The following is a 43,509-nucleotide window of genomic DNA, read 5'->3' as shown; positions in this document are numbered from 1 at the left end:
CCCATTCCGAACAGGACCGTGAAACGCCTTAGCGCCGATGATAGTGCAGATTGCCTGTGTGAAAGTAGGACACCGCCAGACTCCCCCACGGAAGCCCGACTCTATGAGTCGGGCTTTGTGCTTTGTGGCGAGCGAAGGTAAATCGACCGCCTGCTCCGGCGAACTGACAGAACGATGCCGTCGCGACGGCACTTGCCCCACAGAGTTCATCCCGCGCTAGACCTGACACCGTACCTTGCGGCCAACCTCTCCGCTGATTATCAGTGCATTGGTGATGGTGCAATCTCTCTCGTTTGTGCTTATGCTGTGACTTTGCAAATCGGATAGTTCTGGGCATGCAGGCGATCTCCTGTTTCACTCTTGAAAAACATCGTGGGCCATATGAATACTGGCCACGCTGTTCCAGACTGTTCAAAGATGGGCGTGATACTGGCATAGCTATCCCCGGCTATATCATTGAGGCTCAATATGCATGTGTAGCCGGTTATCTGCTGATTACCTCTCATGATTGTCCTGCCGAAGAGGCTAATGATTTCCTGCTGCTATCCGAGGATTTCAAGTTACTCGCCAGGCATGATCTTGCTGCGATGTATCGTACTTTTCTGTTGCAATCACATAGTGCAGATGGTGACCATCGTTTAATACTGAATTATCAGAACGGGTTGCGGCTGGTTTTGAAGCTGTCAAAGAGCTGGTTCGGTTTCCGATGGCGTTTACGCTTGCAAAGAATGTCGGCTGGCGATTGATTCAGAACCAAACGTAAATATTTCTCCGGATACCTATTTCGGGGGGTTATATGTTTGCACAGTTTTTGTCATGGATCGCTTTGCATGCAGTGTCGTTAGCGGCACTGGCTTTCTTGTTGCTCATCCTTGCCTATCGTCAATCGCAGATTCGACCTGCATTACGGCTTCCTCTCTTGCTGGTCGCCTTTATCCCCATTCTGTTTTTCCTGCTCGACTGGAAGCACTGGTCCGTTGTACTGCCGTTGCCGATCAGCTGGATTTTCGAGCTGATCATCATCCTTGCAGGCCTTGCGCTGATCCGGCTGGTCACGCTGGTATTGTTTCACCTGCTTTTGCCATTGCTAGGCTGGTCGGCCCCCAGAATTGTCGAAGACATTGTGCTGAGCCTTTCTATCGTAGGCTTGGGGCTGGTGAGGCTACACGAGGCAGGTGTCAGTTTTGGCCAGATTGTGACGACATCGGCGATTCTGACTGCCGTCATCGCCTTTGCCATGCAGGACACATTGGGGAATCTGTTAGCCGGTGTCGCCATCCAGCTGGATGATTCATTGCGTGTCGGAGACTGGCTGGAGGTCGACAAAGTCAGCGGGAGAGTGGTCGAAATCAACTGGCGGGCGACCAGTATCGAAACTCGCAACTGGGAAACCGTCGTAGTGCCGAACAGCATGTTGCTGAAGCAGCGCTTTACCGTGCTGGGCCGACGCCGCGGCCAAGCGGTGCAGTGGCGACGCTGGGTATGGTTCGATATCACGCTTGATACCCTGCCATCTCAGATCATCGCCTTGGTAGAAAAAGCCTTGCAGGAAGCCCATGTGCCGGCAATGGCAAGCGAACCCAAGCCGAACTGCCTGCTGATGAGTGTGGAAAACGGCATTGCCCGCTATGCGGTACGTTATTGGCTGACGGACTTGCAACTGGATGATCCGACGGACTCAACGGTCAGGACGCTGGTTGATGCCGCACTGCGACGTCATGACCGCAGGCTGACACCGCCGGTATTCAATATCTTCATGACCAAAGATAACGAGAAATACCTTGATGCCAGGCATAAGCGCTATACCGCAGAGCGGGTGACGTCTCTGCGGCAGCTATCGCTGTTTGGCATGTTGTCGGAGGACGAGTTGCTGCAGCTGGCAGAGCAGCTGAAATTTACACCCTTCGTCCGCGGAGACACCATGCTGGAGCAGGGGGCCATCTCTGACTGGTTGTATATCCAGATTCGTGGTGAGGCCGAAATGCTGCACCGGACCAGTGATGGCCGCGAAGTATCACTTGGACGTCTGCGGCCGGGTGACTTCTTTGGCGAGTTGGGTTTGCTGGCCGGCGAGGCCACACCATTCAGTGTGCGTGCACTGGCCAATGTCGAGTGTTATCGCGTGAGTCGCGAAGTCTTCCACGAGTTGTTCATCAAGCGTAGCGAGCTGTTGATGGCGGTATCTCAGGTGCTCAGCACGCGCATGCAGGAGCAGCAGCATCTGTTGCAAAGTGATGGCAGGTTTAGTGCTGTACAGAATGACACGCCTGACATGCTGGCGCGCTTGCGCTCATTTTTTGGTATGTGATGGAAAAATCAAGCACTTGCTTGGTATGATGCATTGTCCATTGCCCGGAGTGAAACAATGCGCAAATTGATTGCCTTGAAAGGAAACAGCCAGAAACTGGATGGCGGAGCGATGTTTGGTAATGCGCCACGCAGCATGTGGGCACAGTGGTTGCCACCGGATGAGCAGAACCGGGTCGAGCTTTCCTGTCGTTGCCTACTGATTGAGGAGGCGAATGGCCAGAAGATTCTGCTGGAAACCGGTATCGGTGCCTTTTTCTCGCCTAAGCTCAAGCAGCGCTATGGGGTGCAGGAAGACAGCCATGTGCTGTTGCAGCAGTTGGCCGCAAATGGCTATACGGATGCCGATATCGATGTGGTGGTGCTGTCACACCTGCATTTTGATCACGCTGGCGGCTTGCTGAGTGCCTGGCAGGCTGATCAGCCGCCTAGCTTGCTGTTCCCGAATGCCCGCTTTGTGGTTGGCCGTAAGGCTTGGCATCGTGCGCTGAACCCGCATTCGCGTGATCGTGCCTCGTTTATTCCTGAGCTGTTGCAGTTGCTGGAGAACTCTGGCCGGCTGGTGCTGGTCGATGAGGCAAGCCCGGAATGCCTGCCGCAAGACTGGCGTATCCGCTTGTCTGATGGCCACACTCCCGGCATGTTGCTGACCGAGATTCCGACTGATTTCGGACCTATGGTGTTTGCGGCTGACTTGATTCCCGGCGCGCCATGGGTACATGTACCGATTACCATGGGTTATGACCGTTTTCCCGAGTTGCTGATTGATGAAAAGCAGGCACTGCTGAGTTATCTGGCGACAGAAGGTGGCGGCCTGTTCTTCACTCATGATCCGCAAACCGCCTGTGGCCATGTGCTGCATGACAGCGAGAAACACCGTTTCAGCGTTCAGGCGGATCAGGCCTGGCTGGCACAACAGTCTTGATGGCAGTGGCCATGAAAGTTTTTACATTCAAACACCTGTTTACGGCATAATCGCGCCCTTCGATATACCTTGTGCGTAAGCAAGGTAGTCGCCGACGCGAGAAGCAGCAGACCCCGCGCCATTATCCGGTGCGGGGTTTTGCATTTCTGTCGCAGACAGATGGCTGCTCGCGAGTGGCACAAAACAGAAAGAGGTGTGGAACCGGCGCGGTTCTTTTCAAGACAGGCAAGTAGAAGGGGAGCAGGGCATGCTCGTAGCTTTTGTCATTATTTATCTGATGGTTACGGTCGCGATCGGCTTATATGCTTCGCGTCGGGTTCACAACGCCAAAGACTTTGCCGTTGCCGGTCGCAGCCTGCCGTTTTTCATGGTGGCGGCGATGGTGTTTGCGACCTGGTTTGGCTCGGAGGCGGTGCTGGGCATTCCGGCCACCTTCCTCGAAGAAGGCTTTGCCGGCATTGTGGAAGATCCGTTTGGCTCATTCGGTTGCCTGATGCTGGTGGGGCTGATTTTCGCCCGGCCGTTATACCGGATGAATCTGCTGACTATTGGCGACTACTACAAGCAGCGCTATGGCAGCACGGTCGAGCTGATCATCTCCCTGTGCATTGTGGCGTCGTATCTGGGCTGGGTGGCGGCGCAGATGACGGCATTGGGCGTGGTATTCAATGTACTCTCTGATGGCATGCTGAGCACGACGCAGGGCACGCTGCTGGGGGCGGCTATCGTGCTGCTCTATACCCTGTTTGGCGGGATGTGGTCGGTAGCGCTGACAGACAGTTTCCAGATGGGCATCATCGTCTTTGGTCTGCTTTATCTGGTGTGGCTATTTGCCGACATGGCCGGTGGTGCCGATGTGGTGATCAGCTCGGCTGCGGCTGCCGGCAAATTCACCTTTATCCACAGCGTGGAGCCCAAAGACTTGCTGGCATTTTTTGCGGCAGCCATCACCATGATGTTCGGTTCGATTCCGCAGCAGGATGTGTTCCAGCGGGTGATGTCGGCCAAGAGTGAACAGGTCGCGGTGCGGGCAACCGTTGTCGGGGCGATCTTCTATCTGTGTTTCTGTATGTTGCCGATTTTCCTGATCTACGCCGCGACGCTGATTGACCCGGCGATGGTGCAGCAGTGGATGGGCCAGGATTCGCAACTGGTGTTGCCACGCATCATCATCGAGCAGACACCACTGTTTGCGCAGGTGATGTTTTTTGGTGCTTTGCTGTCCGCCATCATGTCGACTGCCTCCGGTACCTTGCTGGCCCCATCGGTGACGCTGACCGAGAACGTGCTCAAGCGCTTCATGCCGAAAATGACTGACAGGCAGTTCTTGTTGACCATGCGGGCTTGTATCGTGTTCTGCGCGCTGGCGACGACCTCGTTCGCCTTGTTGTCCAATGCCAGTATTTACGAGATGGTCGGCAATGCCTACAAGGTGACGCTGGTTGCTGCGGTTGTGCCGCTGTTTGCCGGGCTGTTCTGGGCAAGAGCGACCACCCAGGGGGCGATGCTGTCTATCGCGCTGGGCCTGAGCAGCTGGCTGCTACTTGAAATTACCCTGACGGATGCCGCCTTCTGGCCACCGCAACTGGCTGGCCTGTTGTTTGGTATTGGCGGCATGTTGCTGGGCTCATTGTTGCCACAGCGCTATTTTCTGCCAGCGCAAACCGTGAGTGCCTGACAGGCGCAAGATGATGCAGAACACTGTGTTGCCTGCATCATCTTGCCACGCTCAATCCGCTATGGCATGGTCATTATCATGAAAAATGACCATATTTCCCCGCGACTGGCCTACGGGCTGCTGGCGCTGACTTCCCTGTTCTGGGCCGGTAATTTCGTTCTGGCCAGAGCGATGCATGCCAGCATTCCTCCCTTGACTCTCTCGTTCGTGCGCTGGGTGCTGGCCTTGCTGATCCTGCTGCCATTCGGCGTGCGGCCAGCCTGGCAGCAACGTGCATTGTGGCTGCCGTATTGGCGGCGTTTGCTGGTGCTCGGTGTGCTGGGAGTGGGTTGCTACAACTCGCTGGCCTACTGGGGCCTGCAATACACGGCGGCTACCAATGCAGTGCTGCTGAACTCCTTCATCCCCATCCTCATTGTATTGTTTGGCGCACTGTTCTTCGGGCTGGCGATCAGCAAGCGACAAGTTATTGCAGTGCTGATTTCTTTTGCCGGGGTGTTACTGGTGATTTCCCACGGCGAATGGGCACGGCTGCTGACATTGTCGATCAATCATGGTGATGCGATTGTGTTCAGCGCGATGATTATCTGGGCCATCTATACCCTGTTGCTCAGAGGCTTGCCGGCAGGCTTGCATCGCATCGGTTTGCTGACCGTGCTGGTTTCGATAGGGCTCTTGTCGATTTTCCCCTTCTTTCTGTGGGAGCTGGCCTCCGGGGCTTCGGTCAGCCTGAATAGTGCAACCGTAATGACATTCGTGTATGTTGGCACTTTGCCTTCAGTGGCGGCCTATTATTTCTATAATCTGGGAGTCAGCAGTATCGGTCCGGCCAAGGCAGGGATGTTCATCCACCTGATGCCCGGTTTTGGTGCTGTGCTGTCGATGATTTTCCTGGGCGAGGCCCTGCAAAGCTATCACCTGGCGGGTATTGCGCTGATTCTCGGGGGCGTGGTGCTGGCCAGCCGTTCAACAGCCTGACGGAGCGCGTGCCATGAGCCGTTTCTGGAGTGACAGTATCAGGGATCTGCAACCCTATCAGCCGGGGGAGCAGCCCAGTCAGCCGGGTCTCATCAAGCTGAATACCAACGAGAACCCTTATCCGCCGTCGCCGGCGGTTACGGCGGCGATTGCTGCGGCCAACGTTGCCACCTTGCGCCTGTATCCGGATCCGAATGCCGGCGGATTGCGTCAGACGGTGGCCAGCTATCACGGTCTGAGTGCCGATCAGGTGTTTGTCGGCAATGGCTCGGACGAAGTGCTGGCCATGGTTTTTGCGGCCCTGCTGCGCCATCAGGCACCGGTCTTGTTTCCTGACATCAGCTACAGTTTCTACCCGGTATATTGCCGCTTGTACGGCATTCCATGGCAGGCCGTCGCACTGGACGAATCCTTCAATCTGGATCTCTCGGCATATCGTCAGCCTTGTGGCGGCATCATCTTCCCAAACCCGAATGCACCGACCGGCAAGCTGTTGCCGCTGGAGCAGATCGAGCAGCTGCTGCAGTGGCAGCCTGACGTGGTGGTAGTGGTGGATGAGGCCTATATCGACTTTGGCGGCAAGTCGGCTTGCAGTCTGATCGAGCATTATCCGAATCTGCTGGTGGTACAGACGCTGTCGAAATCACGCTCGCTGGCCGGTTTGCGTATCGGCCTTGCGATGGGGCAGGCGCCACTGATTGCCGGGCTGGAGCGGGTCAAACACAGTTTCAATTCTTATGTGGTAGACAGGCTGGCCTTGGCCGCGGCGCAAGCTTCGTACAAGGATGAAGCCTATTTCCGCAAGACCTGCCAGGCAGTCATCCACAGCCGTGAGCGCTTCAGTGCCGGCCTGCAGCAGCTTGGTTTTGATGTTTTGCCCAGTGCGGCCAACTTCGTCTTTGTCAGCCACCCGCAGCACGAAGCCAAGGCATTGCTGCAGTCCTTGCGCGAGCGCGGCATTCTGGTGCGTCATTTCGACCAGCCGCGTATCCGACAGTATCTGCGCATCAGTATCGGCACCGAAACCGAATGCCAGTGCGTGCTGGCGGCCTTGCACGAACTGCTGGCGGCTACGGTGGTGCCTGCCTGAGTGTTGTCGGTGCTGTTTCCTGATCTATTGCGGCCAACCCTGATGCGCTCAGGGTTGATTTTTTACCGGCCAGCCTCACACTAAGCGCATTACTCACCCCAACCCGAGGAATTCTCCATGGCAACCGTTACCCTGCGTGGCAATCCGGTCGATGTAGCTGGCAATCTGCCGGCTGTTGGCGCAACTGCACCTGCTTTCAACCTGACCGCTGCCGATCTGTCCGATGTTGGTCTGGCCGCGTTTGCCGGCAAGAAAAAGATCCTGAACATTTTCCCGTCGGTGGATACCCCGACTTGCGCGACCTCGGTACGCAAGTTCAATGAAAAGGCCGCTGCCCGCGAAGGCGTGGCGGTACTGTGCATTTCGGCTGACCTGCCGTTCGCGCAGAAGCGTTTCTGCGGTGCCGAAGGCATCGAGGGCGTGGCCAACCTGTCTACCTTCCGCAATGCCGGCTTTGCCGAGGCTTATGGCGTGAAGCTGGCTTCCGGCCCGCTGGCTGGCCTGACTGCACGTGCGGTAGTGGTGCTGGACGAGCAGGACAAGGTGCTGCACACCGAGCTGGTGGCCGAGATCGCCGACGAGCCGGATTACGAAGCCGCTCTGGCCGTGCTGTAAGACTGGCCTTCGCTGCATGAAAAAAGCGCCCCGCGGGGCGCTTTTTTCATGATGGCTTATTGTTGCCGCAGGCGGAACCAGGCAAGGTCGGTGGTGATGCGGCTGGTTGATGCCTGCCAGCGCTCCATGGCGGGCGCCAGTGACGTCATCTTGTTGAAGATGCCGCTAGCCAGGGTGGATACCTCATGACCCTGGTTGCGAATCTGCTGGCCGGCCTGATTCTGCTGCTGGCCGGCCTGGCCGATTTCACCCAGTACCAGATTGATGCTTTGCAGGGCCTCGTCCATGGCGGCGAGGGCATTGGCCATCTGTTGCTGGGCGCTGACTGTACCTTCGCTGGCACCGAGCGCCTCCTGCATGGTGGCGGCCAAGGCGCGGGTGGCGGTTTCCACGCGCAGCAGGGTGTCGAAAATACCGGCGGTGGCGGCGGTGGTGCGTTCGGACAGCTTGCGTACCTCGTCGGCGACCACGGCAAAGCCGCGGCCCTGCTCGCCGGCGCGGGCTGCCTCGATGGCCGCATTCAGTGCCAGCAGATCAGTCTGCTCGGCAATGTCGCGAATCATATTGCTGATGCGCGCGATGTCGCCAATTGCGGAGGTCAGTTGTTCGGTCTCGCCAACCGCACCCTGGATACGTCCAGCCAGAGCACCCAGCGAGCGCGAGGCCTGCTCCGATACCTGATGCGCAGTACTGGTCTGCTGATGGGCGTTGGCCGCATCCTGCCGTGCCAGCGCGATGTGTTCGACGATTTCGGCCGCCGAGCTGGCCACCACCTTGGCCGCACGCGAGCTGTGTTCGACCTGGTCGGCCTGCAGGCGCGTGGAGTCAATAACCTGATGCGTGAGTTGCAGGATGGCGACGGCATCGCGCTCATTGCCGGCGGCATTATCGCGAACTGCACTCAGCAGGTGTTCCAGCTTTTCCAGAAAACGGTTGATGTGTTGCGAGGCCTGCGACAGTTCGTCACCACCGTAAACCGGCAGCCGGGTCTGCAGCTGGCCATCACCAAGCAAATCCGCCGCGTGGCGAATGCCGGCAATCTGCTGTTTCAGGCGGCGGGCCAGCAGAATCTGCGAAATGGTAATGACGGTCGCGGCCAGAGCCAGTGGCCCCAGTACCAGAATCAGCAGTCGCTTGAGCGCACCGGCCATGGTGGCTTCGGCTTGCGCCAGCAAGTCCTGTTGCTGCAGCAGTTGTGCATCCAGCAGGCTGATCAGGGGCAGGGCGTGGCTGGTGTAGGCCACTTCAGGAATGTTCAGTGCATCTTGCGGTGCGCTTTCGGCAATCTGTAGCGCCGACTCGAGTTGCTGGTAATACTGTTGCCAGTGTTTGCCGGCCTGCTGGCCGAATTGCAGGCCAGCCTCGGCCGGCAGGTTCTGACTGATGGCTGGAATCAGGCGCAGCACCTGGCTCTTGACCTGGCGGATACGCTGCGCGGTATCGCTCAGCAGCGGATCGGCACGCGCCAGCGACAGTACTTCGGCCTTCAGCGTCTGCATATCGGTGTTCAGTTGCTGTTTTTGCCGATAGGCAGAGAACTCGCCCTGCCATGTCCACAGTTGCTGGCTGCTGAGCAACATGACGCCGACCAGACACAGCAAAGTCAGGCAAACCGTTAGCCACAAGCGCTTGATCAGAGTCATCTTCAAGGTCCATTTATAAATCCGGCGCAAGATTACTGCTGACTCATGACAAGCATGTGACGATTCATTGATCCTTATTTGACGGTCTGCGATGCGGTTTGTGGCAAGCGGGGCAAAAAGGCGATGGCGTCCTCGATATCGTGCTGTACCGGGTCCAGATAGCGGCGCGCATATTGCTGCCAGATGCCGCTGGTCAGGAACAGGCTGTACAAGTCTGGGTCGACATGGCCTTCTTCGGCCATTTTCTGCAGGATGCGCAGCGCTTCGGACAGGCTCTTGGCCGGTTTGTACGGGCGGTCGCTGGCGGTGAGTGCCTCGAACACATCGGCAATCGCCATCACCCGTGCCAGTACGCTCATGTCTTCGCCTTTCAGGCCACAAGGATAGCCTTTGCCATCCATGCGCTCGTGGTGACCACCGGCGATCTCCGGCACATCGCGCAGATGAGGCGGGAAAGGCAGTGCCCGCAGCATCTTGATGGTTTCGGTGATGTGCTCGTTGATCTTGAAGCGCTCTTCCTCGGTCAGCGTACCACGGCGGATTTTCAGGTTATAAAGTTCGCCGCGATGGTATTGCAGCTCGGGCACTTTCATATTGAAGCCCCACTGGCGCATGCTTTCTGCGCTATTGGCCTCATGGCGATGGATGCGGTGTTCGGGCTTGTCGCTCAGCAAGGGCTCGCTGACCGGCAGCGTGGCAGCCGGAATACCGGCGAGGCGTTCCAGCTCCATCGGGCCAAGGCCGAGTCGGTCATCCAGCGTGCGCTGCCAGGTCTTGCGCGCGATCTGCTCCAGCCTTTGTACGTCTTCATCCAGCATGAACTCGCCGCCCTGATTGCAGCGGGCAACAAAGGCAAAGTCATCATCGAGCTGGGCAAGGCGCGCGTCGCGGCTGTGTCGCAACAAGACCTCGTCTTCGCCTGCGGCCAACCTTTTCCAGTAGTTGATCTCGACATCACGCTTGAGCACTTCGAAGCGGGTGCGGATTTCGTGGATGCGGTCAAACAGCGTCTCCAGCTTGGTCGCCTTGTCGACCACGTATTCCGGTGTGGTGACCTTGCCGCAGTCGTGCAGCCAGCTGGCGATATACAAGGCTTCGCGGCTGGTGCTGTCGAGGCTGAACTCGGCCAGCGCCCCGTTCTGGCATTGGTGGGCGGCTTCGGCCAAGGCCTGGGCCAGATCAGGAACCCGCTGACAGTGGCCGCCGGTATACGGTGATTTGGCGTCAATCGCACCGGCAATCAGCTTGATCAGGGCATTCATCAGCTGCTGCAGGTTGGCCGCAAGTCGGCGGTTGTCGATGGCAATCGCGGCAAAGCTGGCCAGCGCCTGCAGATAGTGAATGCGGTGCGAGGCCTGCAATGCGGCGGTACTTTCGGTGCTGCTCATGACCAGCACACCGAGCAAGGATTGCGCATCCAGCTGCAGCGGCAATACCACCAGCTGGCGGGTGTCGCTATCACACAGTGCCTGTAGCGCGGGTGGCAGGAAGGGGTCGTTGGCAGGAAGGCTCAGCTTTTGCTGATGCAGGCATTGCTGCAGTAGCGGGTGCTCGCTTTCCAGCGGCCCCAGCGCGAGTGCCTCGCCTTGCTGGTTGACGCCATGGCTGGCTTGCAGGCCGTTTTCACCTTGCAGCCACAGACCGGCACTTTGTGCCGGCAAGGCACGCATGGCCGAGATCAGCACTTTTTCCAGCAAGGGCTCCAGATCACTTTCGGAGACAATCTGGCGGCTCAGACCGATAAAGTCGCGGATGGTGTCCTTCATCGATTCCGATGCCGCCATCAGCTCGTTCAGCTCGCGCACCGGGCCGCGTGGCAAGGGCTCGTCGCTGAAATCCATGTTCTGGATGCGCTCGGAGGCCATCACCAGACGGTGCAGCGGCTTGCTGAGCTTGCGCGAAACCAGCCAGCCTAGAGGCAGCATCAGCAACAGGATAATGGCGGGTATCCACATTGCGTCGCGGGTAATCTGTTGGCCGGTGGCAAACAGGTCTTGCTCGGGCATCAGCATCAGCAGCTTGGGGCCGTCCGGCTGATTACGGTTCAGCAGGGTCATCGAGATGTGCATCTTTTCGCCATTGGCCGTAATGGAGGCCGGCATGGCGGCGCCGACAGGCCATGCCCGGCCAAGGGCCGCGATGGAGGCATCGGGAAAGTTTTCCATCAGCATCGGGACTTTGGCATTGTCCGAGACGGTCGCGGTCACGAGTACCTGATGCTGATCATTGATGATGGCCATATCGCTGTTGGGGCTTGGCAGATTGCGCTGCAATACATCCCGCAAGGTGCTGAGTCGGATATCTACTCCGGCTATGGCTTGATGATCCTGGCTGCGGATGGCGTAGGTAATGCCCAGCTGTCCGGTGCTGGCAAAACGGTAGGGGTTGGTGCCGACAGCTTCGTGCGTGGTAAGGGCTTGCTGATACCACGGGCGCTGACGGGGGTCGTATGGTTTGTTGTCGTGATGCTCGTCAGGTTGGGTGGGCTGCAGTTCATTATCCAGAAATCGGAAAGTCTGCTCGGAGCGGCCGTCAGGGTGTTGGGTAACAAACTGGGCTAGCCAGCGGGCATCATGCCTGGCTTCAGGAAAGGCCTGGCGAGAAATCATATCCAGCCGGCGCACCAGGAAGAAGTCGCCGTTGAGATAGCCAAGATAAATGGCCTGCAATGAGGGATTGACCGACAGCGCCGATACCAGATGGGGGATGGCGGTTGCCCGCTCTTCGTGACCATAGCTTTGTGCCAGTCCGGAGTGAATGGCCTGATTCAGCGCAGTCACTGCGGCGCTGCGGTAATCGTTGATGTTCCCGGTAATCTGCCCTGCGGTGGCCTGGAACAAATCCTGCTGGGCGCTCAACAATTGCTGCTTGAGCGTCTGGTGATAGAAAAAGCCGACGGCCAGTGCGGTCAGCAGCACCAGTCCGGAAATCAGGCCAGTGAGTAGCAGTTGCAAAGACTGGCCACGAGGCAGGGTGCTGGCAGACATTTGTTGTGCTCCAATGGCATTTTTATATGCCACTATTTTATATTTCTATAAATGAGCCTGTCTTCTTTTAAATGAACTGAGGATAGTCTGCCAGACGTATTGCGATGCACAAAAAGCGACAATCAGCCTTGCAAGCTGGCCTTGTGCTTGTCCATTACGCGTACATAGTGCTCGGCCGAGTACTTGAAGTAGGCGAGTTCTTTCTCGGTCAGCGGCCGTACCTGCTTTACCGGATTACCCAGATACAGATAGCCGGATTCCAGCCGTTTGTTCGGAGGCACCAGACTGCCGGCACCAACCAGCACGCGGTCCTCGATCACCACGCGATCCAGCACGATGCTGCCGATGCCGATCAGCACTTCGTTGCCGATGGTACAGCCGTGCAGCGTCACATGATGACCGATGGTGACGTCGCGACCGATCACCAGCGGCGCGCCGACCGGATCGGCTTCGCTGCGATGACTCACATGCAGCATGGCGAAATCCTGCACATTGCTGCCCTCGCCGATGGTGATGCTGTTCACATCGCCACGGATCACCGCACAGGGCCACACCGAGACGTTGGCCGCAAGCGAGGTTTCGCCGATTACCACTGCCGCCTCGTCGATATAGCAACTGGCGTCGATCTGCGGCTGGTGACCATCGTAAGGGCGGATATTGCGCTTCATGATTTTGACCTTATCTTGGAATGATCAGGCAAGGCTATCACAATGGCCGCCACAAGATGCCGCCCGCCATGCGGCCAACCTTTGCGCACAGGACACCCCATGAGCCACAATCCGCTGCTCGACTTTAACGATCTGCCACGCTTTGACAGCATCAAACCCGAACACATCACCCCGGCGCTCGACGTGCTGCTGGCCGAGGCGCAAGCCGTAGTCGACAGCGTGGTTGCTGCCGGTGGTGACACCTGGGAAACCGTGGTCGAGCCGCTGAACGTCGCTACCGAAAAACTCGGCCGCGCCTGGGGCGTGGTTGGCCACCTCAATAGCGTGGTCGGTAATACGCCGGGCCTGCGCGATGCCTACAACGGCGAAATCCCGCGCATCACCGCCTTCTTTACCGAGCTGGGCCAGAACCTCGAACTGTATGCGCGTTACAAGGCCGTTGCGGCCAACCCTGCTTTTGCCACGGCCAGCGCCGCGCAGAAAAAAGTCATCGAGAACAGCCTGCGCGACTTCCGCCTGTCCGGTGCTGAGCTGCCGGACGCGCAAAAGCAGCGCTTTGCCGAGTTGTCTACCCGTCTGGCCGAGCTGTCCAGCCAGTTCTCGCAAAACGTGATGGACGCCACCGATAGCTTCAGCCTGTATATCGACGACGTCGCCGAGCTTGCCGGTATTCCGGAAGACACGCTGGCGATGTATGCGGCGATGGCCGAAGCCGATGGTCAGGCCGGCAAATACAAGCTGGGCCTGCAGTTCCCGCTGTTGTTCCCGGTGCTGCAATACGCCGATAACCGCGCTTTGCGTGAAAAACTGTACGAGGCGAATGCCAAGCGCGCGTCCGAATTCGGCCCGGCCGAGAAAGACAACAGCCCGCTGATCCGCGAAAAGCTGATGTTGGCCGCAGAAGAGGCGCAGCTCTTGGGCTTTGCCGATTATGCCGAGCTGTCGGTCTACACCAAGATGGCGGAAAACCCGCAGCAAGTCGTGTCTTTCCTGCGCGATCTGGCCGTGAAAGCCAAGCCTTACGCGGTGCAGGATCGTGCCGAGCTGGAAGCGTTTGCCCGTGAGGAGTTGGGCATCGACACGCTCGAAGCCTGGGATGTGACGTACGCCAGCGAAAAGCTGCGCGTGGCGCGTTATGCGTTTTCCGAACACGAAGTAAAACAGTACTTCCCCGAGACCAAGGTGCTGCAAGGCCTGTTTGAAGTGGTCGGCACGTTGTTTGGCGTGCGCTTTGCCGAGCGCCAGGTCGAAACCTGGCACGAGGACGTGCGCTTCTTCGAAATTTTCCGTGGTGAAGAGCTGCTTGGCGGCTTCTATCTCGACCTCTATGCACGTGACGGCAAGCGTCCGGGCGCGTGGATGAATGACGTGCGCGACCGCAGCCGCAAGGCCGATGGCGTGCAGACGCCGGTGGCTTACCTCGTGTGCAACTTCAGCCGTCCGGTGGGAGACAAGCCGGCCTACTTCACCCACGACGAAGTGATTACCCTGTTCCACGAGACCGGTCACGGCCTGCATCACCTGCTGACGCGCATCGAGGTGCCGGGCGTGTCCGGTATCAGCGGCGTGGAGTGGGACGCGGTAGAGTTGCCTAGCCAGTTCATGGAAAACTTCTGCTGGGAATGGGATGTGCTGCAAGGCATGACCGCCCACGCCGACAGCGGCAAAACCTTGCCGCGCGCGCTGTACGACAAGATGATCGCCGCCAAGAACTTCCAGTCCGGCATGCAGATGGTGCGCCAGCTCGAGTTCGCGCTGTTCGACATGCTGCTGTACACCGACAAGAATCCGGCCAGTGTGGATTGGCTGGCGGTGCTGGAGCAGGTGCGTGACGAGGTGGCCGTCAATCGTCCGCCGGCGTACAACCGCTTTGCCAACAGCTTCAGCCATATTTTTGGCGGCGGCTATGCGGCGGGCTACTACAGCTACAAATGGGCGGAAGTGCTGTCGGCCGATGCTTACGGCGCCTTCGAAGAAGCGGGCGGTGCCAACCCCGAGGTTGGCCGCAAGTTCTGGGATGAAGTGCTGGCCGTCGGTGGTAGCCGTCCGGCGCTGGAATCCTTCCGCGCCTTCCGCGGCCGCGACCCGCAGATCGAGGCCTTGCTGCGCCATAGCGGCATGAGCGAGCCGGTCAGCGCCTGAGTATTGGTGTGAGGTAAAAAGGGCAAGCCTGAGGCTTGCCCTTTTTCATTGTTGGCGCTGAGGCCAACCTGGCCTGACTTACTGCAACGGTGCTTCCTCGACCAGCGCGGCTTCAGGCAGCTCGGCCGCCGGGCGCATCGCATTCGGGTCGAATGGTTTACCATTCAGGGTCAGCGCGCCTTGCTTGAAAGCGAAGGCGGCTTTCACCACCTTGTTGTCTGCCGCGTGCAGATAGCCCTGGCTGATCATGCCATCCAGCGTGCTGTTGATCAGCGCCAGCGTCGAGTCCTGCTCCGGCTTGCTGCCGCTGCTGCGCAGCCAGTTTTCCAGCAGTTGACGGTTCAGGCTGGTGTCGAGGGTCGCACTCAGCTTGGGCAGGGCCGCGGCAATGCCCATGGCCAGATCTTGCTCGCTGATGCCCTCGCTGCTCAGTTTCAGATCAGCCTGCATGGCCTTGTCGCCCTGGGCGATGGACAGCTTGCCAGTGAGTTGCGGCTTGCCTTTGAGCAGCTGCAACATCTGCTGCATTTCTTCATCCGGCTTGGCCGGCTGGCATTGCAGCATGCTCTTGATGCTGCCGTGATTGATCTTGGCAAGCAGGGCGGCATCCAGGCCTTGCAGTCCGAGCTCGGCATTCAGTTGGCCGAGATCCTGACTGGCGTTGATCAGCTTGCCGATCTGCATCTTGTTCCGACTTTCCAGCAGGCCCTTGATTACCTGACTCTGGCTCTCCGAGCTCAGACCTTCGAGGCGGATGTGCTGCTTGCTGCCATCCATGCCACTGAACTGGATGGCCAGCTGGCTGAGGCTGGATTTGTCCTGGCCAACGTACAGGCCTTCCGCTGAACGCTGATGGCTGGAGTGGGCATCAATCTTGCCCAGCGCCACGCTGAAACGTTCGTCCTTGCTGATCAGCAGGCTGGCCAGCGCCAGTTTCATCTCTACTGCTTGCAGCGCTTTATCGCTGCTGACTTGCAGATCAAGGCCGCCGAAATCGAGGTTCTCGCCTTGCTCGCTGTGTTTGTGCGCCGGCAGCTGCAAGCGGCTGCTGAATTTGCCGCCCAAGCCCAGCTCGGTCACGACGCGCAGATGGTCTGCGCTGCCCAGCCACTTCTGATAGCCCTCACGGAATTCGGCCGGCAATACCGGGCTGGTTTCGATGCGGGTAGCAAACGGCAGGTGGCTGATCTCTTGCTTGAGGGTGAGGTAGTTGAGGCCGTCACGCGGCTCGCCTTCCTGCGGGGTATCACAACCGATGCGGTAGGTCGCGGTTTCGCTGGCAGACATAAAACCGCCCTGATACTGGCGCTCGACCAGCTTGATCATCGGATAGGGCGCGAGGGCCGTGGCTTGTTGCTCGAGTGCAGAGGCAATGCGGTGGCCGTTATACCAGGTCAGGCCGGCGGCGGCTGTGCCCGCTACGGCAACAAGACCCAGCAAGAGGGCGATGATTTTCTTTTGCATGATGGTGAGGGTGAGGGAAATCAAAAAAATGATAATTATCTATACATTTGGCATTAAAGTTAAGATTTAATTTATTATGCATGACTGAGGCCGGTGCGTACGTCATCGCTGGTCAGATAGCTTTTGGAGTGATGCCATGAAACATCGATGGGTAAGCGTTTTGCTGGCGGGTACCTTGCTGGCGATGTTGCCGCTGTGGCTGGGGCGGCAAATGATAGGCGAGATAAACGGGCTGCTATGGTTGGCCGCAGATGTATGGCTGTGGACTTTTGTTGTGCCAGGCAGCCTGTTATTGCTGATCCTGTATGTACTGAGTGGCATGTTTGCGGCCAACCTCAGACTGACGGTATTTGAGCGGGTGTGTCTGCTGGCAGGTTTGCCCTTGTTGACTCTTGGTGCCTGCCTTATCAATGGCATGTGGCCGACGCAAAGCGATCTTGCCGTATTGCTGATTACCCTGCTGGCCGCGGGCACCGGTTTGCTCTCCGGCGCCTGGCTGTCAGGCAAACTGCAGCGCCAGCCAGGCTGAAGCTTGCATTGCCGGGCTGGCTGTCTATGCTCTGCTCAACAGCATTGCCGATCACGCTGGCTGATTCGGCAAATCGGGTGCCATGTGGTATGATCCTGCCCGCTGCATGACTGGCGAAAATCAAGATGGGCCACCATCGGGAAGTGCAGCGTCATTCGTCCGCCGCTCGCCTGGGCACCAAACTTTCCGTTGCAAATGGAGAATTGCATATGGTCGCCCCGACTTCTTCCTGTCTGGTTCTTGATGGCAAAGCCCTGTCGCTGAAAATCGAGCAAGAGCTCGCGCAACGTGCGGCTGCACTGAAAACCCGCTATCAGCACACCCCGATTCTGGCGACCATCCTGGTTGGCAATGACCCGTCTTCCGAGACCTATGTGCGCATGAAGGGCAATGCCTGCCGCCGCGTCGGCATGGACTCCAAAGCCATCCACCTGCCGGATGACACCACTACCGAACAACTGCTGGCGGTGATTGACGAGCTGAATGCCGATCCGAACGTGCACGGCATCCTGTTGCAGCACCCGGTACCGCACCAGATTGACGAGCGCCAGTGCTTTGACCGCATCTCCATCCGCAAGGACGTGGACGGTGTGACCAGCCTGGGTTTCGGCATCATGGCGCTGGGTGGCAAGGCTTTCGGTTCGGCCACACCTGCCGGCATCATGACGCTGCTCAAGCATTACAACATCCCGTTGGAAGGCAAGCGCGCCGTGGTCGTTGGCCGCAGCCCGATTCTGGGCAAGCCGATGGCGCTGATGTTGTCCAACGCCAATGCGACCGTTACCCTGTGCCATTCGCGCACCGTGAATCTGGCCGATGAAATCCGTCAGGCCGACATCATCGTTGGTGCGGTGGGCAAGCCGGAATTCATCCGCGCCGAATGGATTCGTGATGGTGCCGTGGTGGTCGATGCCGGTTATCACGTCGGTGGTGTTGGTGATATCGAGATGGCAGGTCTGGCCGAGCGTGTGACCGCACTGACGCCGGTACCGGGCGGTGTCGGTCCGATGACCATTGCCACGCTGATTGCCCAGACGCTGGAAGCTGCCGAGTTGGCCGCCGAATAATTCGCTGCGGTTTGCCGGTCAGAAAAGCGCCCTCCAGAGGGCGCTTTTTTCATGCCACTGCTGCCTGTGAGTCGGCCGGAACCGGCGTGGATTTACCACTGCACTTTCAGGCGCAGCTCGACTTTTTTCTTGCCGGCCTTGAGCGAGAGGCGGGTGTTGTCATCGATTTGCCAGCTCGGACGGATATCGATCTTGTTGTCACCCAGATCGGTGCGTTCCAGCGCAAAATTGCCGGACTTGAGCATGAGGTAGGCGGGCTTGTCAGCCTCGGCCTTGTTGGCCGCAAAGGCCTGGCTGGCATTGGCGCAAGTCAGCATGTGCGGCGGGCAGGCCGCCAATGCGGTGGCACTGGCAATGAAGTACAGGACGGCTAGCAAAGAACGTTTCATAGCGATCTCCCCACGGAGAAACGACCAGGGTCGCCATTACTTTCAGCATGGCTGATTGTGGCCGGCTGGCAAGCCCTGTTTGCTATCAGTCGTCCATGTATTGCTTGCGCAGCCGCGCGACACTCCCGTTGGCTTGCAGCTTGTCGAGCGCAGCCTGCAGCTTGCGAACCTTTTCCGGTGAGGTCTGGCGATTCAGGGCAAACCAGTACTGGTTGCTGTCATCCAGCACCCAGGCGCTCTTGACCAGATGGGCAGGCCTGCCCGCCTGCTTCAGCTGCCAGGCCATGCCCCAGTCCAGCATGGCAACAAGATCGGTGCGGCCATGCAGCAGTTTTTTGAGATTGATTTCATCGCTGCGACCGATGTCGAGCGCGAGTTCTGGCTGCATGCCCATGGCGGCCAGCTTGCGAGCGGCGGCAGATTCGAACATGGCGCCATTGCGATATTGCAGCAAGTCGCTTTCCTTGCGGATCACGATGTCGCGACGATCTGCCAATCTATACATCAGAATGCGGCGCTGACTGATGGGGCCAACCCAGTAAAACAGCGGTTCGCGCTCGGTGTTGCGCACCGTGGTATAGAGCAGGGCATCGGGCGTTTCCATGACATGGCGGTAGGCACGCGCCCACGGCATGATTTCCTTGCTGATCTTCAGTCCTGCCACTCTGGCCATCTGGTTCAGCAGCTCGCTGGAGAAGCCCTTGACCTGATCGCCCACAGCATAGTTAAGCGGAGGCAGATCTTCGGTATAAGCTGCAATATCAACAGCCCGGACATGCTGTGCAAGAAACGGGAGCAGCAGCAGCGGCAGCAGTTTCTTCATGATTTTCCTTGATGACGGGCAGGGGGGCTGATTTGCATGGCGGCGCAAGGCCGTACTGGCATTGTGGCAATATATCGGGCGTTTGCCAGCTGCTATCAGCACTGATATGGCGTGGCTTATCAATTGACTGGTCGTTTTGATAAGCGTGAATCAGGCAAGAGCATCTATCGATGTGCTTGAATTTGTTTGGCGGCTCTCCCTCGGCATATTGTCTTGTTCGGCAGGGCGAGCCTGGCGCTGTCTGGCAGCAAACTGTTGCGGGCAAGCAACGCTGATTGGGCGCTTTTTGCTGCAATTTTCAAAGGAAATCCGGTGAGTATCAGGCATTTCATCCTCTTTAGCGTACTGGCCATGTCTGCGATGCTGGCCATGGCCGAGAGCAAGCGGGTGATTTTCATCCCCAAGGGCAACACGCATGTGTTCTGGAAGGAAATGGCACGTGGTGCTGGCGACTTTGCCCGACAGAATGGCGTCACGCTGGTGTGGCGCGGGCCGGTGCTGGAAGACGATACCGAGGCACAGGCCAGCCTGATCCGCCTGTATAGCGAAAGGCGCTTTGACGGGCTCATCCTCGCGCCGAATTCGCCTGTCCGTCTAAATTCCGCCTTGCAGCTGGCACAGAAAAAAGGGCTGAAAGTACTGGCTGTTGACTCGGCTTTACAGGACAAGCCAGATGTCCCGCTGGTCGAGACCGACAATCGCCAGGCTGGCCGCATGGCTGCCGAACAGGCAGTGCGCGACCGGCCGGGCATGCACAAGGTCTTGCTGCTGCGTTACTCCTCCGAACACTTGTCGACCCAGGAGCGCGAGGAGGGCTTTCGCGAGCGCCTGCTGCAGTTGCTGCCCACGGTGCAGATCATCGACCAGTACCAGATCGGCATTACCGTACTCGACAGCCGCAACAAGACGCTGCCCCTGTTGCAGCAGTATCCGGATGTCGATGTGGTGTTCACCTCGAATGAATCGAGCACCGAAGGCGTGATTCAGGCGCTGCAGGAGGCTGGCCTGTCGGGCAAGATTGCACATTACGGTTTTGATTTCAGCCTGCGCATCCACAATGCGCTGCGTGATGGCTATCTGCGCGCCAGCATGATGCAAGATCCTTATCGAATGGGTGTCGAGGCGATGAAGGCCGTGTTGCAGATGATGCAGGGGCAGACAATCAGTGGTATCCGCCATACCCCGGCCATCTTGTTGACGGATACCGCCTTGCAGGATCCACAGATCCGGCGCAAGACCGCCCCTTATCTTGAACTGTCGCGCAGATAGTTTTTTACGATGGGGTTGTTTTTAACAATCAATTCTACAAATCAATTGCGACTGACTATCATTGCGTAAAGTTAAATAGTCAGGAGCCGGTCATGATCAAAACCATCACTTTCGCCATTTGCCATTTCACCGTGGCATTCAGTGTGGCCTATGCCCTGACCGGCAGCTTCGGGATTGCCAGCGCACTGGCGATGGTCGAGCCGCTGGTCAATACCGTGGCTTACTACTTCCATGAAAAAGTCTGGGACCGCGTGCGGGCACGTCGTGCCAGCGAACAGGACGAGACATTGGCCGCCAGTGCCAGCCACGCCGCCTTCATGCATCGCCATTAAGACTTGCGCACCAGTGCTGTTCAGACGGCTGTGCTGCTGGCCTTGGCGAGGGCCAGCAGGCTGTCGAGTTCGTTTTCGTTGAACACGCGAATGCCGTGTTGCGCGAGCAGGCTGGCGCAGACGCCGCTGCCCTCGCGCAGGCGGCCGTCAAAATCCCCGCTGTAAATCTGCGTATTGCCACAGGACGGGCTATTGGCCTTCAGCAGCGCCAGCTGGCAATCATGCTCACGGGCCAGTTGCAGTGCCTTTTGCGCGCCGTCGCGAAAGGCGGCGCTGACATCTTCGCCATCGCTGTCGATCACGCTGGCCTGTCCCAGCCAGACGGCTGCGCCATGTTTGCCGCGAATCTCGGCGGCCGCGCGCGGAATCGGCAGGCCGCCGGCCACCTCGGGACAAACCGGCAACAGGCTGAAACTCGCCGCCAGTTTTTGCTGCCAGCCATCCGCCATGCCCTTGCCGGCGCCGTCGTAGCGCACGGGCTGGCCGAGCAGACAGGCGCTGATCAATAGTCGTGGTTTCATTTTCATTTTCCAGATGATCATGTGCAGGAGGCGTGTCGGCACAGGCTGGCCAGTACCGCCACACCACGCGAAATCTCGTTTTCTTCGACGCCGGCATAGCCGAGCACCAGACCGTGCAGCGTCGGTGTGGCCAGATAATGCCGGGCCAGCGGGCGCAGCACGATGCCCTGTTGCGCGGCGGCATGGCTGATGTTGTGTTCGTCGAGGGCGGCCGGCAGGCCAGCCACCAGATGCAGGCCGGCTTCGCCGGGTGATAGCGGCAAAAGGTTGGCCGCACTGGCAGCCAGCTCGCGGCGCAGATGATCTTGTCGTGTCTGATACAGTTCGCGCATGCGGCGGATATGGCGCATGAAATGCCCGCCGCCGATAAAGTCGGCCAGCGCTGCCTGCACATTGTAGGGTGGCTCGCGATACAGCCGCACATGCGTAGCGCGAAAGGCCTCGACCAAGGCCATGGGCACCACCAGGTAGCCAAGGCGCAGGCCCGGATACATCACCTTGGACAGCGTGCCGACATAGATCACGCGCTCGTCCTCGGCCAGGCCCTGCAAGGCCGGCAGTGGTGCGCTGCTGTAGCGGAATTCGCTGTCGTAATCATCCTCGATAATCCAGGCACCATGCTGGCGTGCGGCAGCCAGCAAGGCCAACCGGCGCGGCAGGCTCATCACCACCCCCAGCGGATACTGGTGCGAGGGTGTGGTGTAGATCAGGCGTGGCGGCACGCTCGATGCGACGGCTTGCGGGTTCAGCCCTTCCGCATCGACGGCGGCCGGCTGCAGCTTCAGACCGGCGGCACGCAGCGCGGCATGGGCGCCGGCATAGCCGGGCTCTTCCACCCAGGCGCTGTCGCCGTCATCAGCCAGCAGGCGCGCGCACAGCTCCAGCGAATGTTGCGCGCCGGCGGTGACGATGATCTGCTCCGGCGTACAGCGCACACCACGCGACAACGTCAGATAATCGGCCAGTACCGCACGCAGCGCCGGCAGGCCGCCATCGGCGGTGTAACCGAGACGCGGCCACGGCGTGCTGCGCTGATGGCGCGACAGCAGGTTCTGCCACTGCGTGTGCGGAAACTGCCGCACCTCCGGCATGCCTGGTGCGAAGGCGCCGGTCAGCCCGGTCGGCACGCCACTGCTCTCGAATAACGCACGGCCACGCTGCGACAGCCCTTGCGGCAGGCTGCGTGTCGCCAGCGGCGGCAGGCTGGCCGGCGGGCTGAACAGCGGCGCGACAAAGCTGCCGGCACCCTGGCGGCTCAGCAGATAACCTTCGGCCTGCAATTGGGCATAAGCCTCGATCACGGTGTTGCGGCCAACTTGAAGCTGCCTTGCCAGCTCGCGGCTGGGCGGCAGGCGCGTGTGGCCGGGCAGGCTGCGGCTGTTGCCCGGCAGGCGGCCGGCGACAATCGCCTCGCGCAGCAGCCGCGTCAGCTGACGGGCGAGGCCCTCGCTGCTGTCACGCAGCAGCTGGCGCTGCAGATGATCTCCTATCCATTCCGGCATGATTGGTTCTCTTGGATGGCTGATTATTGGTTCTTTCATGGAGCCTAGCAGTGAACTAGCATGGCTGTCATGTCTGAGGCACAAGGAGCTGGCGAGATGGATCAACTGGACTTTTACCGCGCCAAACTGGCGTACGAAATCGATAGCTGGGATGTGGTAGACCAGCAGCAACAGGGCGCAGCCTTGCAACTGGTGGATGGCCGCTCGGCCGCAGCCTACCAGCACGAAACCCTGCCCGGTGCCATCAATCTGCCGCATCGCGGCATCAATGCCGACAGCACCGCCACGCTTGATCGCAGCCTGCTGTATGTGGCTTTCTGCGATGGCATCGGCTGCAATGCCTCGACTAAGACGGCTCTGAAACTGGCCGAGCTGGGCTTTCGGGTGAAAGAGCTGCAAGGCGGCGTCGACTGGTGGAAGCGTGATGGCTACCCGACGGTGCAGGGTGCGGCCGTCTGCGACGTCACGGCGAATGATGCCTGCGGCTGTGGAGGCTGAACCATGCAATATGACGCATTCGGCCAGCCGTTGGGCGAGGCTGTGGATAACTGGCAGGGCGCAACTTATCCACAGGCAGTGACCATGGTTGGCCGCAGCTGCCGGCTGGAGCCGTTTGATGGCGCAAAGCATGGCGCCAGCCTGCGCGCCGCTTTGGCGCTCGATAGTGAAGGGCGCGACTGGGCCTATCTGATGCCGGCTCCGACCAGCGAGGCCGACTGGCAGGGCTGGTTTGCGATGATGAGCGACAGCCAGGATCCGCTGTTTTTCGCGATTGTGGACCCGGCTAGCGGCGAGGCGATCGGCAGCTGCAGCTATCTACGTATCGATGCGGCCAACGGAGTGATCGAGATCGGCTGGCTGCGCTTCTCGCCACGCCTGCAACGCACGACGGCAGCGACCGAGGCTATCTATCTCATGCTGCAACAGGCGTTTGCCTGGGGTTATCGCCGGGTCGAGTGGAAGTGCAATGCGCTGAATGCGCCATCGATGCGCGCGGCCGAGCGGCTGGGTTTTCGCTTCGAGGGCATTTTCCGCCAGGCGCGTGTCAACTGGGGGCTAAACCGCGATACCGCCTGGTTCAGCCTGCTGGGTCAGGAGTGGCCACAGCGCGAGGCAGCCTTGGCGACATGGTTGGCCGCAGACAATTTTGACGCGGCCGGCCGGCAGCGCCGCAGCCTGCAAGCCTGTCGTGCAGCGCTGAAGCAGGGCGGCGCGGTGCGCAGTGCCACGCTGGCAGATTTGCCGCAACTGGCGGTGCTGTTTGATGGCTATCGCCAGTTTTATGGCCAGCAGGATGATGCGGCCAACTCGCTGGCCTTTATCCGCGCGCGCCTGCTGGCTGGCGATTCGCAGATTCTGGTGAGCGAGCAGGAAGGGCAGTTGCTGGGCTTTGTGCAGCTTTACCCGCTGTTCAGTTCGACCACGGCCAGCCGAGTGTGGCTGCTGAATGATCTGTTCGTCAGCCCGACCGCGCGGCGCGGCGGTATCGGCCGCCAGCTGATGTTGGCCGCAGCCGCGCTGGCGCGCCAGCATGGTGTGGCCGGGCTGGAGCTGGCGACTGCGCACAGCAACCGGCAGGCCCAGGCCCTGTACGAGAGCCTGGGCTGGCAACCCGATCGCGAGTTCCGTTACTACAGCCTGAGCCTGTAAAGACAGCCGGGCGCGGTCTTTGCCTGCCGCGCCCGCTTTTGTCGTAAAATGGCGGTTTTTCAAGGCAGTAGCGACGCAGCAAGCATGAAACCGCATCCGCGCAATTCCCAGATCCAGGGCGATCCGTTCATTCCCAACCGTTTCATTTTCGGCGATGCCGTCGAGGAGAACGGGCTGGAGCCCTATGAGTATCTGATTCACACCGCCGAACCGGGCTTCGTCTGCCGGCTGGTGGGCATGGACCAGACGGCCTTTGCCGGACGCGAGAAAGACGGTTTTGCCAGCGCCGTGCTGTTCGACGAGGAATACAACCTCACCCACTATGTGACCAACAGCGGTTTTCGCCTGTTCGATTTCAACTTCTGGGGCGAGGTGCCGACCGCGGCGCGGCTGCAGAAGATCTGCGACGAGGCGATGCAGGTGTACCAGCGTCTGCACAAGGCCTATGCCGAGCGCGAAGTCGCCCCCAAGGTGCGCGATTTCCGCCTGATCCCGACCAAACCGCTGCCGCCGGCCGAGCGCAGCCGGCAGATCCGCCAGTTGCAGCTGCTGGCCAAGCAGGCACTGGATGACACGCTGAAGCGTTTCGAGCTGGAAGCCAGCCTGCGTCAGACCCTGTCGGGTGGCGACCAGGCAGTGTTTACCGAAGCGGTGCTGGCCCTGCAGGAAGACGTGCCGGCGCGCGATTCCCTGCTGGCGGTTGGCCGCGACCTGCTGGCCTTTCCCGATGTGATGCGCCCTGACGGCAATATGGTGTCTTACGAGTTGTGGGCCTTCCCGCTGATGCTGTCGCGTGCCGAAGCCGGCATGTGGTGGCATTTCCCGCGACTGGAACAGTTGGAACCGATGCTGGCCGACATCCTGCAGTTGCCGCCGGATACCATTTTGTGGATGTCGCCGACGGTGTTCAGCAGCGAGATGCTGGCCGAACGCAATTGCCAGCAGCTGGTGCATCTGGCCCCGACCATGGATGCCGGCTGCGATCTGGCGCTGGCCGAGGTCAAGGCCGCACGTGCCAGCTTCGAGGCGGCATCGCGGGTGAAAGAGCCGCAGCTGGTGTTGTGCTGGCTGCCGTTTATTGTCGAGCGCGACAAGCTGCCGCTGGCCAAGGTGCGCGAGCTGTCGCAAGGTCTGCTCGAGCAGGCAATGCCCATGGTGCAGCAGGCCGTCGCCGCCGAAATGCCGTATGCCGAAGCGGAGCTGTTCCTGCCCTTGCCGTGGTGGGAGGCGCTGGCAACCGGTGTGTATGCCTATAACCGCAAGCGCTTCGCGCTGAATATGGCCATGCTTTCTGTGGCAAATAACACGAATTCTTTAGCAGCAATTGCGGAATATCAGCCCGAGCTACAAGCATTTGATGTCAAAATTCAGGATGACGATGGCAAAACCTTGAGCAGCTTGTCCTGGCTGGTGACGCCGGATCTGCATCCTGACCGCCGTATCGCCTGGCTGGATATGAGGGATTTCTTCCGCCAGATGGGGATATCCATACAGGAGCTGGCGCCAAGGCTACATTGAATGTGAGTATCGTGAATGAAGAGGGCTTGTCGCTGTAATGAGTAGATCTGCTTTGTTGTCTACCCTGCACGCGAGACTGCTGGTTTTTGGTGCAGTTTTCCTGGTGCTGATCATGCTGCTGGTCGGCAGCGTGTCGTATTGGCAAAGCCAAGCGGCAATGAAGGAGCTGCAGGCACAAAATCTCGACAATCTGGTGACACGCATTGCGTCGGATATCGATGATCGTATCCGTACCCGTCATGTCTTGCTGGAGCAGGCCGCGGCCAGCCTGCAACTGCCGGCCGACACTGTCGAGAAGCAGGCACCACAGCTGATCCAGCAGTTCAAGCACCTCAAGGGCATGTTCAATAGCGTGATCCTCTACGATCGCAGCGGCAACATCATTGCCGACTACCCCTCGTTGCCCGGCCGGCTGGGCTTGAATGTCGGCGATCGTGACTACTTCAGCCAGACCAAGCAAAAGTTGTTGCCGCAGGTATCCGAGCCGCTGCGCGCCAAGGGTGGCCTCAATCGTACGATCATCGTATTTACCGCCCCCATTTTTTCGATTGATGGCAGCTTTGCCGGTGTGCTTGGCGGAGCGCTGGAGCTTTATTCTCCGGAATTTTTCGGAGAACTGCGCGATATCGCGGTTGGCCGTGGCGGGGTGCTGACCATCAACAGTATCCGCAGCCGTATCACCATCATGCATACCGATCCGGCCTACATCATGCAGCCGAGCCCGAACGCGGCGCTGAGCCCGACCTTGCACAGGGCGTTTGCCGGCTGGGAAGGCCGCGCCGTTTCGCGTAACCGCGACGGGGTGCCATCGCTACTGGCTTACCAGCAGTTGCGTGGTGTGCCTTGGGTGGTCGGGGCCGTGCTGCCGCTGGAAGAGGCGCTGTTGCCGGCCAGGGCAATTGGCGAGCAATACATCCTGCTGGTGCTGGGCATTATCGTGCTGTTGTCGCCACTGATCTGGTTCGGTCTGCGTCGGCAGCTGCGTCCTTTGCGTGATCTGCATGTGCAGGTTCAGCGTTTGCAGACTGATCATCAGCACCAGCTGGCAGATCTGGGCTGTGCCGAAATCCAGATGATTGGTGATGAGGTTGCCAGGGCTTTGCGCAGCCGTGATGAGGCCGAAAGTCGTCTGGCCGAGCGCGAGGCGCTGTTCCGTGTGCTGAATGATGCTTCACCGATGGGTGTGGTGGTGGCGGACAGTCGGGGCAGCCTGCAATACATGAATGCGGCCAGCCTGCGGGTGGGGGGCTTGCCTGCCAGTGAAATGGCTGAGTGGATGGATGGGCGACACTGGCTGGATGCGATTCACCCCGAATCACTGGCTCGGGTCGATGCCGCCTGGCAGTCGCTATTGCTGGATGGCCAGCCGCTGGAGTTGCTGTGCCGGCTCAAGCACAGCAAGGAGCAGATGGTGATGGCTGAAATCCGCTTTGTCGAGCTGGCGCAACTGGCCGGGCAGCGGCGCTTCCTTGGCCTGATCAGCGATGTCAGCGGCCGCGAAGAGGCAAAAGCCAGTCTGCTGGCTGAGCGCGAGCGTGCGCTGGTGGTACTGGGCTCGATCAAGGATGCAGTGGTGCTGACCAATCAGCTGGACGAGATCGAGTATGTAAACCAGCCGGCCTTGCAGCTGTTCGGCCTACCTGCCTCCGACATGCTGGGTCGTCTGTTGGGCGTGTTCATGAATCTGGTCAGCCCGGACTCCGGTCTGCCGGTTTCACTGCGCATGATAGAGCGCGACAACCCGGGCAAGCCGGTCGAGCTGGATCTGCTCAGCCGCGACATGCGCGTGCAGCCGGTGGTGATGACGCTGACGGTAATCGGCAGTGAGGGGCTGATGCATGGTTACAAGGTGGTGGTGCTGCATGATGACAGCGAGCGTCGCCAGCGCGAGCATCAGCATCGCTGGGAGGCCAGCCACGATGCCTTGACCGGCCTGCACAACCGTCGCGGCTTCCTCGCAGCGCTGACCAAGCTGATGAGCGAGCAGGGAGCCCGCCAGCATCCGAACGTGTTGGTGATGATGGATCTTGATCACTTCAAGCAGGTGAACGACAGTGCCGGCCATCAGGGCGGAGATCTGTTGCTGCAGGACATCGCCACCATTCTGCAACGCCACGTGCGCAGCTCGGATGTCGTGGCGCGCTTGGGCGGGGACGAGTTTGCCATCTTGCTGAGCAACTGCCAGCGCGATGTCGGCGAGCGCATCATGCGCGAGATCCTGCGTGATATCGACTCGCACATCATGTATCTGGCGGGCAAGGAGTTCCGCGTTACCGCCAGTATCGGGCTGACCGAATTGCGCATTAGTGATGACCGCCCGCAGATCAGCATGGAGCGGGCAGACGAGCGCTGTTATCAAGCCAAGCGTAATGGCCGCAACTGTCTGGTAACCAATGACGTGATGTTCTGACGACTTGCCTTGAATGAAAAAAGCCGCCGGCTCCAGAAGCAGGCGGCTTTTTCTTGTGCTGATTTAGCGGTCGATACCGCCCAGCAAGACGTACTTGATCTCCAGATAATCCTCGATACCGTATTTCGAGCCTTCACGGCCGAGGCCGGACTGCTTCACGCCACCGAACGGTGCGGCTTCGTTGGAGAGGATGCCGCTATTCACCGCCACCATGCCGTACTCGAGGCCTTCGGATACGCGGAAGATGCGGCCGATATCACGGGCGTAGAAGTAAGACGCCAGGCCGAATTCGGTGTCATTGGCCATCTGGATTGCTTCTTCCTCGGTCTGGAAGCGGAAGATCGGTGCCAGCGGGCCGAAGGTTTCTTCCTTGGCGACTTTCATTTCCGGGGTCACGCCGGTGATCACGGTCGGCTCGAAGAAGCTGTGGCCCAGCGCGTGGCGCTTGCCACCGGCGATCAGATTGCCGCCTTTGGCCAGGGCATCGGCGATGTGCTCTTCCACTTTGGCGACGGCATTCTGGTCGATCATCGGGCCTTGGGTGACGCCGGCTTCGAGACCGTTGCCGACTTTGAGTTTGGCGACAGCGACGGCAAACTTCTCGGCGAAGGCATCGTAGACGCCGTCCTGTACCAGCAGGCGGTTGGCGCAGACGCAGGTCTGGCCAGCATTGCGGTATTTGGAAATGATGGCGCCTTCTACGGCAGCGTCCAGGTCGGCGTCGTCGAACACGATGAAAGGCGCATTGCCGCCCAGCTCCATCGAGACCTTTTTCACGGTGTCGGCACACTGGGCAATCAGCTTGCGGCCAACCTCGGTCGAGCCGGTAAAGGAGAATTTCTTCACTGTGTCACTGCCGGTCAGCACGCTGCCGATATCGGTTGAGCCGCCGGTCAACACCGAGAACACACCGGCCGGAATGCCGGCACGTTCGGCCAGTACGGCAATGGCCAAGGCCGACAGCGGCGTCTGGCTGGCCGGACGCACCACCATCGGGCAGCCGGCGGCCAGCGCCGGGGCCGCCTTGCGGGTGATCATGGCATTCGGGAAGTTCCACGGGGTGATGGCGGCGGTAACGCCGATCGGCTCCTTGGTCACCAGAATGCGCTTGTCGGCGCCGGTGGACGGGATGGTGTCGCCGTAGATGCGCTTGGCCTCTTCGGCATACCACTCGATGTAGCTCGCGCCATAGGCGATTTCGCCCTTGGCTTCCGCGAGTGGCTTGCCTTGCTCGCTGGTGAGGATCACGCCGAGGTCATCCTGGTTGGCCATCATCAGGTCGAACCATTTGCGCAGGATGCCGGCGCGCTCCTTGGCGGATTTCTTTTTCCAGATCTTGAACGCTTCGGCAGCGCCGGCGACAGCGCGCTCGGCTTCGGCGCGGCCCATTTTCGGTACATGGGCGATGATTTCGCCGGTGGCCGGATTGTTGACCGGAATGGTCTCGCCGTTATCGGCATCCTGCCACTGGCCATTGATATAGCACTGCTGACGCAGCAGCGACGGGTCTTTCAGGTTCAGCATGGTGTTGTCCTTGTCATGGTTGCGGCCAACGTTGCCGGGGCAAGGTTGGCCGCAGAGTCAGGCGAGTTCAGGCTCAGGCCTTGATGGCGGCAACCAGCTTCTGCAGGGCTTCTTCGAACACCGCATCCTCGATGGTCAGCGGGAACAGGAAGCGCACCACATTGCCGTAAACGCCGCAGATCAGCAGGATCAGGCCGACTTCCAGCGCCTTGGTCTGCACTTTCTTGGCGAAGTCCGGATCGGCATCATGGCTGCCGGCCTTGTTGAATTCGACGGCAATCATCGCGCCCGGGCCGCGTACTTCGGCAATTTGCGGAATCTCGGCTTTCAGGCCGTTCAGGGTTTCTTTCAGCTGGCCGCCGAGCTGATTGGCGCGCTCCAGCAGTTTTTCTTCCTGGATAGCGGCAATCACCGCCTTGGTCGCGGCCAGTGCCAGCGGGCTGCCGGCATAGGTGCCGCCAAGGCCGCCTGGTGCCGGCGCATCCATCACTTCAGCGCGGCCAACCACGGCAGAAATCGGGAAACCGCCGGCCATGGACTTGGCCATGGTCATCAGATCCGGCGCGGCATCGTAGTGTTCCATCGCGAAGAACTTGCCGGTACGGGCAAAGCCGGCCTGCACTTCGTCGGCAATCAGCAGGATGCCGTGCTGATCACACAATTTGCGCAGCGCGCTGACCCACTCGGCCGGAGCCTGGTAGAAACCGCCTTCGCCCTGCACTGGTTCGAAGATGATGGCTGCCACGCGGCTGGCTTCGATATCGTATTTGAACAGTTTTTCCACGCTGGCGATGGAGTCTTCAACCGATACGCCGTGCAGCGGATTCGGGAAAACACCGTGATACACATCCGACGGGAACGGGCCGAAACCGATTTTGTACGGCGCAACCTTGCCGGTGAGTGCCATGCCCATCAGGGTGCGGCCGTGGAAGCCGCCGCCAAAGGCGATGATGCCGGGGCGGCCGGTGGCGGCGCGGGCAATCTTCACCGCGTTTTCGACGGCTTCGGCGCCAGTGGTATAGAAAGCGGTCTTCTTGGCAAAGTTGCCGGGCGCCAGCTGGTTGATCTTTTCGGCTACCTCGATGTACAGCTCGTAAGGCACTACCTGATAGCAGGTGTGGCTGAATTTGTTCAGCTGCTCGGCCACTGCGGCCTGCACCTTGTCATGCAGATGGCCGGTATTCAGTACGCCAATGCCGCCGGCAAAGTCGATGTAGCGCTTGCCTTCGGTATCCCAGATTTCCGCGTTTTTCGCGCGTTCGGCGAAGAAGGAACACATCACACCCACACCGCGTGGTGTGGCGTTGGCTTTGCGCTGCATCAGGTCTTGCGGGTTCATGATTTCTCCTTGCCGTGTACGAGGGGTATGTCAGCCATTCTAGGCATGGTGTTTAGTATATGGCTACATGTGAGTGAATTATTAAACACAAAAGGAGGTTGGCAGACTGGTGAAAATGACAGACGTGCAACAAACAATAATGCCATTTGAATTAATGCCGCATTGATGCTATCCCGAAAGTCGGGAGGATAATGTCAATGGGATTGTGTCGGGGTTTCACCTTGATTCAGCTGATGGTGGTCATGGCCATCATCTTTTTGCTGCTGTGGCAGGTCATGCCGGACTGGCGTGCCACATCGCGACAACAGCAGGCGACGCAGCTGGCCAACCGTTTTGTCGCCTTATTGCAAAGAGCGAAAAGCGAAGCGGTACTCCGACAGCAGTCGGTGCATGTCTGTGCGGCCAACCTCAAGCTCAATCGTGATCTGCAAGGCTGTCTGGGTGCTCCGCGGCGCAATGGCAGCTGGCATGTGTGGGAAGAGGGCGTGCTGGCTTTCATCGATAAGCCTACAGGCCGGCCGGCGCGTTACGACTCGAAAGAAGCCATGCTGCAGTTGCCACTGGAGCAGGCGGTAATGCATGTCTCGGAGCAGCAGTTTGCGGTGCAGGCCAATGGCCGGCTGGCCAGTCAGGTCCGGTTGAGTGTCAGGCATGCGGATGGCAGCTGCTGGCAGTGGCGACTGATCAATGCGATGAGACTGGCGGAGGAAACATGCAGCGCATGAAAGGTGCCAGCCTGCTGCAGTTGCTGACCGGAACCTGCTTGCTGTTGCTTCTTGCGGCGGCAGCCGTGCCGGCTTACCAGCAATATGTCTTGCGTAGCCGGCATAGCGAGGTGGTGGGGATGTTGCAGCAGAATGCATTGTTTCTGGAGGCACATTACCAGCAGCATGGCAGCTACAAGTCGACGCCGACGCTTTGGCCGGTGTTGCCTTATAGCCAGAGTGGCACGGCAGGCAATGCTTACCATATCGTCTTTGGCAGTACGCCACGCAACACCGATGAAGGTTATTTCCTGCTGAAGGCCAATAGCGCGGATGGCGAGTGGGAGCTGTCACTGACGCAGACGGGAGTACTCAAGCGTTGCCAGATACAGTCCGGGCAGGAGAGTTGTGTGATCTGGCAGTAGAGGGGCGTGAAAAAAGCCGGCCAAGGGCCGGCTTTTTTGCCTGAAGAAAACCGCTTATTCGGCTTTTTTCGGGAACATCAGCGAGGCAACTACCGAGCCGGTAATCACCAGGAACACCACCGCCAGCGAGAGATGCGTCGGGATGTGATAGAAGCCGTACATCAGCAGCTTGACGCCGATGAAGCTCAGCACGATGGCCAGGCCATAACGCAGCAGGTGGAAGCGGTCAGCCACATCAGCCAGCAGGAAGAACATTGCACGCAGACCCAGAATCGCGAAGATGTTCGAGGTCAGCACGATGAACGGATCCATGGTGATCGCGAAGATGGCCGGGATGCTGTCTACTGCAAACACCACGTCCGACAGCTCGATCATCACCAGCACCAGGAACATCGGCGTGGCGTAGCGCAGACCGTTTTTCATCACGAAGAAGGCTTCACCGTGATACTCGTCAGTCATGCGGATGCGGCTGCGCAGGAATTTCAGCAGGCCGTTATTGGCCAGATCTTCTTCTTCGTCTTTTTCCGGCAGCATCATCTTGAAGCCGGTAAACAGCAGGAAGGCACCAAAGATATACAGAATCCAGCTGAATTCCTTAACCAGTGCGGCACCAAGGAAGACCATGATGGTACGCAGCACGATGGCACCGAATACGCCGTACAACAGCACGCGGCGCTGGAATTCGACCGGCACCTTGAAGTAGGCGAAGATCATCAGGAAAACGAAGATATTGTCTACCGCCAGCGATTTTTCGATCACATAACCGGTAAAGAACTCGAGTGCCTTCTGGTCGGCAATTTCCTTGCCATACGACGGATCATTGGCCAGATACCACCACAGCCAGCCACCAAACGCACAAGCGACAGAGACCCAGATCACCGACCAGGTGGCGGCTTCCTTGATCGATACTTTGTGGGCGCCATTCTGTTTCAGGGCAATCATGTCGATGAAGATCATGATCAATACGGCAATGAAGAAAATGCCGTAAAACAGTGGCGATCCGATATTCGGATAGACCGTTTCCATATTGTGTTTCTACTCCTTGTATTAATGGGGCCAAGCCGGGTACGGCAATACTCGGCCTTGCATGGCGTGCGTTGTCATTGTCGCCATCAGACAAACCGCATTTTGACCGTGTTATTGAATTTAGGTTCCTGTGGCTCGCCAGTCTTTTTCAACATAGTACGCAGGTTTCAGTTGTGCTGGCTGTTGCCGGTGCTGACAAGATCAAGCCAGTGGGCAAGTTGCGGATGCAGCCGGGTGACGGGGATGTCCTGCAAACGGGATCGCGGCAGCCGCTGCATGCTGGCGACTTCGTGATTCGGCTGGAAGTCACCATCGTAAATGCCGTGATACAGCTGGCAGTATTCATCTACCAGCCATAAGGTTTCGCCGGCATGCAGATCACACTGGATGCCCAGCTCCTCTTTCAGCTCACGCTGTGCGGCGCTGTCGACATCTTCGCCGTCGTCAACGCTGCCACCGGCAGCAAAATCCCAGCAGCTCGGATAATCCTCGTCGTCGTGGGCGCGTTGCTGCAGCCAATCGTTGCCTTGCGAGTCTTGCAACACAATCAGCACGGCGCTGACTTTCATGCTGCCAACCTTTTGGCCAGCTCGGCAAGGCGCTTGCCCTGTGCCAGCGCCAGCTGCTTTTCTTCGTCGCTCAGCTGCGGCTGTTTCTCGTTGGCCGCTACGTGGGTGACGCCATAGGGGCTGCCGCCGCTACGGGTGTGGTGCAGCGCCTGTTCGGTGAAGGGCAGGCCGGCAATTACCATGCCGTGATGCATGAGCGGAATCATCATGCTGAGCAGGGTGGATTCCTGGCCGCCATGCTGGGTGCTGCCGCTGGCAAACACGCAAGCCGGTTTGCCGCTCAAGGTGCCTTGCATCCATTGCGGTGCGGTGCCATCCAGAAAGTATTTCATCGCGGCGGCCATATTACCGAAACGCACCGGGCTGCCCAGGGCGAGACCGGCACAGTCGGCCAGATCCTGTGCCTCGACATAGGGTGCGCCGTTGTCCGGTACGGACGGGGCGGTGGCTTCGCAGACGGTCGAGACTTTGGGCACGGTGCGCAGGCGCGCGCGGCAGCCGTCCACGCTGTCGATACCGCGGGCGATCAGACGGGCCAGTTCGCGCGTGGCGCCATGCTGGCTGTAGTACAACACCAGAATCTCGTGCATTGTCATTCCTATCGGTTAACATCGGGTTTGCCAGATTCTAGCCTGAAGATCGGAGTCCCGTGACGCTTCCCCATCGCCGCCTTGGCGGCTTTTTGCAATTTGTCGGCCGCCGGATTGCGCAGCAGCGCGTGCTGCAGATTGCCGGCAGTCTGACCTTCACTACCTTGCTGGCGCTGGTGCCCTTGCTGACCATCGCGCTGACGGTGATGTCGGCGTTTCCGGTGTTTTCCGATTACAGCAGCCGCTTCAAGGTGATGCTGCTGTCTACCCTGGTGCCGGAGTTCGCCGGCAAGGTGATTACCGTCTACATGCGGCAATTTGCCGATAATGCCGAAAAACTGACGGCCGCCGGCATCGTGATGCTGGGCGCCACCTCGCTGATGCTGATGGCGACGGTCGAGCGCACCTTCAACAGTATCTGGGGGGTGCGGCGCAAGCGGCCGTGGCTGCAGCAGAGCATGGTGTACTGGACGGTGCTGACGCTGGGGCCGCTGGCATTGGGTGGTGGTCTGCTGGGCTGGCGCATGCTGTTCAAGCTCACTCACGTCGAGCGGGTTTCACCCTTGCTGGATCAGGCGCTGCAGTTTGCCGGCGGCATGGCGCTGACCACGCTGGTACTGGCGATGCTGTTCCGCATCGTGCCCAATTGTTATGTGCCGCGCCGCCATGCCTTGCTGGGTGCCTTTGCCACCGCGGTGTTGCTGGAGCTGACCAAACGCCTGTTCGGCTATTACATCGACGAGATTGCCAGCTATCAGCTGGTGTATGGCGCCTTTGCCAGCTTGCCGGTCCTGCTGCTATGGCTGTTTTGTCTGTGGCTGGTGGTGCTAACCGGTGCGGTGCTGACCGCCTCGTTTTCTTACTGGCAGGGCAATGCCTGGCAAAGACGCGTCGAGCCGCGCCGGCGCTTTCTGGATGCGGTCGAAGTGCTGGTGTTGCTGGATGAGGCGCAGCAGGCCGGCAAGGTGATGCGGCCGGAGACGCTGCGCGAACAGGTGCTGGTGGGCTATGACGAGCTCGGCCATGTGCTGGACAGGCTGGCCGAGGCCGGTTTCGTGCAATGCGGCCAACGTGAGGGCTGGGTGCTGACCCGGCGCGCCGAGAACATACACCTCGCCGATATCTTCCGCCTGTTTGTCTACCGGCCGGAGCTGAAAGTCTGCGATGACGATATCGCTGCTGGGATGGCGACGCTGTTTCAGCCGATGATGGGCGAGCTCGAGGCGGTTTCGGTCGCCGACTTCGCGCGACGACTGGCGCGGAAGTAATCGGTATTGCCATAAAACGCCGGGTCGGCATTGTCCGGCCACCAGCCGGGGATGCCCAACAGTGGCAGCGGCAGCAGCTCGCGCGGCTTGCCGAGAAAGTCTGCCGTTGCCAGCGCTGCGGCCAACTGCTGGTCGAGTGCATCAATCTGCTTGGCCGCATTCAGAGCAAAGAATGAAGCCGCCACCGGCATCAGCAGCGCCTTGCCGCACCAGCCGATATGCATGGCAAGGCCTTGTTCCAGCAGCGCGTGGCCTATCACATGGCCGCTGATCTGCTTGCCCCAGGCGGCACGATTGCTGACAAACAGCGTTTGCCAGTCCATCTCGCGCAGTGCCTGTGCCAGTGTTTCATCGCAATAGGCAATGACGATGCCGCACTCGTCCAGCAAGGTGCCGGCATCGCGTACCGGGCCACGTACCGCCTCGTCACCCTCAATGGCCGCCACCTGCCGCCCATTCATCGCCAGCTTGCTGCGCGGCCAACTTACCCAGCACAAGGCATTGAACCAGTCGTGCCAGTTGTCGCCACGGGTTGGGACTTCGCCGGTCGCACCGATGTGCATCTCGTAGTACAGCTCAGGGTCGGCATCGCGCACAAAGCGCTGTCTGGCGGGTAAAGGTTGGCCGCAAGCCCGTGCATGATCGGCCAGCCGGTCAAAGTCGGCCTGTTGCGGCCAAGTCTGGCACTCGGCCGCCTCACGCCAACGCGCAATCGACTGGTACAGCGGATGTTCGGGCCAGGCCGAAAAGGTCTTGGGCAGGGCGGCCAGTGCCGTGCGCTTTTGCATTACTGCGCGGCGCTGGCGCTGGTGTCGGCCGGGGTGTCGCTCGCCGGCTTGGTGTAATGGTTGATGGCAACGGCCAGTACCACACCGATAACAGCCAGCAGGGTCAGTCTTTGCAGCAGATTCATTGTGTTTGCTCCGGGAATGCAAAACGCCACCGGGTTGGTGGCGTTGTGACAGGGTGGCGCCCCCGACAGGAATCGAACCTGTAACTGCCCCTTAGGAGGGGGCCGTTATATCCATTTAACTACGGAGACAGCCGTCAAATCTTGATCAGGCGTTGCGCTGTACCGACAACAGCGCCAGCTCGGCCATGGCCTGCTTGTACTCGCTGTCCGGCAGTTGGGCCAGAGCTTGTACCGCACGCTCGGCTGCCTGTTCGGCTTGCTGGCGGGCGTAGTCCAGCGCGCCGCAGGATTGTACCGCGTTCATTACATCTGTAAAGCGCTCGCGGTTACAGGCTTGCAGTGCTTCGCGCACGGTCTGGGCGGCATCGGCACTGCCATGACGCATGGTGTAGATCAGCGGCAGGGTGACCTTGCCCTCGGCCAGGTCGTCACCGAGGCTCTTGCCGATGGTGGCAGCGTCGCCGCTGTAATCGAGTACATCATCGATGATCTGGAAGGCGGTGCCCAAGTGCATGCCGTAATCGGCCAGCGCCTGCTCCTGCTCGGGGGTGGCAGCCGAAATCAGTGCGCCAACGCGGGTGGCCGCCTCGAACAGCTTGGCTGTCTTGTACTGGATGACCTGCAGATACTGCGCTTCGCTCAGATCGGTATCCCCGATATTCAGCAGCTGCAGAACCTCGCCCTCGGCAATGATATTGGTGGCATCAGCCATCACTTCGAGGATGCGCATATTGCCGCTGGACACCATCATCTGGAAGGCGCGGGTGTAGAGGAAGTCCCCGACCAGTACGCTGGCCGCATTGCCGAACATGGCATTGGCGGTTTCACGGCCACGGCGCATGTCCGACTCGTCCACCACATCATCGTGCAGCAGGGTGGCGGTGTGGATGAATTCGATCATCGCGGCCAAGGTGTGCAGATGCGGGCCGTCGTAGCCCATGGCGCGGCCAGCCAGCAAGGTCATCACCGGGCGCAGACGCTTGCCGCCGGCGGAGATGATGTATTCGGCAACCTGACGGATCAGCACCACATCCGAATGCAGACGGGTACGGATAACCTGGTCGACTGCCTGCATATCGGCGGCGGTCAGAGAGCGGAAGAGCGGCTGAGAGGACATTGCTACCGGTTCATCTTTCGGTTGGGAAACCGCGCGATATTAGCAAAACGCAAGGTTGGCCGCCACGGCAAACCACATGCATGGTGCCTGATGCAGGGAAATGTTGACACCAATCAGTCACTTGCGTATATTCGCGAGTTCTCCGCGCACCCTGCGCGCAGAAAGATATTTAGGAGCTATACGAATGTATGCGGTCGTAAAAACCGGCGGTAAGCAATACAAAGTTGCCGTTGGCGAAAAACTCAAAGTAGAACAGATACCTGCAGACGTCGACAGCCAAATCGTACTGGAAGAAGTATTGATGGTGGTTGAAGGTGATCAGGTAACTGTAGGTACTCCGGTTGTTGCCGGTGCCAAAATCCAGGCTACCGTGGTTGCCCATGGTCGTGGCGAAAAGGTTCGCATCTTCAAGATGCGCCGCCGCAAGCACTACCAGAAGCGTCAGGGTCATCGTCAGAACTACACCGAAATCCGCATCGACGCGATTTCCAAGTAAGGAGTAAACAGACATGGCACACAAGAAAGCAGGCGGTAGTTCCCGCAACGGTCGTGATTCTGAAGCCAAACGCCTGGGTACCAAGGTATACGGCGGCGAGCTGATCCCGGCTGGTTCCATCATCATCCGTCAGCGTGGCACCCGTTTCCACGCCGGTGAAAACGTTGGCATGGGCAAGGATCACACCCTGTTCGCCAAGGTTGACGGCTACGTGAACTTCGCGGTTAAAGGCGCTGCCAAGCGCAAGACCGTATCCGTTGTTCCGTACACCGGTGCAGACGCCGAGTAATCTCGCGTCAGGCAGAAAAAGCCCTATCAAGCGATAGGGCTTTTTTGTTTATAAACTGATAGACATTGACAGCCTTGAAGGCGTGAGGCGCAAGCGGCTGCGGCCAACCTTGCGACGCAAGCGGCCGCTTGCGCCTGACTCCTTGGCTGAGTGAATGGGAGACAAGCATGAAGTTTATTGATGAAGCCCGCATCGAAGTGCGTTCGGGCAAGGGCGGTAATGGTTGCTGCAGTTTCCGTCGCGAGAAATTCGTACCGCGCGGCGGTCCGGATGGTGGCGATGGTGGCCGTGGTGGCGACGTGATTGCCGTGGCTGACGAAAACATCAACACCCTGGTGGAGTACCGTTTCGTCAAGAAATACCTGGCCGAGAATGGCGAGAACGGCCGTGGTGCCGACTGCTACGGCAAGGGCGGCGAAGACATCCGTCTGCGTTTCCCGGTGGGTACCCAGATTTTTGACGGCGACAGCGAAGAGCTGCTGGCCGACCTCACCCATCACGGTCAGGAAATCATCCTGGCCAAGGGTGGCAAGGGTGGTCTGGGCAACATCCACTTCAAGAGCTCGGTCAACCGTGCACCGCGCCAGTTCACCCGTGGCGAAGAAGGCGATATCCGCAATCTGCGTCTCGAGCTGAAAGTACTGGCTGACGTGGGCCTCTTGGGCATGCCGAATGCCGGCAAGTCCACCTTCATCCGTGCGGTCTCTGCCGCCAAGCCGAAAGTGGCTGACTATCCGTTCACCACCCTGCACCCGAACCTGGGTGTGGTGCGTATGGATGACACCTCGAGCTTCGTGATTGCCGATATTCCGGGCCTGATCGAAGGCGCGGCCGAAGGCGCGGGTCTTGGCCATCGCTTCCTCAAGCACCTGTCGCGTACCGGCATCCTGTTGCATCTGGTCGACATCGCCCCGTTCGATCCGGATGTCGATCCGGTGCGCGAGGCGCGTGCCATCGTGGATGAGCTGAAAAAGTACGATGACGAGCTGTACAACAAGCCGCGCTGGCTGGTGCTGAACAAGGTCGACATGCTGCCGGAAGACGAGCGCGAGCTGACCGTTTCGGCCTTCCTCGAGGCCTATGGCTGGCCGAAGGTGACTGCCGACGACCGTTTCGGCTTCGACATGAATGCACCGCGTCACTTCGTGATCTCCGGTCTGACCGGCGAAGGTACTCGCGACCTGGTATTCGCGATGAAGGAATACCTCGATGTGCTGCGCGAAGCCGAGCGCAAGGCCAAGGAAGCCGCCGAAGCCGAAGCGCGTGCTGCCAAGCTGGCGCGAGCTGCCGAACTCGGTGCAGGCAAGGTTGCCGAGCCAGGCAGTGTGGTGATCCAGCCGACTCAGGGCGAGTAATCCCGCTCTGGCAGTTTTGACCCGAAGGCAAGCAGAAATGCTTGCCTTTTGTCATGGGTAGTCAAGACCGGCTTGGGGAAAATGTCTGGCCTTGACGATAATGATGGGCAGGGCGATAACAGGCAGTAATGCAGATTGACCGACTAAGCGGGGCCAGCCATCAACATGACCGAAAAATACCAGGACAATACGGCATTGAAACTGTCGGTCATGCAGGGCATCAGCAGCGTGATGGCAATGATTGTCACTGCGGCGGCAATGGTGAACCTGTTTGCGTCGAAGGACTATCTGTTTGCCAGCATCGAGCTGCTGTATGTGGCGCTGTGTCTGCGGACGTCGTATTGCCTGCGCGAGGGGTTGCCGGTCAGTACGCTGATCAAGGCGAATATGGCCGGCCTGGTGCTGATCGTGTTGTACGGTATTGCGACCACCAATCTCAAGTCAGGCCTGATTTTTACCGCTTTTGCCTTGCCGGCAGTATTCCACGTCTTTCTGTCCCTGCCTCTTGCTGCGTTGGCCTCCGGCCTGCTGGGCCTTTGTGCCGCTTTGCTGATCATGTACAAGAGCAACTGGCAGGCAAGCTTTGTGTTGTTCAACTTCCTCGCCGTGTATCTGTCCATCTGGGCGGTCAGCCGCGTATATGAAAAGGCGCGGATAGAGATTTACGAGCAGCTGAAATTCAATGCGCTGCACGATGCGCTCACGGGTGCCCTGAACCGGCAGGCGCTGATCCAGGATTTTGCCTTGCTGGCCAGGCGGCAGGACGGTTATGCGCTAATGCTGGATATTGATTACTTCAAGCGGATCAATGACAGCTATGGTCATTTGGCGGGTGACGAGGTGATCCGTCATCTGGTCAGCACCGCCCTGCAGCTGCATGACAAGGGGCTGGTTTATCGTATCGGTGGCGAGGAGTTCCTGTTGCTGCTGCCGGATAGCTCATCAGCACAGGGAATGGCATTGGCCGAGCGTTTGCGAGCCAATGTCGAGCAGGCGGTCTGCCAGTATGCCGGGCAGAATCTGCCTTATACCGTCAGTATCGGCGTGGCGGCATGGGTGGCGGATGAGAAACTCGAACAGCTGCTGCATGATGCCGACGATGCCTTGTATGCGGCCAAGCGCGGCGGTCGCAACCGGGTGGTGGTGCATGCCGACTTGCCGGTCTCACTCCCATAAACCGCGCAGTTTCTCCAGCCCGCTACGCGATACCGGCACCTGGCGGCCACTGGCCAGATAAAGCGACTGGCTATCCTTGCTGTGCCGCTCCAGCCGGCTGACCTGCTGCAGATTGACTATCCACGAACGGTGCACCCGCACAAAGCGCTGCGGATCAAGCTGCTGTTCGAGCTCGGCCAGTCGCTGGTGCTTGAGGTGGCAGCGCCCCGCACAATGAATGCCGATATAGTCGTCCTGCGCCTCGATACATTCGATCTGCTCCAGCGCCAGTACATGAATCTGTTCGCGCTCGCGCACCACCAGCCGCTCCAGTTGCGGTCTTGTTTGCTGACGTAGCGCTTCCAGCGGCGCTTCGGCTCGGGCCAGCGCCCGTGCACGCTGGATGGCGCTGTCAAAACGCGCCTGACTGAATGGCTTGAGCAGATAGTCGACCGCCAAGAGATCAAAGGCGCGCATCGCATGCTGGTCATAGGCGGTGGTGAAAATCACGCCATGACGGCGGCCGCTGACTTCCAGCACTTCCAGCCCCGACAGCCGCGGCATATTGATGTCGAGCAGCACGAAGTCAGGTTGCAACTCGGCAATCAGCCGCGCCGCCTCAAGACCGTTATCGCATTCGGCGACAATCTGCAGATCAGCATGCGCTTTAAGGTATTCGACGAGCAGGCGGCGCGCCAGCATTTCGTCATCGGCAATCAGCACAGTCGGCATCACGTCTCCAGAGGTAAGCGGATTTCAACGGCAAAACGTTCATCCTTCTTGTCGGCCGTCAGCAAGGCACGTTCGCCATAAGATGCGGCCAACCTGGCGCGCACATTGGCAATACCGGTGCCGGTGCCCGGAGTGCCGGCATGGGTGGCCGGATTGTCCAGCAGCAGATACAGCCAGCCATGTGCCGACGCTATCTGCAGGCGGATCTCGCCATCATTGCCGGCTTGCAGGCCGTGTTTGATCGCATTCTCCAGCAAGGGCTGCAGCAGCATGGGCGGCAAGTTGATGTCCTCCGGGTTGGCCGCAAGCTGTTCGGCAAACTGCAGGCGCTCGCCAAAACGGTAATGTTCAATCGCCAGATAATGGCGGCACAAGGTCAGCTCTTGCGCCAGCGTGATGCGCTCCAGCCCGGCCAGTTGCAGGGTGTGGCGGTAGAAGGTGGCCAGCGTCAGGGTCATCTCGCGCGCGGCGGCGGCATCAAAGGCGGTCAGCGCACTGATGGCATTCAGGCTGTTGAACAGGAAGTGCGGGTTGATCTGCAAACGCAGCATGACCAGCTCGGCCTCGCGGGCATGCAGGCGGGCCTCGGCCGCCAGCTGTTCGGCACGGCTGGCGCGTGACACCGCCTGCAGCGCATCAGCCAGCAGCAGGGCGAGCAGATAGAGCATGGCCGCCAGTAACCACAGGGCAATATTGTCGGCCAGTGTCAGTTGTACCAGCCCATCCGGCAGCAGGCTGTTCCAGGCCTCGGCCAGCAGTGTCAGCGCGCTGGCCACCAGGGCGGCGGCGCTCAGGTAATTCAGCGCGATGCGTGCTGGCTGGTCGCGGCTGGCCTGCATCGCCCGGCTCAGATAAGTGGCCGATGGCAGGCTGCTGGCCAGCAATACCGACAGCGGCAGTGCAAACAGCGCGGCCCGCGACAGGCTGGCGCTGAGGCCCAGCTGCCACAGCAAGAGGGCGAGGATCAGGCCACCAAGCAGGCCGCCGGCGGCATACCAGCGCAACAGGGTGAAGTTACCGGAGAGCAGTGTCATTTCAGTTGCGGATCTCGATGCCGCTCATCAGCATTTCACCGCGCAGAACCAGCAGCTTGTTGCCATCGCGTGGCGGTGTGCTCTTGTTTTCGACGGCCCCCATCACCGGTGCCAGCGCGATCTCGACCTGCCAATCGGGCGGAATGCGCAGCTCCAGCCCGGCCAGCATCATTTCCACTTTCAGTTCGGCCTTGCCGTTCAGCTGCGCCTCACGCAGGTCCAGCTTCAAGCCGCTCATCACCAGTGACAGCTCGCCGCCGGTAAAACTGTCGCGGTCGCTGCGCAGCTCGCTGCCCGACATCAGCAATTTGCCGCGAATCTCCTTGCCCGCCTCACTTGCCTGAAACCAGTGCTCGCCAGCCTTGCGCTCAGCGGGGGCTTTGCGCGGCAGCAGCAACATCAGGCCGGCGTAGATCAGGAAGATCGGCCACCACTGCTGCAGGCTGAAGCGCAGCACGCCATTGTG

At 59.5% G+C, this 43,509-nt stretch carries 42 protein-coding genes, 1 tRNA gene and 1 riboswitch (1 of these 44 cut by a window edge); of the genes, 23 read left to right on the top strand and 20 right to left on the bottom strand.

Annotation, left to right across the window (positions count from 1 at the left end; all coding sequences use genetic code 11):
- Positions 1-335: 335 nt before the first annotated feature.
- The 7 genes from ACZ9W6_RS13350 (at position 336) to tpx (ending at position 7,593) form a co-directional block, all read left to right on the top strand.
- Positions 336-746, top strand: a complete 411-nt coding sequence (locus ACZ9W6_RS13350) for a hypothetical protein (protein ID WP_465191650.1) — start codon at positions 336-338, stop codon at positions 744-746.
- 173 nt (positions 747-919) lie between these two features.
- Positions 920-2,308, top strand: coding sequence for a cyclic nucleotide-binding domain-containing protein (locus tag ACZ9W6_RS13345; RefSeq protein ID WP_465191649.1), 1,389 nt, complete (start codon positions 920-922; stop codon positions 2,306-2,308).
- A gap of 57 nt (positions 2,309-2,365) precedes the next feature.
- Positions 2,366-3,232, top strand: coding sequence for an MBL fold metallo-hydrolase (locus tag ACZ9W6_RS13340; RefSeq protein WP_465191648.1), 867 nt, complete (start codon positions 2,366-2,368; stop codon positions 3,230-3,232).
- 247 nt (positions 3,233-3,479) lie between these two features.
- Positions 3,480-4,910: a high affinity choline transporter 1 gene (locus tag ACZ9W6_RS13335; RefSeq protein WP_465191647.1), complete on the top strand. Its 1,431-nt coding sequence runs from the start codon at positions 3,480-3,482 to the stop codon at positions 4,908-4,910.
- 78 nt (positions 4,911-4,988) lie between these two features.
- Entirely contained in the window at positions 4,989-5,888 is a 900-nt protein-coding gene (locus ACZ9W6_RS13330) for a DMT family transporter (RefSeq protein ID WP_465191646.1), read from the top strand.
- A 13-nt stretch (positions 5,889-5,901) separates the two neighbouring features.
- Positions 5,902-6,978 (top strand): histidinol-phosphate transaminase, encoded by a 1,077-nt coding sequence (gene hisC / locus ACZ9W6_RS13325; RefSeq protein WP_465191645.1) that lies wholly within the window; start codon positions 5,902-5,904, stop codon positions 6,976-6,978.
- A 117-nt stretch (positions 6,979-7,095) separates the two neighbouring features.
- Entirely contained in the window at positions 7,096-7,593 is a 498-nt protein-coding gene (gene tpx / locus ACZ9W6_RS13320) for a thiol peroxidase (protein ID WP_465191644.1), read from the top strand.
- A 56-nt stretch (positions 7,594-7,649) separates the two neighbouring features.
- Here tpx and ACZ9W6_RS13315 read toward each other — a convergent pair whose 3' ends face one another.
- From ACZ9W6_RS13315 to ACZ9W6_RS13305, 3 genes are all read right to left on the bottom strand, one after another.
- On the bottom strand, positions 7,650-9,236 hold the full coding sequence (locus ACZ9W6_RS13315) for a methyl-accepting chemotaxis protein (RefSeq protein WP_465191643.1): 1,587 nt from the start codon (positions 9,234-9,236) through the stop codon (positions 7,650-7,652).
- A 74-nt stretch (positions 9,237-9,310) separates the two neighbouring features.
- Positions 9,311-12,223: an HD domain-containing phosphohydrolase gene (locus ACZ9W6_RS13310; RefSeq protein ID WP_465191642.1), complete on the bottom strand. Its 2,913-nt coding sequence runs from the start codon at positions 12,221-12,223 to the stop codon at positions 9,311-9,313.
- Between the two features lie 122 nt (positions 12,224-12,345).
- Positions 12,346-12,891 (bottom strand): gamma carbonic anhydrase family protein, encoded by a 546-nt coding sequence (locus ACZ9W6_RS13305; RefSeq protein WP_465191641.1) that lies wholly within the window; start codon positions 12,889-12,891, stop codon positions 12,346-12,348.
- A gap of 99 nt (positions 12,892-12,990) precedes the next feature.
- On the opposite strand from ACZ9W6_RS13305, the gene ACZ9W6_RS13300 reads away from it, so the two are divergent.
- The gene (locus ACZ9W6_RS13300) at positions 12,991-15,033 is read left to right on the top strand and encodes a M3 family metallopeptidase (protein WP_465191640.1); all 2,043 of its coding nucleotides are present in this window, start codon (positions 12,991-12,993) and stop codon (positions 15,031-15,033) included.
- Between the two features lie 78 nt (positions 15,034-15,111).
- On the opposite strand, the gene ACZ9W6_RS13295 is transcribed toward ACZ9W6_RS13300, so the two are convergent.
- Positions 15,112-16,497, bottom strand: a complete 1,386-nt coding sequence (locus ACZ9W6_RS13295; RefSeq protein WP_465191639.1) for a DUF945 family protein — start codon at positions 16,495-16,497, stop codon at positions 15,112-15,114.
- Between the two features lie 136 nt (positions 16,498-16,633).
- Between ACZ9W6_RS13295 and ACZ9W6_RS13290 the strand changes: the two genes are divergently transcribed.
- Both ACZ9W6_RS13290 and folD read left to right on the top strand, forming a co-directional pair.
- Positions 16,634-17,026, top strand: coding sequence for a hypothetical protein (locus ACZ9W6_RS13290; protein WP_465191638.1), 393 nt, complete (start codon positions 16,634-16,636; stop codon positions 17,024-17,026).
- 96 nt (positions 17,027-17,122) lie between these two features.
- Positions 17,123-17,209: riboswitch (ZMP/ZTP riboswitch) on the top strand.
- A 26-nt stretch (positions 17,210-17,235) separates the two neighbouring features.
- Positions 17,236-18,093 carry a bifunctional methylenetetrahydrofolate dehydrogenase/methenyltetrahydrofolate cyclohydrolase FolD gene (gene folD, locus ACZ9W6_RS13285; RefSeq protein WP_465191637.1) on the top strand — a complete coding sequence of 286 codons (858 nt, stop codon included), beginning with the start codon at positions 17,236-17,238 and terminating at the stop codon, positions 18,091-18,093.
- Positions 18,094-18,185: 92 nt separating this feature from the next.
- Here the strand turns inward: folD and ACZ9W6_RS13280 are convergent, their stop codons facing one another.
- Together ACZ9W6_RS13280 and ACZ9W6_RS13275 are read right to left on the bottom strand one after the other, a co-directional pair.
- Positions 18,186-18,482 (bottom strand): hypothetical protein, encoded by a 297-nt coding sequence (locus ACZ9W6_RS13280; protein ID WP_465191636.1) that lies wholly within the window; start codon positions 18,480-18,482, stop codon positions 18,186-18,188.
- A gap of 85 nt (positions 18,483-18,567) precedes the next feature.
- Complete coding sequence (locus tag ACZ9W6_RS13275) at positions 18,568-19,305, bottom strand: substrate-binding periplasmic protein (protein WP_465191635.1); 738 nt, start codon at positions 19,303-19,305, stop codon at positions 18,568-18,570.
- A gap of 312 nt (positions 19,306-19,617) precedes the next feature.
- Between ACZ9W6_RS13275 and ACZ9W6_RS13270 the strand changes: the two genes are divergently transcribed.
- The gene (locus ACZ9W6_RS13270; RefSeq protein ID WP_465191634.1) at positions 19,618-20,574 is read left to right on the top strand and encodes a substrate-binding domain-containing protein; all 957 of its coding nucleotides are present in this window, start codon (positions 19,618-19,620) and stop codon (positions 20,572-20,574) included.
- 92 nt (positions 20,575-20,666) lie between these two features.
- Positions 20,667-20,906 (top strand): DUF2061 domain-containing protein, encoded by a 240-nt coding sequence (locus ACZ9W6_RS13265; protein ID WP_465191633.1) that lies wholly within the window; start codon positions 20,667-20,669, stop codon positions 20,904-20,906.
- A 20-nt stretch (positions 20,907-20,926) separates the two neighbouring features.
- Here the strand turns inward: ACZ9W6_RS13265 and ACZ9W6_RS13260 are convergent, their stop codons facing one another.
- On the bottom strand, positions 20,927-21,427 hold the full coding sequence (locus tag ACZ9W6_RS13260) for a 2-thiouracil desulfurase family protein (RefSeq protein ID WP_465191632.1): 501 nt from the start codon (positions 21,425-21,427) through the stop codon (positions 20,927-20,929).
- Between the two features lie 17 nt (positions 21,428-21,444).
- Positions 21,445-22,929 (bottom strand): MocR-like pyridoxine biosynthesis transcription factor PdxR, encoded by a 1,485-nt coding sequence (gene pdxR / locus ACZ9W6_RS13255; RefSeq protein WP_465191631.1) that lies wholly within the window; start codon positions 22,927-22,929, stop codon positions 21,445-21,447.
- Positions 22,930-23,025: 96 nt separating this feature from the next.
- Here pdxR and ACZ9W6_RS13250 point away from each other — a divergent pair, with 96 nt between their 5' ends.
- The 4 genes from ACZ9W6_RS13250 (at position 23,026) to ACZ9W6_RS13235 (ending at position 28,507) form a co-directional block, all read left to right on the top strand.
- A complete protein-coding gene (locus ACZ9W6_RS13250; RefSeq protein ID WP_465191630.1) occupies positions 23,026-23,427 on the top strand; it encodes a rhodanese-like domain-containing protein in 402 nt (133 codons plus the stop codon).
- A 3-nt stretch (positions 23,428-23,430) separates the two neighbouring features.
- The gene (locus ACZ9W6_RS13245) at positions 23,431-24,579 is read left to right on the top strand and encodes a GNAT family N-acetyltransferase (protein WP_465191629.1); all 1,149 of its coding nucleotides are present in this window, start codon (positions 23,431-23,433) and stop codon (positions 24,577-24,579) included.
- A gap of 84 nt (positions 24,580-24,663) precedes the next feature.
- A complete protein-coding gene (locus ACZ9W6_RS13240; protein WP_465191628.1) occupies positions 24,664-26,097 on the top strand; it encodes a hypothetical protein in 1,434 nt (477 codons plus the stop codon).
- 37 nt (positions 26,098-26,134) lie between these two features.
- Complete coding sequence (locus ACZ9W6_RS13235; protein WP_465191627.1) at positions 26,135-28,507, top strand: sensor domain-containing diguanylate cyclase; 2,373 nt, start codon at positions 26,135-26,137, stop codon at positions 28,505-28,507.
- Positions 28,508-28,570: 63 nt separating this feature from the next.
- On the opposite strand, the gene gabD is transcribed toward ACZ9W6_RS13235, so the two are convergent.
- Positions 28,571-30,031, bottom strand: a complete 1,461-nt coding sequence (gene gabD, locus ACZ9W6_RS13230) for an NADP-dependent succinate-semialdehyde dehydrogenase (RefSeq protein WP_465191626.1) — start codon at positions 30,029-30,031, stop codon at positions 28,571-28,573.
- 73 nt (positions 30,032-30,104) lie between these two features.
- Entirely contained in the window at positions 30,105-31,370 is a 1,266-nt protein-coding gene (gene gabT / locus ACZ9W6_RS13225) for a 4-aminobutyrate--2-oxoglutarate transaminase (protein WP_465191625.1), read from the bottom strand.
- Positions 31,371-31,612: 242 nt separating this feature from the next.
- Between gabT and ACZ9W6_RS13220 the strand changes: the two genes are divergently transcribed.
- The gene (locus ACZ9W6_RS13220; RefSeq protein ID WP_465191624.1) at positions 31,613-32,095 is read left to right on the top strand and encodes a pilus assembly FimT family protein; all 483 of its coding nucleotides are present in this window, start codon (positions 31,613-31,615) and stop codon (positions 32,093-32,095) included.
- Positions 32,083-32,499 (top strand): type IV pilin protein, encoded by a 417-nt coding sequence (locus tag ACZ9W6_RS13215; protein ID WP_465191623.1) that lies wholly within the window; start codon positions 32,083-32,085, stop codon positions 32,497-32,499. The genes ACZ9W6_RS13220 and ACZ9W6_RS13215 overlap by 13 nt, the downstream gene beginning before the upstream one ends.
- Before the next feature lie 54 nt (positions 32,500-32,553).
- Here the strand turns inward: ACZ9W6_RS13215 and ACZ9W6_RS13210 are convergent, their stop codons facing one another.
- The 3 genes from ACZ9W6_RS13210 to wrbA form a co-directional block, all read right to left on the bottom strand.
- On the bottom strand, positions 32,554-33,525 hold the full coding sequence (locus ACZ9W6_RS13210) for a TerC family protein (RefSeq protein WP_465191622.1): 972 nt from the start codon (positions 33,523-33,525) through the stop codon (positions 32,554-32,556).
- A gap of 167 nt (positions 33,526-33,692) precedes the next feature.
- Positions 33,693-34,094, bottom strand: a complete 402-nt coding sequence (locus ACZ9W6_RS13205) for an NUDIX domain-containing protein (protein WP_465191621.1) — start codon at positions 34,092-34,094, stop codon at positions 33,693-33,695.
- Positions 34,091-34,684, bottom strand: a complete 594-nt coding sequence (wrbA, locus tag ACZ9W6_RS13200) for an NAD(P)H:quinone oxidoreductase (RefSeq protein WP_465191620.1) — start codon at positions 34,682-34,684, stop codon at positions 34,091-34,093. Before wrbA ends, ACZ9W6_RS13205 begins: the two co-directional genes overlap by 4 nt.
- Positions 34,685-34,743: 59 nt before the next feature.
- On the opposite strand from wrbA, the gene ACZ9W6_RS13195 reads away from it, so the two are divergent.
- On the top strand, positions 34,744-35,952 hold the full coding sequence (locus ACZ9W6_RS13195) for a YihY family inner membrane protein (protein ID WP_465191619.1): 1,209 nt from the start codon (positions 34,744-34,746) through the stop codon (positions 35,950-35,952).
- Here the strand turns inward: ACZ9W6_RS13195 and ACZ9W6_RS13190 are convergent.
- The 4 genes from ACZ9W6_RS13190 to ispB all read right to left on the bottom strand — a co-directional run bounded on the left by ACZ9W6_RS13190 (position 35,883) and on the right by ispB (position 37,940).
- Positions 35,883-36,740: a DUF3025 domain-containing protein gene (locus tag ACZ9W6_RS13190; RefSeq protein ID WP_465191618.1), complete on the bottom strand. Its 858-nt coding sequence runs from the start codon at positions 36,738-36,740 to the stop codon at positions 35,883-35,885. The genes ACZ9W6_RS13195 and ACZ9W6_RS13190 overlap by 70 nt on opposite strands.
- Complete coding sequence (locus ACZ9W6_RS13185; protein WP_465191617.1) at positions 36,740-36,865, bottom strand: hypothetical protein; 126 nt, start codon at positions 36,863-36,865, stop codon at positions 36,740-36,742. Before ACZ9W6_RS13185 ends, ACZ9W6_RS13190 begins: the two co-directional genes overlap by 1 nt.
- A 54-nt stretch (positions 36,866-36,919) precedes the next feature.
- Positions 36,920-36,994: transfer RNA gene (locus ACZ9W6_RS13180), tRNA-Arg, on the bottom strand.
- A 16-nt stretch (positions 36,995-37,010) separates the two neighbouring features.
- Entirely contained in the window at positions 37,011-37,940 is a 930-nt protein-coding gene (gene ispB / locus ACZ9W6_RS13175; protein WP_465191655.1) for an octaprenyl diphosphate synthase, read from the bottom strand.
- 226 nt (positions 37,941-38,166) lie between these two features.
- Between ispB and rplU the strand changes: the two genes are divergently transcribed.
- From rplU to ACZ9W6_RS13155, 4 genes are all read left to right on the top strand, one after another.
- Complete coding sequence (gene rplU / locus ACZ9W6_RS13170; protein WP_465191616.1) at positions 38,167-38,478, top strand: 50S ribosomal protein L21; 312 nt, start codon at positions 38,167-38,169, stop codon at positions 38,476-38,478.
- A 13-nt stretch (positions 38,479-38,491) separates the two neighbouring features.
- The gene (rpmA, locus tag ACZ9W6_RS13165; RefSeq protein WP_465191615.1) at positions 38,492-38,767 is read left to right on the top strand and encodes a 50S ribosomal protein L27; all 276 of its coding nucleotides are present in this window, start codon (positions 38,492-38,494) and stop codon (positions 38,765-38,767) included.
- A 167-nt stretch (positions 38,768-38,934) separates the two neighbouring features.
- Positions 38,935-40,122: a GTPase ObgE gene (gene obgE / locus ACZ9W6_RS13160; RefSeq protein WP_465191614.1), complete on the top strand. Its 1,188-nt coding sequence runs from the start codon at positions 38,935-38,937 to the stop codon at positions 40,120-40,122.
- A 165-nt stretch (positions 40,123-40,287) separates the two neighbouring features.
- Positions 40,288-41,298 (top strand): GGDEF domain-containing protein, encoded by a 1,011-nt coding sequence (locus ACZ9W6_RS13155; RefSeq protein WP_465191613.1) that lies wholly within the window; start codon positions 40,288-40,290, stop codon positions 41,296-41,298.
- Here the strand turns inward: ACZ9W6_RS13155 and ACZ9W6_RS13150 are convergent.
- The 3 genes in view from ACZ9W6_RS13150 to ACZ9W6_RS13140 are tightly spaced (at most 1 nt apart) and all read right to left on the bottom strand, a layout consistent with a single transcriptional unit that may run on beyond the window.
- Positions 41,287-42,009, bottom strand: coding sequence for a LytR/AlgR family response regulator transcription factor (locus ACZ9W6_RS13150; RefSeq protein WP_465191612.1), 723 nt, complete (start codon positions 42,007-42,009; stop codon positions 41,287-41,289). The genes ACZ9W6_RS13155 and ACZ9W6_RS13150 overlap by 12 nt on opposite strands.
- Entirely contained in the window at positions 42,009-43,043 is a 1,035-nt protein-coding gene (locus ACZ9W6_RS13145) for a sensor histidine kinase (RefSeq protein ID WP_465191611.1), read from the bottom strand. The genes ACZ9W6_RS13150 and ACZ9W6_RS13145 overlap by 1 nt, the downstream gene beginning before the upstream one ends.
- 1 nt (position 43,044) lies before the next feature.
- Positions 43,045-43,509, bottom strand: the 3' portion of a protein-coding gene (locus ACZ9W6_RS13140) for a LiaF transmembrane domain-containing protein (protein ID WP_465191610.1). It continues 240 nt past the right edge of the window; 465 of the gene's 705 nt are visible here — the last part of the coding sequence; its start codon lies off the right edge, out of view; its stop codon occupies positions 43,045-43,047.

The sequence above is a fragment of the Vogesella lacus genome (genome assembly GCF_979366295.1).
Note: the sequence above shows the minus strand (reverse complement) of the source record. Positions and strands in the feature narration are given on the sequence as shown.

Excerpts from the sequence above, each read along its gene's own strand:
- folD (WP_465191637.1), top strand. The coding sequence starts at position 17,236 with ATGGTCGCCCCGACTTCTTCCTGTCTGGTTCTTGATGGCAAAGCCCTG.
- ACZ9W6_RS13330 (WP_465191646.1), top strand. The coding sequence starts at position 4,989 with ATGAAAAATGACCATATTTCCCCGCGACTGGCCTACGGGCTGCTGGCG.
- ACZ9W6_RS13235 (WP_465191627.1), top strand. The coding sequence starts at position 26,135 with ATGAGTAGATCTGCTTTGTTGTCTACCCTGCACGCGAGACTGCTGGTT.
- ACZ9W6_RS13185 (WP_465191617.1), bottom strand. The coding sequence starts at position 36,865 with ATGAATCTGCTGCAAAGACTGACCCTGCTGGCTGTTATCGGTGTGGTA.
- ACZ9W6_RS13205 (WP_465191621.1), bottom strand. The coding sequence starts at position 34,094 with ATGAAAGTCAGCGCCGTGCTGATTGTGTTGCAAGACTCGCAAGGCAAC.
- ACZ9W6_RS13150 (WP_465191612.1), bottom strand. The coding sequence starts at position 42,009 with ATGCCGACTGTGCTGATTGCCGATGACGAAATGCTGGCGCGCCGCCTG.
- rplU (WP_465191616.1), top strand. The coding sequence starts at position 38,167 with ATGTATGCGGTCGTAAAAACCGGCGGTAAGCAATACAAAGTTGCCGTT.
- ACZ9W6_RS13265 (WP_465191633.1), top strand. The coding sequence starts at position 20,667 with ATGATCAAAACCATCACTTTCGCCATTTGCCATTTCACCGTGGCATTC.
- ACZ9W6_RS13245 (WP_465191629.1), top strand. The coding sequence starts at position 23,431 with ATGCAATATGACGCATTCGGCCAGCCGTTGGGCGAGGCTGTGGATAAC.
- ACZ9W6_RS13300 (WP_465191640.1), top strand. The coding sequence starts at position 12,991 with ATGAGCCACAATCCGCTGCTCGACTTTAACGATCTGCCACGCTTTGAC.
- ACZ9W6_RS13220 (WP_465191624.1), top strand. The coding sequence starts at position 31,613 with ATGGCCATCATCTTTTTGCTGCTGTGGCAGGTCATGCCGGACTGGCGT.
- ACZ9W6_RS13145 (WP_465191611.1), bottom strand. The coding sequence starts at position 43,043 with ATGACACTGCTCTCCGGTAACTTCACCCTGTTGCGCTGGTATGCCGCC.
- ACZ9W6_RS13350 (WP_465191650.1), top strand. The coding sequence starts at position 336 with ATGCAGGCGATCTCCTGTTTCACTCTTGAAAAACATCGTGGGCCATAT.
- ACZ9W6_RS13290 (WP_465191638.1), top strand. The coding sequence starts at position 16,634 with ATGAAACATCGATGGGTAAGCGTTTTGCTGGCGGGTACCTTGCTGGCG.
- ACZ9W6_RS13310 (WP_465191642.1), bottom strand. The coding sequence starts at position 12,223 with ATGTCTGCCAGCACCCTGCCTCGTGGCCAGTCTTTGCAACTGCTACTC.
- ACZ9W6_RS13275 (WP_465191635.1), bottom strand. The coding sequence starts at position 19,305 with ATGAAGAAACTGCTGCCGCTGCTGCTGCTCCCGTTTCTTGCACAGCAT.
- pdxR (WP_465191631.1), bottom strand. The coding sequence starts at position 22,929 with ATGCCGGAATGGATAGGAGATCATCTGCAGCGCCAGCTGCTGCGTGAC.
- ACZ9W6_RS13340 (WP_465191648.1), top strand. The coding sequence starts at position 2,366 with ATGCGCAAATTGATTGCCTTGAAAGGAAACAGCCAGAAACTGGATGGC.
- ACZ9W6_RS13250 (WP_465191630.1), top strand. The coding sequence starts at position 23,026 with ATGGATCAACTGGACTTTTACCGCGCCAAACTGGCGTACGAAATCGAT.
- ACZ9W6_RS13335 (WP_465191647.1), top strand. The coding sequence starts at position 3,480 with ATGCTCGTAGCTTTTGTCATTATTTATCTGATGGTTACGGTCGCGATC.
- gabD (WP_465191626.1), bottom strand. The coding sequence starts at position 30,031 with ATGCTGAACCTGAAAGACCCGTCGCTGCTGCGTCAGCAGTGCTATATC.
- ACZ9W6_RS13215 (WP_465191623.1), top strand. The coding sequence starts at position 32,083 with ATGCAGCGCATGAAAGGTGCCAGCCTGCTGCAGTTGCTGACCGGAACC.
- wrbA (WP_465191620.1), bottom strand. The coding sequence starts at position 34,684 with ATGCACGAGATTCTGGTGTTGTACTACAGCCAGCATGGCGCCACGCGC.
- ACZ9W6_RS13155 (WP_465191613.1), top strand. The coding sequence starts at position 40,288 with ATGACCGAAAAATACCAGGACAATACGGCATTGAAACTGTCGGTCATG.
- rpmA (WP_465191615.1), top strand. The coding sequence starts at position 38,492 with ATGGCACACAAGAAAGCAGGCGGTAGTTCCCGCAACGGTCGTGATTCT.
- hisC (WP_465191645.1), top strand. The coding sequence starts at position 5,902 with ATGAGCCGTTTCTGGAGTGACAGTATCAGGGATCTGCAACCCTATCAG.
- ACZ9W6_RS13260 (WP_465191632.1), bottom strand. The coding sequence starts at position 21,427 with ATGAAACCACGACTATTGATCAGCGCCTGTCTGCTCGGCCAGCCCGTG.
- gabT (WP_465191625.1), bottom strand. The coding sequence starts at position 31,370 with ATGAACCCGCAAGACCTGATGCAGCGCAAAGCCAACGCCACACCACGC.
- ACZ9W6_RS13280 (WP_465191636.1), bottom strand. The coding sequence starts at position 18,482 with ATGAAACGTTCTTTGCTAGCCGTCCTGTACTTCATTGCCAGTGCCACC.
- ACZ9W6_RS13315 (WP_465191643.1), bottom strand. The coding sequence starts at position 9,236 with ATGACTCTGATCAAGCGCTTGTGGCTAACGGTTTGCCTGACTTTGCTG.
- ispB (WP_465191655.1), bottom strand. The coding sequence starts at position 37,940 with ATGCAGGCAGTCGACCAGGTTATCCGTACCCGTCTGCATTCGGATGTG.
- ACZ9W6_RS13190 (WP_465191618.1), bottom strand. The coding sequence starts at position 36,740 with ATGCAAAAGCGCACGGCACTGGCCGCCCTGCCCAAGACCTTTTCGGCC.
- tpx (WP_465191644.1), top strand. The coding sequence starts at position 7,096 with ATGGCAACCGTTACCCTGCGTGGCAATCCGGTCGATGTAGCTGGCAAT.
- obgE (WP_465191614.1), top strand. The coding sequence starts at position 38,935 with ATGAAGTTTATTGATGAAGCCCGCATCGAAGTGCGTTCGGGCAAGGGC.
- ACZ9W6_RS13305 (WP_465191641.1), bottom strand. The coding sequence starts at position 12,891 with ATGAAGCGCAATATCCGCCCTTACGATGGTCACCAGCCGCAGATCGAC.
- ACZ9W6_RS13295 (WP_465191639.1), bottom strand. The coding sequence starts at position 16,497 with ATGCAAAAGAAAATCATCGCCCTCTTGCTGGGTCTTGTTGCCGTAGCG.
- ACZ9W6_RS13210 (WP_465191622.1), bottom strand. The coding sequence starts at position 33,525 with ATGGAAACGGTCTATCCGAATATCGGATCGCCACTGTTTTACGGCATT.
- ACZ9W6_RS13240 (WP_465191628.1), top strand. The coding sequence starts at position 24,664 with ATGAAACCGCATCCGCGCAATTCCCAGATCCAGGGCGATCCGTTCATT.